This is a genomic window from Sediminibacterium goheungense, from assembly GCF_004361915.1.
Classification (GTDB): Bacteria; Bacteroidota; Bacteroidia; order Chitinophagales; family Chitinophagaceae; genus Sediminibacterium; species Sediminibacterium goheungense.
In genome coordinates, this window is sequence record NZ_SNWP01000011.1 from 922,743 (window position 1) to 980,413 (window position 57,671).

Consider the following 57,671-nt stretch of genomic DNA (forward strand, 5'->3'; position numbering starts at 1 on the left):
TTGTGAACGATATACTTGTTTTTTATACTGTTTGTACCAAAGACTTCTTGGATGGATATTCAATTGCTGGCTTTCATTCAGGTAGGCATGGGTATAATACAGAACGGTAACAGCAAACAGGAGGGTATAAAATAACAGGCTGTTTAAAGGATAGCCCTGCTGAATGTTGGCTTCAAGGGCAAGTGCTACCACACAGCAGCCATAGAAATAGTTGCCAAAAAAGAAATGCTGGAAAAAGCGTTCCGCAGATTTCAATAACAGCTTTTTAATGCCTTATTGCCGGGTTTAAAAACTATTTTATGATAATAATATCCGGCGATACAACTGTATCGCTTTGGTTTTTTGCTTTATCACGGGTCCAGAAACGAAAGTAACAGGTATCGTTCTTAGAACAGGTTGGAATCACTGTATAATTAGAGCCGGGTACAAAGCCTACACTGTAACCAACTTCAAATACACCTTTCAGGTTACTGGTGGCAGTAAAAGAAGGAATTTTTGCACGGTCGCTGAAGTTATTACAGCCATTTACCTTTGATATTTTCTGTACCCAGATACTGTCCTGTACATCGCCTTCCTTGTCTGTAAACTCTATGGAGAACAGTATGGCAGAATTGCTGCCAAAGACTTTCCCGTTTACACTTTTAAAAGTGAGTTGAGGGCGGGTCGTGTAAGTATCTTTTTTACAGGCTGAAATGCCTAGTATAATTGCGCTTAATATCAATAATTTTGCCTTCATTCGTTCTGCTTTCATATCAAATTTAGTTAAAACATTACAATACATGACCGGGTTGCCGTTTGATGTTAACAATATTTTCTCTCTTTCTGCCGCTCAGTTCGATGCAACCTGCATGGCCGTTTTTCAATACCAGTACCAATCCAATCCAATTTACCGGAAATGGTGCACTATGATTGGTAAAACGCCCCTTCAGGTTCAGACACCTGTCGGTATTCCAACGTTGCCTGTATCTTTTTTTAAACAGGAAACCATTCTGAGTGCTTTTCCAGCTACCCATTACTTTGAAAGCAGTGGTACTACACATACGCAGAATAGCCGGCATTGGGTGTATGATCTGGATCTGTACCGCAAAAGTTTTAACAGGGCTTTTGAACTGTTCTATGGGCCTGTCAACGAATGGTGTGTCTTGGCATTGCTTCCTGCTTATCTGGAACGACAACATTCGTCGCTGGTTATGATGGCTGATGAATTGATACGTGATAGCGGGCATCCTTTAAGTGGTTTTTATCTGTATGACCACGACCAGCTCAATCATACACTGGCTCAATTGGAACAGCGTGGGCAAAAAACACTCCTGCTCGGCGTAACCTTTGCCTTGCTTGATTTTGCAGAAGCGTATCCTCAGCAGCTCAGGCATACCATTGTGATGGAAACCGGCGGTATGAAGGGCCGTAGAAAAGAAATGACAAGGGCTGAAGTACATGATGTGCTTACCCGCCAATTGGGTATCAAATCCGTTCATTCTGAATACGGTATGACAGAATTGCTGAGTCAGGCCTATTCAAGGGGAGAAGGTATTTTTGAATGTCCGCCGTGGATGAAAGTGCGGGTTCGGGATGAGGAAGATCCGTTTGGTCAGGCTTTCAATGGGAGGGGTGTAATTGAGGTGATTGATCTGGCCAATCTGTATAGTTGTTCCTTTATTGCTACAGAAGACCTGGGACGGGTATATGAGGATGGCAGTTTTGAGGTATGGGGGCGCCTGGATAACAGTGATATCAGGGGTTGTAGCCTGTTGGTAATATAGAAAAAGAATGAATTAAAATTTACTTTGGCAGATAGGAGGGTTTGCCATTATATTTGCAGCCCTGAATCAATAACCTTAGGTTATTCACCTGCCCAGGTGGCGAAATTGGTAGACGCACTGTGTTCAGGTCGCAGCGCCTTCACGGGTGTGCTGGTTCGAATCCAGTCCTGGGCACCAGAAAGAGACGTTAACCCGTCTCTTTTTTTATATCTACCGGGAAAATCTCCCCATAAACTGATGACGCAGACAAGTAAAAAAACTATCTTGTATGTAGCTACACCATACAAGCTGTAACGGGTCCATGAGAACAGTCAGATATCTTTTTACCATCCTTTTGTTAACCGGTATGTGCCGTTTATCGTATGCTGCCAGCGATACGATACATGTTCAGCTAAAATGGTGGCATCAGTTTCAGTTTGCGGGTTATTATGCAGCAGAACTCAAAGGGTTCTATCAGCAGGCAGGATTGAAGGTAAAACTCATTCCCGGAGATCCTTCTCACGCTGCTGTTCCCGAAGTGTTAGCCGGCAATGCCGATTTTGGTATAACCGGATCTGATCTGGTGGTGAATTATGCCAAAGGCGACCCATTGATAGCTCTGGGTGCAATTTTTCAGCATTCGCCCTATACCATTCTTTCACTGAAAGAAAAAAAGATCCATATACCTTCTGATCTGATCGGAAAAAGATTGATGGCTTCTCCTGATCAGGGCTGGACAGAATTGAAAGCGGTATTTCTTAAAGAAGGGATCAATCCGGATTCACTGAAATTGCTTTCGCATAGCTGGAAAAATACCGATCTGATAGAAGATAAGGCGGATGCTATTACAGCTTACATATCCGTTGAAATAAACCAGTTTAGGAAAGCAGGTGTGGAACCCTCTTTTATACTACCGATTAATTATGGAATCGATTTCTATGGTGATATTTTATTTACCAGAAAAAAAATTGCAGACTCGGATCCTGTCACCATTTCAAAATTTCGTAAAGCCAGTTTTGAAGGTTGGGAATATGCTATGTCGCATACCGGAGAAATAGCAGATTACATATTAACCCTTCCTGGGGTAAAAGAACGAGGTGTAACAAAAGATGATCTGCTGGTAGAAGCAGAAGCCATGCGTAAGTTGATTTTACCAGATCTGGTTGAAATTGGTCACATGAATGAAGGCAGATGGCGGCATATTGCTGATGTGCACCAAAAACTGGGCATCATTACAAAACAGCCCGACCTGAGCGGTTTTTTGTATGACGGTACAAAAAAAGTATCGTCAAAATTCCTCCGAAATACGGCTTATGTACTCATCGGGGTATTGTTACTGTTGTTGCTTTCAGTTTTATATGGGTTCTCTCTACGTAAAGCGGTGAGAAAACGTACCGAAGATCTTGAAAAAGAAATCATTGAACGGGCCAATGCACAGCAGTTGCTTTTGATCAGTGAGCAACGTCTGGAAATGGCAACGGTTGCCGCAGGGTTGGGTATTTGGGACTGGGATATTAAATCGGGTGAAGTTTACTTTAATGATCAGTGGAAGTTGATGCTGGGATATGCCCCTGATGAACTGCCGAACCTCTTTGCTACTTTCGAAAAGTTATTGCATCCGAATGAAAAGGAAACCTTGTTGCACTTGTTACACGAACACCTGGAGGGACGCAGTTCGGTGTATCAGGCAATGATCAGGATGCGGACAAAAGACAAAAGATGGAAATGGATATTAACCATGAGCAAGGCTAGTTTGCGTGATGAAAAGGGTCAGGCAATACGGTTATCAGGCATACATCTCGATATAGATGATATCAAACAAAAAGAAATAGAACTGAAAGAGCTCACACAGGAACTTATGCATAGTAATAATGAGTTGCAACAGTTTGCTTATATCACATCGCACAACCTGCGTGCCCCTGTAGCCAACCTGATAAGTCTGTTGGGACTTTTCGATCGAAGCAATCTTTCAGAGAGAAACAACGTGTTTCTTGAAAAGATGGAGATTAGTGTTGAACGTTTACATGCCACACTCAATGATCTGAATGAAATACTGTCTTCCAGAATTAACAAGGCCGACCGGGAAGATAGATTGGTATTTGCTGAAGAACTATCCAAAGTGAAAGACCTGATTTCAGAAGAAATTAGGTTGAGAGAGGTAACTATACAATCAGATTTCTCAAAAGCACCTGAAATCTTTTTTTCCAGAAAAGTGATACACAGTATTTTATTAAATCTTCTCACCAATGCTATTAAATACAGAAGACCGGGTGTTCCTCCTATTATTCAGGTGTTTACAGAGGAGGATGGCGATTATATAATACTATATGTAAAAGATAATGGGCTTGGAATTGATATGGAAAAATATGGCAACAAAATATTTGGTCTGTATCAGCGTTTCCATGATAATAAAGACGGTAAGGGACTTGGTTTGTATATTATTAAAAATCAGGTAGAAGCATTGGATGGGAAAATTGCGGTAGAGAGCATGTTAAACAGCGGAACAATGTTTCATGTATTTCTGAAGAAAAAAAAGAGTTTCTATGAGTAATGAGCCATATCATATTTTGTTGGTAGATGATGATGATGTTACCAATTTCCTCAGTAGGGAAATGCTGCGTATATATATGACTGCTCCCAAAATTGATATTGCCTTGAATGGTCAGGAAGCCATTGCTTTCCTGCTTGCTCATGCCAATGAACCTGATAAGCTTCCTGATCTCATACTGCTGGATATTAATATGCCTATTATGGATGGCTGGGAATTCCTTTCGGAATTTGAAAAAATACGTACATCGGGGTTCGAAAAAATTAATGTCATCATGTTTACTTCCTCGGTTTATTATGAAGATATTGACCGGGCCCGCGGATCTGCCATAGTAAAGAATATTTACTCGAAACCCCTCGATGAGCAGAAGATCAGAGAAATTATTGCCTCATGCCGGTAAAATCGGGCAAGCATTATATGTAGAATAATATATATTTAATATAAAAAAATCTGTAATGCATTTATATTAAATATATTTTTATTCATTTTCAAAAATAATCTTGAATAGCCTTTTTAAAAATTCGGTGTTTTCCCCGGCATAATTCAGTGAATAAAACAGTAGCCAGACCCATCATCTGATGTATTTTGCACTCAGTAAATAATTCGTAAGAGTTGTTTCGCCATTATCCTGAAAACCAAAGAAAAATGTAATAATCCGTTATTACATTTTTTCCCTCGATCCAATTTCCTTTAGTATAAAGAATCCTATATTCTACTGTAAAAGCCAAGAGAATGGAGCAACTAGTTGCTCCATTCTCTTTTTCAACACCATCCAAACGTAAAATTTCGCGGATACTTTATCATAAAAATTGAGTAACTTTCCTTTAACAGTTGGTAACTGTCAATAATTGTATTCACTGGTTTTTACCTATGCTGTTTTCAGGTTCTTTCATTTCGAGAAAATATATCTTTTGGGCAGAACAATAAAGCGGCATATAATTGCGTGTATAGCATATATTAGTAGCGTATTTTGTATAACTGTTTTTTATATCCATTGACTGACTAAAGGGAACTTCATGAGAATATTGATTGCAGATGATCATAGCCTAATCAGAGAGGGTTTGCGTAAGATTTTATTGGAATCGCTTCCCTTTGCTGAAGTGCATGATGTGGCAGATTCAGCCGATCTTTTTAAAAAAGCGATCAGTGAAAAATGGGATATCATTATTTCCGATATCAGTATGCCTGGGTATTCAGGTATTGAAATTCTCAAACAAATAAAGGAACACGCTCCCAGTACACCTGTATTAATGCTTAGCATGCATACACCGGAACAATATGCGGTACGCGCCATTAAAGCAGGTGCATCCGGTTATCTCACCAAAGAAAGCGCACCTTATGAACTGGTGAAAGCCGTACAACAAATACTGAGTGGGCGTAAATATATTACCAGTGAAGTAGCAGAAGTTCTGGCGGGATCACTTGAACAGAAAGACCAACGGGCGCCTCATGAACAATTATCTGACCGTGAGTTTGAAGTATTCAAGATGATTGTAATGGGTAAAAGTATCTCAGAAATAGGAGAGATACTATCGCTGAATGTGAATACGATCAGTACTTACAGAGCCCGTATTATGGACAAAATGAAATTACATAATAACGCCGACCTCGTTAAATATGCCATCCAGAATAACCTGGTTTAACCGTTTCTGCGAAAAATAAGGGTTAATGTGTAGTGAAATAACTACATTGATTTCACAGATTGTGTTATTCATGATTTCAGAAATAGGAGGGTTCTTTGTATAACAAACCGAGCCTTCCCCCCATAATGCCGGTTTACCATTTAAATTCCACTGTCCTTATTGAAATCCATTATAGATTGGTAGTATTACCAGGTTTGAACGTATTTATCCTTGAAAAACCTTACAGCCTATGGCTGCATGAGCTTTGTAGGGATTAACCCTGCAAAGCTCTTTTAAACTAATGTTCTAATGATGCCATTGCCTGTTATGGTTAATAGTGCGCTGAAAATATTATTGATAGATGATTCTGAATTCATACTTCAACGTATCCAACACATGTTGGAAGGAATGAATCATGTGAAGGAAGTACGTACCGCCACCAGTGCTGAGGAAGCGGATGTATGGCTCGAATCTTTCAATCCTTCCCTGATATTTCTTGATATCAATCTCCCCGGCAAAAACGGTTTGCAAATGCTTAAAGATATCAGAAGTAAAACAACCATTGATCCAACGATTGTTATCCTAACGAATAATACATTGTCGGGTTACAGGGTAGAATGTATGCAGGCTGGTGCTGATTATTTTCTGGATAAGGCAAAAGATTTTTCGGCTATCCCTGATATCGTTCTTCAAACAGTCGAAAAAGTAATTTCCAGTTCCGGTCATTGATGCTGTTACTTATATCCCAAGTGCCGTTTTTAATCTTGCATAACCCGATTTGCTAACGGGTAACCTTATACCAATACTGAGAATCGCAAGATGACCTTCTTTTTCATACGGATCGATTCTGCTGATCAGGTTTACATTTACCAGGTAGGATCTGTGTATTCTTATAAACAGCGAAGGATCCATTTTCTGTTCAAAAAACTGCATGGTTTTGTTCTTGAGAAATACCCCTTCAGCAGTATGAATTTTTACATAATCATCAGCCGATTCAAAATACTGTACCTGTGATGTGGGAATAATTTTAATCTTGCCATTATCTTTTAAAACAATTCTGTTTTGCTGCTGTGCAGTACCAGAAACAGCATTCAGTAATTCGTGGGTTCTGTTGTGTTGCAATTGTTGCTCTGTGGCCTTCCATTTCTCTATTGCTTTGATAAAACGCTCTTTGCTGAATGGTTTTAGCAGGTAGTCGATAGCATGTGCCTCAAAAGCCTTAATAGCGAATTCTTCAAATGCTGTTGCGAAAATAACAGCCGGTGGATTTTCAATCAATTCAAGCATTTCAAATCCGTTGATCTTGGGCATTTGAATATCTAGTATTACCAGATCGGGCTGATGTTGTTGAATGGCTTTTACGCCCTCGAAACCATCACCACACTCCTCAACGAGTTCAATATCAGGATAGGCCTGTAAATATTCTTTTACAATACTTCTGGCAAGTGGTTCGTCGTCTATAATGATTAGTTTCATGGCTTCGTTTTATGGGTATTCGTCATTACTGATTTCGTAAAGTGTGATAGCAATCACTACGTCCTTGTATTACATTTTATGATGCATTATTTCAGGGTTGTATTGAGGTATAAGAATATGTGTTGTAAATAAGCTGTCTGTTTTAGATGTGCGTATCAGATCCTGTCTGGCATACAATAAGTATAGTCTTCGCGAAATCGAAGCCAGTCCAAATCCTGTACCCTGTGTAGTTATTGTAGTAGAGGGGTCAAAGGGATTTTGGATCACGATTTCCAGCATATCCGGCCTTTCACCCTTTGCCAGAATACTGATCAATACCTCATCTGTTGTATCATACAAGCCGAATTTAATGGCATTTTCAACCACGGGTTGCAAAAGCAAAACAGGTATCTGCATTTTGGATGCCTGCTCATCTATTAACAGACTGGTTTGCAGACGATGTCCGAATCTCACTTTTTCAATATCAAGGTACAATTGTAAATGATGGATCTCTTCCTGCAGGCTTACCTGTTGGTGCTCTTCTTTTTTTAAAGTGCCCCGGAGGAAGTCAGATAATTGCTGAATCATATGTCTTGCCTTCTCAGGCTGAGAACCGGCGAGTGCACTGATAGAGTTCAGACTGTTGAATAAGAAATGGGGCTGCAACTGTTGCCGCAATTTGAGTAATTCTGCATCTTTTGAAATCTTTTCTGCCTCTTCTTTTCTTTGCTCATTTTCCTGCTGCTCCAATAATGTGTACCACAATAAACTGATCATTGACATACAGCCAATCATCAGGAATCCGGTAATGTAGCGTATATAAAAAGATTGCCTCAAAAGACTCAGGTAAACATCATCTTCTTTAAACCAAAACTTTAAAATAGTACGGGCCAGAAAAAGATACAGACTGCTTAATACCAGACTTATAATAAGAATATACCAGTATCGCTCTTTTCTAGGCAGATAATACTTCATATTATTAACCACCAGCAAACAAAATGATGCCAATAAAAAGTTGGAAGTGAACGCATCAGTTACAGATTGTATAAAACTGATCTGATATTCTCTTAATACCCATACATGTATAATCGTCCATACCAGCCACCAGGTAAAGAATGCTACATAAAAATTACGGCCTTTTGTAATGGGTGTTACCATAAGCTATAGTGCCTGCAGAAACTGATCTGTACAGTTCGATAACAAATATCCTGCTTTTAGACGAACTTCCTGCTGGTAACGCATACTGTCTGCCGGTAAACAAATCTGCGATAATACTTCTGCTCCGTCAATCATATTATTGAGTTTGTATAATTCCGTTACGTCAATAAAATGCCAATTGATCTGATGAATGGTCTGCGCATCGGCAATAAGTTGTTCCTGATGCCCTATCTGCTGTGCTTTATGAAAAGCATGCAGTGCATCATCCGCCTGAACCAGTCGCAACTGCTCATCAAATTGTACAGGGTCAGGTTCAGAAGGTGACTGAAACCTGTAAATAAGTTTTGCCAGAAACCATTCCATACAATTGGGTTGAAAGTGTAGATTAATAACTCTTGATTTCAATGCCGCCAAATACAGATGTGCCACTCAGGATCAGTACTTTATCCGGATCAAATTTACTTCCGGGTAACAGGTTGCGTTTGTCTTCAATACCTGCAAATACGGCAACCGTTTCAGATCGTACTTCCCAGTTAGGAGGCACTACGAGCTTTGCACCACCAAAAACAATGGTTACTTCCAGAAAAACAGGCCCTTGTATATCTGCCTGTGTCAGGTTAATCTGAGAACCACCCATAAAGCAAACAATTTCTCCTCCTTTGAAATTTTTCGAGGTCACCATTTTCTTTACTTCACCAAACACAGAAGTGCTGTCAATCCTGTCTTCCGACGATGGTGGAAAATCGTTGTCAGACCCATCCTGCTGCTTCGGTTTGAAATTAAGCAACGGATCCTGGCTGAGGGAGGTTACTTTGGGCCTGAAAATGAATAATATACCAATGCCAATAATAAGACCAGGCCATAGAAAACGACGTATCTCCACATCTTTTATCAGTTCATCAGACATAAAAAATAATCCAACAGCAATCATAATGATCCATGAAACGCCACGGAACCTTACTTTTAAACCAGATACCAGACCTACCAGTACCAGAATGGCCGACCAGTCGTACAACCATGATGGAATATATACACCCACTCTTTTCAACAGTATTACTGCACCTATGAGGATTAAAATGATACCCGTGAAAAATCGGTCATTGTGGTTCTTTACATTGAAACCTCTGTTTCTCATTTTGATTAATTTTCAACAAAACTAAATCTGTAATTAACCGTAGTAAAGTAGAATTAGGCTATAACCGGAAAAAGGGCGGTAAGTGTACGAAAATGGTCGGTAAATGAAAACGATACCCCTTCCTTAAGCAGGTTCGCCGGCCGTTTTAGATTGCCAGCCAATGAGTAATACACCAATGATTACAAGAATGGTTCCGATGATCTGTTCTGCAATAATAGATTCGCCCAGAAAAAAATGTGCCTGTAAAATCGTAGATACTGGTCCGATACTGGTAATAATAGCTACATTATTACTGCCGATTTTTTTCATGCCAACACTCATCATAAAAGAAGGCAAAACGGTAGCAATCATCGCAAGCGCCATGCCATAACCGGCCAGAGTGCTATTGAATTGTAAAATACCTCCGCCTGGTTGCTGAATAAGGTAGTGGATAAAAATACCCGCCGTAGCAGTAAGCATGGCATAAGCCGTATAGCGGGTAGCGCCCACACTGGTAACAAGTCTGCCAGTACCTACCAGGTAAAAAGAATAAGTAATGGCGCAAAGAAATATCATAAAAGAACCGTAGAAAAACTGCGGACCATACTGGGCCGCTCTGATTTCGGCCCAATATGCAATACCAATACCAATATAAGTAAGTACCAGTGCAATGATCTGGACCCGACTCAGTTTGGTTTTGAAATAAAAAGTATTAATGAGTACTGCGAACGTAGGATAGAGGAACAGTATCAATCTTTCCAGACCTGCAGAAACATATTGTAAACCGATAAAATCGAAAAGACTGCTCAGGTAATAACCAAATATACCCATAAGCATGATCCATATCCATTGCTTTTTGGTGAGTGACTTTGTTTCCTCTTTTCTGCCCGCCATCCAGGCAGCGCCAACATAAAAGGGAAGAGAGAATAACATACGTAGACTCAACAAGCTGAGCGCATCTACTTTTGTTTCAAAGAAGGCCAGTTTTACAAAAATGGCTTTGGTAGAAAAAAAGATGGCACCAGAAATAGTAATCAAAAAACCAGCAAGACTTATTTTTTGAACCTGGGTATTCACATGTTTATGGTTAATGGCTTATGGCCTGTAGCTTATGGCAAATGGTTAATAGCCTATGGCTTATAGCATATAGGGGATGGCTAATAGTTATTAGTTAACATGGGCTATGATCCATTCACTATACGCCATTAACTATAAGCCATAAGCTAATTACTACACACTCACATTAAAATCTCTCAATGCGTCATTCAGACTCGTTTTAAGATCTGTACTGGCTTTTCGCTGGCCAATGATGAGGGCGCAACTTACCTGGTATTCTCCGGCATTGAATTTTTTGGCGTAGCTGCCGGGTATCACAACACTTCTGGCTGGAACACGGCCTTTGTATTCAACAGGTTCACTACCACTTACGTCAATGATTTTTGTTGATTGGGTCAATACCACATTGGCACCCAAAACAGCTTCTTTTTCAACAACCACACCTTCAACCACAATACACCTGCTGCCAATAAAACAACCGTCTTCAATAATTACAGGACTGGCTTGTAAGGGTTCCAGCACACCTCCGATACCCACACCCCCACTCAGGTGAACAGCTTTGCCGATTTGGGCACAGCTACCTACGGTGGCCCAGGTATCAACCATGGTACCTTCATCTACGTAGGCGCCAATATTTACATAACTAGGCATGAGTACCACATTTTTTGCTACATAAGCACCATAACGGGCTATCGCATGTGGAACGGCTCTTACACCCAGTTCTTTATAGTTCGACTTTAATAACATCTTATCATAAAACTCAAAAGGAGGCAGGTTCCAGGTTTGCATCTGCTGTATGCCGAAATACATAAGAATAGCCTGTTTTACCCACTCATTTACTACCCATTTACCCTCTTCCGGATCTGCCACTCTCAGGCGCCCCTTATCTACTTCTTCAATAACAGCCCTAACAGCATCGCTGTGTTTATTGGCCTGTAACAATTCTCTGTTTTGCCAGGCTTCTTCAATCAATGTTTTGAGTTCCATTGCCTTAAAATTTTTGCAAACATACAGGTTCATAAGAAAGGTTGTGTCTTCAGCAGCATATTCAACACAATTTGTACATTGCAGCTACGATGCTCCCATTTCAAAATGATATGGATGCCTGCCTGGAAGTGCTGGAAAGAGGAGGCCTGATTCTATACCCCACCGATACCATCTGGGGGATAGGTTGTGATGCCACGAATCCGGCAGCCGTTGAAAAAATTTTCCACCTTAAACAAAGGGCAGAGCATAAGGCCATGATTGTACTGGTAGCAGATGAAAGAGATATTCTGCAATATGTAACCCAGCCTGATTTACAGGTTTTCGACTATATAAAGGGGGTATCCAAACCTATTACTGTTATTTACGACGGGGTGATTGGCCTCGCCGATGCCTTACTTGCAGAAGATGGTTCCGCAGGTATCCGGATAACAACGGATACATTTTGTAAACACCTGATCAAAAGATTCAGAAAGCCATTGGTAAGCACTTCTGCTAATATATCCGGGTATCCGGCTCCTCAAGCATTTCAGGATATAGAACCGGCTATTAAGGAGGGTGTAGACTATGTGGTACGCTACAGGCAGGCAGATGATCATTATTACAAACCCTCCTCAATCATAAAATGGGATAAAAACGGTGTTTTAACCATCATTCGCTCCTGATTGTGCATAACCCTGTGCGAAAATCACTTTTTCTGTTAATAGCCTGAAAGTGAATGGATTAGCCTCAATTTGCCTCATGGTGGCAGGAATTTTGTTGAACTTTTAGTTGTATTTCTTGTTCTATTTTCCAAACTTAATGTAAGAATACAATCGCATGGCACGTGTAATACTCGATGTACCCAATGATAAAATGCAGCCCTTCTTAAAAGCTATCCTGAATTTAGGGCTGGATCGTCATGCGATCAGTTCCAATACACCAAAGAGACGGCTGCTATCTGCACAAAACCGGAAAATCCTGAAACATCTCTCCGGAAGTGTCCTCCTCTTTGATTGGGAATTTTTCAGCAATGAACTCGAATACGAATAGTCTTTACAGGAAAGAACGCTTTATAGTAGTTTTGCCTGATGCAGCGAATCCTGGTTATCCAAACTGCTTTTATTGGTGATGTAGTACTGGCCACGGGCTTACTTGAAAAATTACATCAGAAATTTCCTCAGGCGAATATTGATATCGTCGTTCGAAAAGGTAATGAAACACTTTTTACGGATCATCCATTTCTTCAGACAGTCTATTGCTGGGATAAAAAAAAGAATAAATACCTGCACTTATTAGAATTGATACGGTTGATTCGACGAAAGAAGTACGATACGGTCATTAATGTACAACGTTATGCAGCCACAGGGTTGTTAACAGCTTTATCAGGTGCCAGAAAAAAAATAGGTTTCGATAAAAACCCGTTTCGATTTTTATTTACCGATATTATACCACATGATTTTTCGGGTGAGGGTGATGCAGTACACGAAATACAAAGAAATCATGCTTTGATAAGGGCTATTACCGATGAACACGCTGCAAAACCCAAACTCCATCCTTCTGAAGCAGATGCGAAAGTTATTGCCTGTTATCAAACAAAGCCCTATGTCTGTATTGCACCCGCGTCTGTATGGTTTACCAAACAATACCCGGCAACGGGGTGGATAGAATTAATCAGGCAAATACCAGATACTTATACGATCTTTTTATTGGGTGCGCCCGGCGACAGGGTCCTTTGTGAAAAAATTGAACAACAATCGAACCGTTCAATCATCAATCTGGCAGGAAAATTATCTTTCTTATCCTCAGCAGCATTAATGAAAAATGCTGCTATGAATTATGTAAATGATTCGGCACCCATGCATTTTGCTTCAGCTGTGAATGCCCCCGTAACCGCTGTTTATTGTTCTACCATTCCTTCATTCGGGTACGGTCCGTTGTCCGACAGGTCCTTTGTTGTAGAAACACCTGTTGCATTGAATTGCAGGCCCTGTGGCTTGCATGGACATACAAAATGTCCGCAAGGGCATTTTCATTGTGCGGTTAAGATTCAGACCCAGCAACTGCTCGAAACACTATCTGCACCTTAAAAACAGAAAGGAATTACATTTGCAACGATGGATATTGTTTGTACAGATAAGGAGTCACAGATTTTTCAGACCATTGCAAAAGCAGCGGCATCTCTCGACCTGCCCTGTTATCTGATTGGTGGATTTGTAAGAGATAAGCTGATTGGCAGACCCACGAAGGATATTGATATTGTTTGTATCGGTGATGGTATTTCATTGGCACATAAAGTGGCTGAATATTTTCAGCCCAAACCACATGTGTCTTTTTTTAAAACTTTTGGTACCGCACAGATTAAAATCGATGACCTGGAAATTGAATTTGTAGGGGCCCGGAAAGAAAGTTATGCCAACCACAGCCGTAAACCGGATGTATTGCCGGGAACCATCGAAGATGACCAGAACAGACGTGATTTTACCATTAATGCACTTGCCATTAGTTTGAATGCAGCTGATTATGGTACCCTTATAGACCCCTTTAATGGACGAAAGGCACTGGATGAGAAAATCATCGTAACACCACTGGAGCCCTCTCAGACTTTTAGTGATGATCCTTTGCGTATGATGCGAGCCATTCGTTTTGCAGCGCAGCTGAATTATACGATTGTGCCGGAAACACTGGCTGCCATTGAAGCCAATGTGCATCGCATCAGTATTGTATCACAGGAACGGATTACCGACGAAATCAATAAAATCATGTTATGCAGGCGGCCTTCCGTGGGATGGGATCTTCTGTTCAGAACCAGGTTATTGCATAAGATATTTCCGCAGATGGTCGATTTACACGGGGCGGCATATATTGATGGCATCGGGCATAAGGATAATTTTTACCATACGCTACAGGTGCTGGATAATATTTCAGAACATACAGACGATCTGTGGCTGAGGTGGGCAGCTTTATTACATGATATCGGAAAACCTGCTACCAAACGTTTTGAAGAAGGACATGGATGGACCTTTCATGGCCATGAAGTAGTGGGAGCCAGGATGGTTCCGAAAATATTTGCCAAACTGAAACTGCCACTCAACGAAAAAATGAAGCAGGTGCAGAAACTGGTACTCTTACACCTGCGCCCGATCAGCCTTACCAAAGAAAATATTACCGATAGTGCTATCAGACGTCTGTTATTTGATGCAGGAGAAGATATCGATGCGCTGATGATGTTATGTTCGGCAGATATTACCAGTAAAAACAAAACAAAAGTAAAGCGTTACCTGCAGAATTTTGAATTGGTGAAACAGCGACTGGAAGAGGTAGAAGATGCTGACCGGATAAGAAACTGGCAACCACCCATTACGGGAGAAATCATCATGCAGACTTTTGGATTAACACCCGGCAGACAGGTTGGCATTATAAAAGATGCTATCAGGGAAGCCATTCTTGATGGACTGATACCCAATGAATATGAAGCGGCAAAAGCATTTATGTTGGCCAAAGGGGCAGAACTGAACTTGCGGACGGTGGAATAAATTGTATTTTAGCAGTTCAAACAGTACCTCGTACTATATTGATCAATAAAAACTGAACAAACAGAATGGCGGTTTTAAAATTTCGGATTTACCTGGAAGAAGATGATGCGGTTTACCGTGATATTGTTATCAAACATACCCAGCATTTTATTGATTTGCATTTTGCCATTCTGAAAGCATATGAGTTCGATCAGAAACACCAGGCAACTTTTTTCCGTAGTAACGATAACTGGCAGAGAGGTCGTGAAATCAGTTTTGAAAAATACGACAAAGCCTATGTTGCTGACCCTCTTTTAATGGCTGAAACCACCATAGGAAGTGAAATCAGAGACACGAACCAGAAATTTATTTATCTGTATGATTTCGCTAAGAACTGGACCTTTCTCATTGAATTAATCAATGTGAGCAAGGAAGAAAATGCAAAACTGAATTACCCTGCTATATCAAGAATAGAGGGCATTGGTCCGCAGCAATATGGCACCAAGAGCTTACTGGGCGATAAATTTGCCGATATTGAAGAGAAATATGATCTTTCAGAGGCTTCAGACGGTTTTGGGGAAGAAGGTGAGGAGGGAGAATCGGATGCTGATGAATTCGGCAGCGAAGAAAGTACCGAAGAGGAATTTTAATCTATAAATATACCCTGCGAAATCTCCATTAGCTCCTTTCCCTGTGGTGAAATACATGGCCGAACTGTAAGATATAACAGGAGACTATAAGTGATCTCGAAAAGTGGATAGATACAATATTTTATTTTGCCCCAACAAAATACCGTAATACTGATCGCTGGTCCTACTGCCGTTGGTAAAACAGCAGCCGCCATCAGTTTGGCAAAACAGTTCCACACAGAAATTATTTCAGCCGACTCCAGACAGTGTTATCGTGAAATGAATATCGGGGTGGCTAGACCTTCCCCGGAAGAGTTACTGGCAATACCTCATCATTTTATTGCTTCCCATACCATTCACGAAGAAGTAAATGCCGGTGTTTTTGAAACCTATGCACTTGAAAAAGCAGAAACCTTGTTCAAAGAACATCCGATTGTGGTACTTACAGGTGGTACAGGTCTTTATATAAAAGCTTTTTGTGATGGTATAGATGAAATGCCTGCGATTCCATCTGAGATCCGCAAAAGAATCATTCTGTCATATGAAGAAAAAGGGTTGGGTTGGTTACAGGAACAATTAATGGAGAAAGATCCTTTATTCTGGAAAACAGCCGAACAACAAAATCCTCAACGCTTAATGCGGGCCCTGGAATTCATAGAAGCGGTGGGTCAATCCATAACCTTATTTCGTTCCGGGAAAAAAGCCGAAAGGCCCTTTCAGGTCATCAAAATCGGTCTGGAGATGCAAAGAGATTTACTCAATACACGCATCAATCAACGGGTAGATATGATGATGCAATCAGGTTTGCTGGAAGAAACCAAGCAATTGTTCCCTCTTCGTCAACTAAATGCACTACAAACAGTGGGCTATCAGGAACTTTTTGACCATCTGGAAGATAAGACAGATCTTAACAGAGCTATTGAGCTTATTAAACAGCACACTAGGCAATACGCCAAAAGGCAGATGACCTGGTTTAAAAAAGACAGCAGCATTCATTGGGTAAATGCTGCTGTAGATATTGAAGATCAGATTTTCAGCTTTCTTAAGCCATACAATCTGTTTCCCGTTTAATATACTCTTTCTTTCTTCTTTTGTGGTGTATTAAAACTTAAATCCGAAAGTTAACATCACATTTCCTCTTGAGCCGGTTTGTTCAGCAAAAGTATTAGGCTTATCGTTAAGTCTGTAAGCAAACTGAACATCGCGGTTGAAAGCATGGGCATAACTCAGGTCAATGAAAATACCTTTGTTACGATAGCCCACACCTCCTGTTGCCATAATGCGGTGTGCTTTTAATTCACTCTCTTTATACGGACTTCCATAATAAGCTCCCCCAAGACGGAACATTACGGTATGGAACTTCAATTCACCACCTAAACGGAAATTAATATTGCCTTTGTAAGTGTCTTTGATTACGTTGTTCAGCATATTATAATAACTCACAAGTGCCTGGTCATTCTGGTCTTCTGCAGAAAATCTTGAACCACGATAGTTAACATATTCAAGATCGGCACTGATGAATGCTCTCTGTCTGCGTGTATCTTTGATTTCACGGAATACATAACTGGCACTTATTATAGCACGCCAGGGGGTTACAAGATTGTAATTACTGTTACCCGGATTACCACTATTGAGGTTATCGCTTTTTTCTGAACGCAGGCCTGCATAAGTTTCAGTATTGGCCGTCATAGAAGCACGAACCCTGTCTTTAAAACTGATCAACTGTGGTGTATGAAAGGCAAAGCCAACTCTCCAGTATTCTTTGGGCTTATAAATGGTACCCAGCTTAGCACCGATACCTAAACCACGGGAAGAAAACTGCTCTTTAAATTCAAAATAACTGAACTGGTTATTAGGGTCATTGGTCGCATCTGTTTCTCTGTAAGTAAGGTCTCTGTTATAACTGATAACCGGAATGGTAAGGCTACCGCCTACATATAGTTTGTCTTCCATATTACCAGCCATACCCAGCGCAATCTCATGGTAACCACCACGTGTTATGGCATCATAATGCTGGTTTACACCGGTTGAAATAGGAACAAGACTCTGGTAACCGCTAAAAATACCCGAGGCATTATTGGCAGTATCAATAAGGAATGTTCTGAATGCCAGTGAAGAACCGAAAATATAATTACTCAAAGCTGCATTGGTATCGGCAAGATCACGTGTAAGCTCTTCCAGGTATTGTTCTGAAAAAGAACTCATGTTGTTAAAGCCTTTGAACTGAATCCTGTTATTATAACTGGCCAGCTGGTTCACAGAAATGGCAAAAGCACTGCTGGTCCATTTCCTGTTCTTTTTATAACTACTGCTCAGAATCAGTCCCGAAGCACCATAACCAAAATTATTTTTACTGTTGACTGTATCTGTTCCTCGGTATTTAAACTTGTTGTTGTTCAGCAAGAATCCTGGTGATAAAACAAATTCATTGGTTTTAAAAAGACCCAGGCCTGCGGGGTTTACGTGGTTAGCGGTGATTTCACCACCCAATGATCCCATTACTCCACCTGTGGCAACGTTTCTGGCAGAACCATTTTGATTGAACCATGCCATCCGCAATGAGTAATCCGGGTTCTGTGCCGAAGCTGTAAGGGTGAACAGGATTGCGATAAAGGGTAAATATGATTTCATATTACAATTCGTTTGGATATAGGTTTAGTATTTGGTGCGAGTTATACACCGTGATGTTATTAGTTGCATCCGCAAAAGATGTTGGATTAATTACCTCTGCCACCCCTGCCAGAACTGGAACTGCTACCTGTACTTTTCACGCCACCGCTGTTACCACCCGCATTGCTGCTTGGCGTAGCTGTTGAACCATTAGTACCGGAAGAGAAACTTCTCACAGGTCTGTCAATGCTGGTACCAGAACTTGAACCATTGCTTCCACCCGTAAATACTCTTTTCAGCAGATTGCCAAAACTGTTATTGTTACCGTTGGTATTGGTAAAAGTCCCGGTTTTAGGATTATAATAACCCTGGTTACTATTATTGAAACCTTTGGTATTTCTGTAGGCAGCTAAATTGCTTCCTGAAGTACTGCCATTATAAAACTTAGGTGTCGAATAAACAATAACTGTATACATAGGGTTGTTCCAGCCCCATCCATAATAACCCAATCCTGTATAGGGCCTCCATCCGCCATAGCCAAGACCTAAGTGCCATGGGTTGTTCCAGGTATAAGTATTCCAGTTATTATAGGGATTTATGCGGTTAAAGTCATAGCGGCTGTCGTACCAATAATCAAAATCATCAATACCTGACCAGCGGTTTCTATTGGCAACCTTCATACGCAGGTAACGATCATCCTGACTACTGATATATTCTTCATATCGCTCCTGTTGTTCCTTCGCTTTCTCCTCTTCTTTTCTACTGGCACCTTCGCGACCGGGTGAATAATAAACATCGTCAGGTGTCTGCCCCGACTGATAAGCAGTCGAGCAACCGGACAAAAGTCCTATGGCAAGTAATGAGCTGAGTAATGTTGTTTTCATAACAAGAGGATTGACAAGGTTATATAATGTGAAGTTACATACATTTGCGCTGTTATGGCTTCACAGATATTGCGGCAATTAGTTTGCCAACAAACATCTGTAAGCAATATATTTTGTTAAGAGAATTATAATATTTTATGAGTAAGGAAATAACTTCCCGGGAGCAGGATTATTCACAGTGGTACAACGACCTTATTTTGAAGGGGAGTCTGGCCGATTATAGTGCTGTTAGAGGTTGCATGGTCATTAAACCCTATGGTTTTGCACTTTGGGAAAATATGCGTGATGTATTAGACAGAATGTTTAAGGAAACTGGCCATCAGAATGCCTATTTTCCTTTATTCATACCAAAAAGCCTTTTTGAGGCGGAAGAAAAAAATGCCGAGGGTTTTGCCAAGGAATGTGCCGTGGTTACCCATTACCGTTTGAAAACCGACCCGGATAATAAAGGCAAACTTATTGTTGATCCGGAAGCGAGGCTTGAGGAAGAGCTGGTTGTACGCCCAACCAGTGAGGCCATTATCTGGAATACTTATAAAAGCTGGATACAGTCGTACCGCGATCTACCCATTCTGGTAAATCAGTGGGCCAATGTGGTTCGATGGGAAATGCGTACCCGTTTATTCCTCCGGACAGCCGAATTTTTATGGCAGGAAGGACATACGGCCCATGCTACCAAAGAAGAAGCGGTAGAGGAAACGGTAAAAATGCTGGATGTATATGCTGATTTTGTAGAAAACTGGATGGCAGTACCGGTTATTAAAGGTGTAAAAACACCGAATGAACGTTTTGCAGGTGCAGAAGACACTTATTGTATCGAAGCCATGATGCAGGATGGAAAAGCTTTACAGGCAGGAACCTCTCATTTTCTTGGACAGAATTTTGCCAAAGCATTTGATGTAAAATTCAGCGACAGAAATAATAAACTCGAATATGTGTGGGCTACCAGCTGGGGCGTAAGTACCAGACTGATTGGTGCACTGGTAATGGCCCATAGCGATGATGACGGACTCATTTTACCTCCCCGCATCGCACCTATTCAGGTGGTGATAGTGCCGATTTATAAAGGAGAAGATCAGAAAGCAAAAATTGATGAGCATGTGCAGCAATTGGTGGCAGAATTAAAAGCACTGGGTATTACTGTAAAATATGATGACAACGATAACACAAGACCCGGATGGAAATTTGCTGAGTATGAAATGAAGGGGGTACCCGTACGTATCGCACTCGGTTTACGTGATCTGGAAAACAATGTGGCTGAAGTGGCGCGAAGAGATACCAAAGAAAAAAATACGGTTTCACTTGACGGACTCTCTGCTTATATCAAACAACTACTGGAAGATATTCAACAGAATATTTTCAATAAAGCTAAACAATTCAGAGATGAACGTATTACACCCGCTAATAGCTGGGATGAATTTATAAACCTGCTCGATACCAAAGGCGGCTTTATTTCTGCTCATTGGGATGGTACCGGAGAAACAGAAGAAAAAATCAAAGAATTAACCAAGGCAACCATACGTTGTATTCCTTTGAACAATGTTCAGGAAGAAGGTAGTTGTATACTTACCGGCAAACCTTCTACCCAGCGTGTATTATTTGCAAGAGCTTATTAAAAATGATCCCCCAATCAATCAAAAGTCGTCCCATGAAGACGACTTTTTTATTGCCGGATTTCAATGATTTGAAATATATTTAATATAAAATATTTTCTATATACCCAACTCAACCAGCACATGGAAAACAAAACTCATTACAAGCTTGGCTATCATGGAACAGGCATGGATATGTTTCGGATCGAACTGGTCAATTTTATTTTATGTCTTGTCACACTCGGCTTGTATTATCCATGGGCAAAGGCCAAAACACTGGAATACCTGTACAGCCAGACCATTTTTGAAGGACAACCTTTTGTCTTTTCGGGAACAGGAAAAGAAATGTTCAGGGGATTTATAAAAGCCTTTCTTTTTCTAGCCATATTATGGGCAGCCATATTGATCAGTATATGGTATGGAGGTGAAATGGCTCAGTTGACGATTCTCTTATTTTACCTGGTTATTATAGCGCTTATACCACTCATTATACATGGATCCTATAAATACAGAATGGCAAAATCATCCTGGCGTGGGATACGATTTGGTTATACGGGAGAAAGAAGTGAACTGGTAAAAATATTTTTCCGCGACCTGTTTTTAACGATTATTACTTTTGGTATTTATGGTGCATGGCTTGCTATGAATATCCGCAGGTATGTATTGGATCATGTACGGATCGGTAATGCAAATTTTACCTACCATGGTAGTGGCGGCGATTTTTTTCTCCTGAACCTCAAGGGCTATTTTTTATCCATATTTACACTGGGTATCTATGTATTCTGGTGGCAAAAAGATTTGTTTGAATATTTTGTAAGCTATCTAAGATTAAGACAGGGCGACAGGAAAATTATATTCCGATCTAAAGCAACGGGAGGTGGTTTTGCAGGACTGATGATTGTAAATTTCCTCATTATTATTTTTACACTGGGCTTCGGCTATGCATGGGTAATTACACGTACGTTGCGCTATGTTGCTGATAATATTGAAATGTATGGCGATCTTTCACTTGATGAACTTGTACAGTCGCAACCGGATTACAGTGATGCAATGGCAGATGATATGGCTGATTTCTTTGACTTTGGATTTATTGTATGAGTGAATATCCGCAAATTCTTTTTTTTGATGCCTATAAAGCTTCACCTCGTGAAGTTTACGTGGAGTTGACCCATGGTAAGATATATGTATCAAATACGGATGACTATGATACGGTTCTGGTATTTGACATAACTGCAGCAAGTGTAGTTGAAGCAGATAGACGTCTTTTTATATTTTTTAATAAAGGCAGAGCACCCTATTTATCAATAGATGCCGATCACCCGTCTTACCCCGAACTGAAAAAAGCCATACACCCGGATCGGAAAACCTGGTTTGGTAAATTTTTCAGATTGAAATGGCCGGTATTAGTCGCAATACTGTTATCCATATTTGTTGGTATTTATTTTATTATGGCAAGGGTTATTCCGGCAGCTGCTTTAAAAATAATATCAGTTCAGCAGGAAGCAGAAATTGGAAATAGTTTCTACCGGTCACTAATGGCATCGGAAAAAATCGATACGGCAGCCACACGTATTGTCAATGATTTTGCAGGGCAATTACACCTGAGTGACAAATACCAGATCACCATAACGGTTATAAAAGAAAACGAGTTAAATGCATACGCGTTACCAGGCGGACATATCGTATTGTATTCAGGGATTCTGAAGGTTATCGATGATCCGGATATGCTAGTGGCATTGCTGGGTCACGAAGCCAGCCATATTAATAAAAGACATAGCCTGCAAAGTATATTATCGTCTATGAGTATGTCTTTATTACGCTCTATGATTTTAAGTGGTTTTGGCGATGTCGGAAGCATAGTGCTGGAGCATGCAGGGATGTTTGAACAGCTCCGCTATTCCAGAAGACTGGAAAGAGAGGCAGATAGGGAAGGAATGGACTTAATGATCAGAAACCGCATTAGCCCTGTTGGTATGAAGAAGCTGATGTTACAATTGCAGGCTGCTGATCATGATTTACCCGGTATTTTTTCTTTTATGAGTACCCACCCAATGTCTGAAGAAAGAATAAAGACGGCAGATGCTTTCATAACAGCACATAAATCGGCTACTTTTGCTGCCAGTCAGGAACTTATAGAAAGCTGGCGGCAATTGAAAGCAAAGAAATGAAGCAAAAAGAAATACACCCTGCTTTACAACCTTATCTGGACGGCAAAGTAATATTATTGGATAAGCCTATTGACTGGACATCTTTCGACGTGGTAAAAAAGGTTCGTATTCTTACCCGTATTTCCAAGGTAGGGCATGCCGGTACACTTGATCCGCTGGCAACCGGGTTATTGATTGTATGTACCGGAAAGTTTACCAAGAAGATCAACGAATACATGGGTATGGAGAAAGAGTACACAGGTACTTTTACACTGGGTGCAACAACGCCTACCTATGATCTTGAATCGGCCCCTGAAAATATTTGCGACTACGCCCATCTTACACCTGAGCAGGTGCATGCCGCTGCACAAAATTTTATCGGCCCCATTATGCAGATTCCTCCTGCTCACTCTGCCATTAAGAAAGACGGCAAGCCGGTTTACCTGGCAGCCAGAAAAGGTCTTGAAGTAAAATTAGAACCAAGACCTGTTACCATTCACTCCTTTGTAATTGAAAAAATTGAAATGCCTGTGGTGTATTTCAGGGTGGTATGTTCAACAGGTACCTATATCAGAAGTCTTGCGAATGATTTCGGTGCCTCGCTGGGTGTGGGTGGCTATATGAGTAGTTTACGCCGAACACGTATTGGTAATTTCGAAGTGGCTGATGCTGACGATCTGATCACCTTTGAAAAAAGGATTGAAGCATTGAAAGGAAGCGTATCAGAAGGGTAGGCCGATACCAAACTGTAAAGCAACATTGTTTACTTTCAAACCTTTTTCCCGAATTTCAGACCATACAAAATCTTTAATACTCATCCATCCACCATTTGTACTTCTGGCAGGATCTTTTACACGGTAAGCAACATCGAACCGGATAAGGAAATAAGAAAAATCAAATCGCAAGCCTGTTCCAACTCCAATGGCAAGGTCTCTGCCAAGATTAGCGATAGAAAACCTGGATTTAGGGTCCTGATCATTTTTTTTGAGGTTCCAGATATTACCGATATCTGCAAATACCGCACTACCAATTTTAAAAGAACCCAATGATGCCAGCTGAAACCGGTATTCAATATTTGTTTCGAGTTGCATATCTCCAAAACGGTCACGGTAACTACTGTTCACAGTATCACTGAAAACAGAGCTGCCCAATCCCAACTGGCGTAAACCCCATGCACGCATACTATAGGGGCCACCAACAATAAACTGTTTAAAGAAAGGAAGTGTTCTGCCGATTGTGGGGTTATCACTGTAATTGTAACCCAATCCGGCAAAAGCACGATAGGCCAGCTCCGATCTTGGGTAGAGTATCCGTTGTCTGTATTCAGCTTCTGTTTTGAGGTATCGGTAGATATTATTCTTTAATCCCGGTATTAATCCAAACAAACCACCCGCTTCTTCAATACCAATTCTCAGATAATGACTTTTATTTCTGTTGTTAGGGCTCGTAGTGGTTCTGATAAAAGATAAACTCTGACTAACAATATTCCCTTCGTTAAAAGAAGCCTGGAGAAAAGGATTGGTTTTAAAAAGACTATCAAGACCCGCTAGTTTCCGGATTCCGTATAATTCAACGTTCAATGGCTTATAGAGCCATAAGTGGGAGCCATTTTTAACCGTTTTACGCCACTCGTAACCAACACTTGCAATGAAAGAGGTTACGTTGTAAAAATTTCTACGGTCTATATAGGAACTGCTTAATGTAAATAAGGTTTTTTTATTTTCAAGGTTGCGTAAAGACCGCCAATTACCAAAAGGTGTGAGAATACGTGGCAAAACATAGGTATGACTTCCGCTTAACAGGAAAGTTTGTAAAAGTGGTGCATTGCCCTGACTAAGCAGATTCAGTTCTACTCCGGCGCGTACTACTGATTGTTGCTGTACCGCCGAACGCCATCTGTTTCTGTTCGTATAACTAAGATTGGTAGAAATGCCAAGAGTGTTACCTGCAATAACATCTCCTGAGTTTCTGCTTCCTTCAAGTTCAGCTGCGATGGTTTGTTTAACAGCAGGTACCATTAATATGTGCATATCCAAAGTATCCCTGTCGCGAATACGTAGAACAGCATCTACCTGTTGCCAGGCACCAAGTTGTCCAAGCCTGTTGATGGTTTTAAAGTAATCAGCTTCATTGTATTTTTCACCTCTGCTCAGGTAAGTATGTTCACGTAGGGGGCGGAATCTGAACAATCCTTTCTCATATTTCATGATACCGCTTCTGAAAGTATCTGTTTTGAAATCTCTTCTGTTGATCACATTGTCGGGTATATCTGAAATGCCTGTCTCTGGATAATAATAAATATTACCCATGCTGAACTGAAGCAGTTTGCTGGAATCAAGGATGGTACGGTTGGTAATATTGATATCCCATGTAGGATTCTCTTTTCTCTTTTTAGCAGCCTGTGCAATGATTTCCGCCTGTTTAAAAGGATCGAGTGTAAGTGGTAATAGCTTTGTATCTAAAGTATCAACCACGGCAATAAGATCATCTCTGTTGAAATTATAATATCCTTTCTGACGAAATAGATTCGTTAGTCTGTCTAATTCATCACCAATCACCTGTTTTGTATAGGGCTTGTCTTTTTTTAATAAACTTTCAGCGTTATTATTATTAACAATTAACTGTAATGCCGAATCCGGAAGATTATAAGAAACAGAATCAATGCGGATGTTTTTTCCCAGCATAATATTCATGAAAACATTTGCACGTAACTGGGTTTTAAATGTGTCGATTGATACGGAATCCTGTAAAGTGGAATAAAAATACCCCTGACTGTTCAGGTAGGCATTCATGAAGTTAACGGAACGATTTAGGTTAGCACTGTCAAAAACCGGTGGTTTATCAAGAATAGATTTAAAGATACCCAGGTATCGCTGAACAATTCTTACCTGCAGGCTGTCTTCCCAATAATTCTCCAGTTCGGTAATTAATCGTTTTTTCTCATCTTTGGGAACAGTGTCGAGAATATTTATCTTGTTACTGTAAACAAAAGGTCTGTTTTCGGGATAGTTTCTTACACTGATGCGGTTTTGCTGGGAACAGGAACTTATAAGGACTGTCAGCAGTACAATTGCAGTAATAACGAACGAATTTCCTCTTTTTCCTATCAAACGCATAGTAGATGTTAAGCAAGAATGAGCTCAAATATATTCAATCTTTATGCCAGAAAAAACAAAGGTCGGCTGAACGGTTATTTATAGCCGAAGGGGTAAAACTGGTAACCGAATTATTGGCCTCAGGTTATCCTGTGGAAAAAATATATGCAGTGAATGAATGGGAGGCACCGGTTACAGATGTGCCTATTACCCGTATCGAAGCCTTTGAACTTGAAAAAATAAGCACCCTGCAAACCCCTAATCAGGTACTGGTGATTGCCCGCCAGCAGGAGGAAAAGGGTGAGCCTGATCTAAGTAAGAAGCTTACATTGGTGCTTGATGGTATACAGGATCCGGGTAATCTGGGTACTATTATCAGAATAGCCGACTGGTTTGGTATCGACCAGATCATTGCCAGTACCGATACGGTAGAATACTATAATCCCAAAGTAATTCAATCAACCATGGGTAGTTTCCTGCGTGTAAAAATATGGTACCGCGATCTTGAAACCTTTCTGGCTATTCAACAGGTGCCTGTTTATGGCGCATTGCTCGATGGAGCATCCATGTATACAACACCTGTACCATCAGAGGGTATCCTCGTAATCGGAAACGAATCAAAAGGTATCAGAGAGTCGGTATTGCCATTTATCACCCATGCAGTCACCATACCCAGAACGGGGAAAGCAGAATCATTGAATGCAGCTGTTGCGACTGGAATCCTGTTGGCTCAGCTTAAATCTCCACGTTCATAACTATTTACCTGAACTGTATCGCTTTAACAGGGCTGATCTTTCTTACTAAAACAGAGGGTAATAACAAAGAGCCATAACAAACAAGAGCTGTTCCCGCGATAACCGCTATTACCTGCCACCAGATAATTTCCATGGGTGCCTGCGATACATAATAAGAAGCTTCATCTAAACTGATAAAGCCGGTAAGTTGCTGTAACCAGCAAATACCAATACCCAAAGCAGTACCCAGACCAATGCCGGTGAAAGTGATAACGGATGCATGGAAGAGAAATATCTTCTGAATGGTCCAATTGCTGGCACCCAATGCTTTCAATACGCCTATCATTCTGGTTCTTTCAAGAATAAGAATCAACAGACAGGTAATCAGATTGATGACGGCTACTGCCGACATGACAATGAATATAACATCTCTGTTTACATCCTGAATGTCTAACCAGTCAAAAATATTCGGATATACTTCCCTGATGGTTCTACTCATCCATTCAGAAGGTAGCGCAGCTGATAAGCTTTTGCTGATGCTATCCATTTGAGTAAAGTCATTGACAAAAATTTCATAACCGCCGCTCTGGTCATCCCGCCATTCATTAATGCGCCTGATGAGACGAAGGTCGGCCATGATAAAGAGCTTGTCATATTCTTCTATCCCTGTTTTGTAAATTCCTTTTACACAGAGGTTACGATAAGTGCGGCTGTCGTCGATGGACGAAACAAAATGAACTTTGACGGTGTCCTTTACAGAAATGCCGAGTTGACTGGCAAGGGCTTTTGAAATAATGATATCCCTGCTATATATACTGTCTGAAAAATCAATCCAGCTTCCGTTTTGCATAAACGGTTTGAGTCTGCTGCTGTCATAGCCATTGTCAATACCCTTAATAAGTAAACCCTCAATTTCATTTTTGTTTTCAATTACGGCTGATTTGGTTGCGAAATGCTGTACCCGTATTACACCTGGCTGTAAACGAATGGTTTGTTCGATTGAACTGTCCATGGTTAATGGGGTTTCTTCGGCAATCAATGATTTACCTGCTTCATATTTCTGCACCCTCAGGTGCCCCCAGAAACTGAATACTTTACCTGAAACCGTTTGCTGAAAACCATTTACAAAAGCAAGGGTTATAATCATAGCCATTACACTGAGCATGGTAGCAGCCACAGATAAACGGATGATAAAACGGGAAAAAGAATGCTGGTGATTAAACGCAATTCTTTTGGCTATATCGAAGGAAAGTCCCAAATGCTATGATTTTGGTAAAAATACGAACTGCAACGGAATGACAGGAACTATTAAAAAAGGTGGTATTTGCTGATTGTATTATCTTGTCAGTCAAAGTATCTTATTGTCGTACTATGAACAATTGTTTTTCTATACTGGCATTTGTGTTATGCTTGAATATTGCATCAGCACAACGTGAACCCGATCGTATCTATATGGATGATATTAAAACAGTAAAACTCTTTCAGCAGAATGATCAGCAATCAATACCACTGATCCGGCTGGGATCATCAGACCAGCTTGAACTCCATTTTGATGACCTTATTGGATACCCACGTAACTTTTTTTATACTTACCAGTTATGCAATGCCGACTGGACACCTGCTTTATTAAATCCTTTTGATTATATAAGAGGTTTTGTTCAAAACCGTTTATCACAGTACCGGGCATCTTCTATAGCACTTACCCGTTATGTGCATTATCAGACATTATTGCCGGACCGAAGTGCAATGCCTACCAAAAGCGGTAATTATCTGCTAAAAGTTTTTTTAGATGGTGATACTTCAAAACTGGCCTTTACCAAACGATTGATGATTGTTGATGATCGTGTAAATATCGGAGCCAGAATAGCGCAACCCTTTAATAATAGTCTGATACGTACACACCAGAAATTACAGGTTACAGTTGCCACAAAAGACCTGAACATTATGAGCCCGCAGCAGCAGACAAAACTGGTTATTATACAGAACAACAGATGGGATGATGCAGCTGTTGGATTACAGCCGGCTTTTATCAGAAATAACGTACTTGAATACAATGGGGAACAGGATGCATTGTTTCCCGCCGGAAAAGAATACCGGTGGGCCGATTTACGCAGTTTTCGATTTTCGAGCGACCGTATTGACAAAATAGACAAAGAGTCACAACCCAATCGTATATCAATAAAGCCGGATCTGGTACGAATTGATTTGCGTTATGCTTTTTTTAACGACCGAAACGGCTGGAATGAAATTACTACCACAGAATCCATCAATCCCTGGTGGCAGGGAGACTATGCATATGTTGACTTTATATTGGTGCCGCCGGGTGCAAAACCTATAGCTGGTAAAGATGTTTTTATTACAGGTGAGTTTACCGGTAACAGGGCAGGAGATAGTGCATTGATGGAGTTTGATGCTGGGAAGGGCATATACAAAAAAACACTTTTTCTTAAACAGGGTTACTACAGCTATAATTATGTAACAAAAGAAAAAAATCAGAAAAATGGTAAATCAGATCCTTCTTTAACAGAAGGTAATTATTGGGAAACAGAAAATGAATACATGGTGCTATTCTATTTCAGGCCACTGAGTGGCAGGCATGATGAACTGGTGGGTATTACGAGGCTGAATTCACGAAACCTGAACAGCGGCTTTTAAAGGAGATATATCCCATGATTAAAATCTGCGAATCTGTGGCTAAAATATTTGCATTCAAAGGGCTAAATTTTCACTTACACGATAACTAATTCAAAAAATTAGGGAAAATAGGAGCCAACCCTTACTTTTGCACCGGCAGGTCTTACACGACCAGCTCCTGCTGAACCTCCCCAGGGCAGGAATGCAGCAAGGATAGGCGGTTGTAGCGGTGCGATGTGAGTAGCCTGCCATTTTTTCCCCCTTTCGCCCCTGAAGGGATTACGAAGGGGATTTTAATTTATACACTATGAAATTTTTTATCGACACTGGTAACCTCGCACAAATTAAAGAAGCAAATGATTTAGGTATCCTGGATGGTGTAACAACCAACCCTTCACTAATGGCTAAAGAAGGCGTTAAAGGTGAAGAGGCCATTGCCAATCATTATAAAACCATTTGTGAACTGGTTGACGGCGATGTGAGTGCTGAGGTTTTATCAACCGATTTCGCTACTATGGTAGAAGAGGGGAAAAAACTGGCTGCCATACATCCGAATATTGTAGTAAAAGTTCCGATGATTAAAGACGGTGTGAAAGCCATTAAATGGTTTACTGATAATGGTATCCGTACCAATTGCACACTGGTTTTCTCTGCCGGACAAGCTATTCTGGCTGCTAAGGCTGGTGCAACTTATGTTTCACCTTTTATTGGCCGTATTGACGATAGCGGTTGGGATGGAATGGATCTGATTGGTCAGATTCGTCATATTTATGATATCCAGGGTTTCAAAACAGAAATTCTTGCCGCCTCTATCCGTAGCGCCCTGCACATCACGAAAGCAGCCGAACTCGGTGCAGATGTATGTACCTGTCCACTCGATTCTATTCTGGGCTTACTGAAACACCCGTTAACTGATATCGGACTGGCCAAGTTTCTGGAAGATGCTAAAAAAATGTAATTATCATTTAAATATATAAAAAAAGGCCGGATCATATTGACCCGGCCTTTTTTATGCGGATATTCATTTCCTAAGCCCTCTGTTTAAAAGTTATCGACATAAGACATTAGAGATCGATAACCTTTTTATCACGGTTACTTTTTACTGCAGCTTCCAGTATTTGCATTACCCTGATACCATCTTTGGCAGAAACAGGGTTATCATTTTTACCTGTAAGTGCGCCATATAAAAGATCGTAATAACTACCATAATTACCTGCCAGTGTTGGAACCTGTCTGCGTTCTTCTGTGCCATGGATCTTTGTATTTAATAAACCCATTTCCGAAACAGGCTCTTCGCCCCAGTTGGGTTGATCTGGTTTTTCGCCAGCCAGCAAAGCCGCTTCCTGAATATCGGCCCTCGATTTAATAAAAGAACCGACAGATCCATGAACAATAAAAGACGGTATGGGTTCCTTGACTAGTAAACCGGATTTTAACCTTACCCTTACAGAAGAATAATACAGCAGAAGGTCAATATAATCATCCACCTGAGAATGGGTTCTCAGTGTACGTATATCGGCAAATACAGCTTCCGGCATTCCAAACAGGCAGATAGACTGATCAATCAGGTGTGGCCCGAGATCATACAACAACCCTGCGCCTGGTCCTGCTGTTTCTTTATGTTTTTTAGGACTTAGCTCATCTTTAAATCTGTCGAAATGAAATTCGGCTTCAAGCACTGTTCCCAGCAAACCATCTTTTATAACTTTCTGTACTGTCTGAAAATCACTATCCCACCTGCGGTTCTGGAAAACAGATAATACTTTGTTTTTTTCAATGGCCAGTTGATCAAGATGAATGGCTTCTTCTACTGTTGAAGTGAAAGCTTTTTCAACAACCGCATGTTTGCCGGCTTCCAGTACTTTTTTCGCATATTCATAATGAGTACCGGTAGGGGTGTTCACTATGACTAGATCAATATTTTCATCATCTAGTATTTCTTCAAACGAACGAACGATTTTAACATATGGATATATTTCAACGGATGCCGATTTAGTTCTTTCCCAGATCGATACCAGTTCATAACCGGGATGCTGATGTATGAAAGGAGCATGAAATACCTTACCCGATAAACCAAATGATAAAATAGCCGTTCTGATGGTTTGCATAACAATAATTGAAGATGATACTTAAAAATAAGCCCTTATCCCGACTTTTATATTCCCTTCCTGATGAATGATTCAGAAAAACAGCATTTTAATGAGTGGATTTATTGTTGAGCGATTTCATTGAACTGGTTTTAATAAAAAAAACCTGCTAATGAAGCAGGCTTTTTAGTAAATGAATTTTATTGTCCGGCCGATTTTTCTCTGGCTTTCATTTTATCCATATAGCTGATGCCTTCTGTAATCCATTTCTCAGCTGGTTTACCCAGCAGATAATGCTCAAACCATTCACGCTGACGTTTCTGATAATCTATCTGGTTTTCTTTCCTGGCAAGACTGTGGTTTTCATCTGCATATACCAGCATTACATGAGGCTTTTCCATTCTGCGCATGGTTCCATACATTTCAATACCCTGATGCCAGTCAACAGCACCATCTTTATCACCGAATGCCACCAGTAAAGGTGCTTTTATTTTTGTGGCATTGAACATAGGAGAGTTGCGGATATGCTCCTGTGTACGTTCATACCATGGACCATCGAATCGTCCCTGACTGGTTTCAAATATTTTCTGGTCAGGTGTACCACTGTTCCAGTAAATCGACAATGACATACTGATCAGATCTGTTAAAGGAGCGCCGGCACACGCAGCTTTAAAAATATCGGTTTGTGTAATGATGAATGAAGTCTGGTAAGCCCCCCAGCTATGTCCCATCAAACCCACTTTGCTTTTATCAATCATTCCTGTTTTTAATACTTCTTCTACAGCAGGAACAACACAGTTTACTGCACTCATACCTGGTTCATTGGTATCGTAAACAATATCAGGTCTGAATACAAAGTAACCATTACTGGTAAAATTGGTAGTGTTGTAAGCACTGCGTTCTGATGGAGTTACATATCCATGAACTGTATTCGATAAAAGTTCATAGATATATACAATCATTGGATATTGCTTGCCGGGTTCATAATTGGCAGGATAAAATAACGCACCTTGCATTTTCTTACCTTTTTTATTGGTAAAGCTTACTAGCTCACTTTTGCCCCAATAGAAATCAACCTGTTGTGGGTTGGTACCGGTAATTTTCTTATTGCTGCTGAAATCATCTGTCGCATATAATTCAGGAGACAGATTGTAATCCTGTTTTACAAAACTGAAACTGTTAGCTTCAGTAGCTTTTGTAATACGGCCAATAGAAAGGTTTTCATAAATCAGCGATTGAACCGTGTTGTTCTCCAGTTTTGCATATCCATATTTTTTTGTTTTGTCTCCATATAGAGAAAGGTATATAGGTTTACTGTCATCAATATACGGGTATTCAAAATCAGTTCTTGTGATCCTGTGCATGATTTCCTCTTTTTCTCCATTGGTAATTTTTCTAGCACCACTACCATCTGGTTTTACTGCCCAGATATTGTATTCGTCATACAATAAAATTTCTTTATCGCCTTTTAACCATCCACCCATACCAAAAGGAGGTTTGCTGGCTGTATGATCGTCTCTCGTGTTCCAGAAAGTGGCTTTAATATTTTGAGTCAGATTGCTGGTTTGTTGCGTAGCAATAGAATATATCCACCAGTTCTTATCACGAAAAAAATAAAGGTATTTCCCATCAGGTGAAGATTGAGGTCCTGTAAAAAAGCCCGAAAGCATTTTTTCATAAAGTAATTTTTCTTCTCCTGTTTTGGTATTTACCAGATAAAAATCAGCATAGTCTTCTTTGAATGCAGGTTTGTATTTATTGTTGGTGGAAGTTATGGCATAGGCCTGATTACCGCTCAGCAGTGCAATAGGTGTATGTTCTTTGGCAAGTTGCAAGAACTGGTTGCTGCCAAAGTTCCATACAGATAGATAACTGGCTTCTTTATCTTGTCCGAAAGTGATTTTCTGTCTGGGTTGAATTTCGGGGTCCTTCCAATGCCAGATATCAACAGCAGCTAATTTGTCATCAGGTTTGGAAGCAGGCCTCGGTAGCTGTTTTGATGTGTCACCCGGTTTCTTTTCTTCTTTTTTGGGTTTCGGTGTCCATGTTTTAATACCGAAAAACAGGGCACTCATATCATCACTCAATTTTGGCGTGCTGCCATTATGCACACGCATATCTTTTGGGAAAGCTGCAGTTTGCTGAGGATCAAATGTTTTGAGAGAAGGACTGCCATATAGGTTTATATAACCATGTACCGTGGCACTCTCTTCTTCATAGTCTTTGTTTTTGAAAGTTCTGAAAAAAGCAAAACCTTCACCTTCCCGCTGCCAGTTGAGTTTTGAAAATTTCAGTGTATCGCTGGCTATAATTTTAAGACTGTAATTTTTCAGGTTTAGTAATTCAACTGCATTGCCCGCTGTATTGGAAGACTCAACAATGTAAGAAAGATAATCTCCTTTCTTATTGAATGCATATTCTGTTACATTCCCAATAGTATGGGTGCTTGCATCCGTAAGATTTTTTATGAGTAATACACTGCCTTTGTCTTTATGTTCTTTTGGTGGGGCCAGATAAACAGCAAGAAAGTTACCATCTTTTGAAAACCCGAAGCGACTGATATTCTGAATGGTTTCTTTTTTTCCGGTACTCAGATTTAACAATCCCATTTTATATTCAATAGGTTTGTTTTGCTCTCTTAATTTTTCTGCTTCTTTAAATGGAACGCCAATACGGTACGCAACCCATTGGTTATTACCCGAAAATTCAAAACTGGTGGCAAACTCGAGTTTGTATACTTTATCTGTTTTCCGGTTTACTATGTACAGGGTGTCATTGTCTTCCTGAATAGATATATGGTAACCTACCCAGTTACCATCGGGCGACAAATCGGTGCTGCCTATTTGCTGCCATTTGCCGTAATCGGAAGGGGTTAACTGTTTTTTCTGTTGGGCATTTACTGTTAGGTTCGTCAGTAAAAAAAGAGCCAGCAGACCTAAGAAAGGATATCGCATGTTGGTTGTTTTATCCAGACAAGATAATAAAAAACAGAGGAGATTTTGAATTGTGTACTATTTTAGGCAATGCTGGCAAATTGTTTCAGTCGAATTTTTTGTTAAAAAAAGCAGAAAGAGGAACAGTTTTGGGCTTCTTTCGTTATTGTCGCAGGATATAATCTTTTTGCAGGTCAAATATATGTACATGAAGATTTTAGTAATTGAGGACGAAGCTGCAGTGATCTCTTTGATTGAGCGGGGGCTGAAAGAAAAGGGACTGGAAGTGAGTATTGCCATGGATGGTAATACAGGATTGCAAATGATTCGTGATCATCCGTTTAACCTCGTTATAATGGATCTGATGTTGCCTGGAATGAATGGAATTCAGATATGCAGAGAAATACGATCGCTTGGATTCGACTTGCCGGTATTGATGCTGACTGCATTAGGGAGCACCGAGAATATTGTAACAGGACTGGATAGCGGCGCGGATGATTATATGGTAAAGCCCTTCAAAATCAATGAATTGGTAGCAAGGGTAAATGCATTAGGTAGAAGGGCCTTTAAAAAAGTACAGACTCCGGAAAAAAATATTCTTCAGATAGGTGATCTTCAACTTGATACGGATGCCAAAATGGCTAAACGTAATGAAGAAATCATACCTCTCACTTCTACTGAATACAAGTTGTTGGAATTTTTTATGAAAAACCAGTCACGGGTGCTTTCCAGAATGGAAATACTGGAGAACGTATGGGACATCGACTTTAACCTGGGCACCAATGTGGTGGATGTATACGTAAACTATCTGCGAAAAAAAATTGATAAGAGCCATGACACCAAATTTATACATACCATGATTGGCATGGGATACATGATGAAAGAAACTGCATCATGAATATTCGTAATAAAATTACGAGTTTATTTACCGTGCTTACAGGTGTGATCATACTCATGCTGAGTATTTTCATTTATCATTTCTCCAAAAGATCCATTGACAAAGAATTTTTTCATCGTCTTTCCGTTAGGGGTGGTATTGCGGCACAGGCCCATTATGAAGGAGGAACACTGAGTGCAAGTCTCTACAATGAAATACGCGAAAAGCATTTACAAAGATTGCCTGGCGAAAGAGAGTATTTTTTTGATAGCATACCTGATAAACAGGTGCTTGCTTCGCAAAATATCAGCTTGCCCGACGATATAAAAATTCAAAATACACGGATTCAATTTATTAATGGAAAGATTTACCATGTAGTACTTCCTTATCTGTATAAGGGTAAACGCTATACCGTATTGATGACAGCCCGAAACGAATCTGGTGAGACCTCAATGCAGGATATCAGACAAAACCTGTTTCTGGGTATTTTGTTGTCAGTTATTATCGTGTTTGTGGTAGGACTTCTATTCTCGGCAGAAATTGTAAATCCGATTTCAAATATTATCAATCGTGTTAAAAAAATCAGTGCCTTGAACCTGGACATGCGTCTTCCGGAGCATAGCGGTAAGGGGGAGATTGTAGACCTTACCCAGACATTTAACGACATGCTTGATCGTCTGGAAACTTCTTTTGAAACACAAAGAAATTTTGTCAATAAACTCTCGCATGAGTTGCGAACCCCGCTTACCGCTATTATTGGAGAAGCTGAACTGGCATTGGATAAAGAAAGAAATCCGGTAGAGTATCAGCAGGCATTATCTGTCATCGCCAGAGAAGCAGATCAGTTGCACCATCTTACAACAAGTTTGTTAGAACTTGCCCAGGCTGGCAATAGTATCAATGAGGAATTTATGGGTAATATCAGGCTTGATGAGATGATATTATCTGTAAAGAAACTGGTAGATTTTACCGATCCACAAAACCATATTCATATCAATTTTGAAGAATTGCCGGATGATGATGCGAAGATTACCGTTTTTGGTAACCAGAACCTTTTAAAGCTGGCTATAACGAATGTAGTACAAAATGCCTGTAAGTATTCTGATAATGGTAAGGTGACTGTTTCATTAAGGGCCACCGAACGGCAATGCATTTTGATCGTAGAAGACCATGGCATTGGTATTCCGCAAAAAGAACTGCGTTATATTTTCGATCCGTTTTTCAGGGCATCCAATACCACTGCATATAAAGGATATGGGGTAGGGCTGCCCCTCGCACAAAAAATTATCCGGATACACCGCGGCGAAATTAAGTTCACTTCCATGGAAGGGGCAGGAACCCGGGCTGAAATGCGTTTTCCTATTCATTCATAAAGCTATCATTAGCTGATTTTCAATAATTATAAAATGTTGTTAGAGCGGCATTAGAATTTTTCGGCTTTTCTAATGCCGCTCTTAGAAACTTCTAACGGTGTCTTAATGCTATCCTTAGGCCATCCCAATACCTGCAGGGTAGTTTTGAATTTTACATGGAGATATTATTATTCATTACTAAAACCATAGTGGAATGAAAAAGATTCTGATCCCAACAAGATGCACTGAACATTCCGTACATCTGTTACGTCTGGCAACTAAGTTATACAGTAAGGAAGGTTTTCATTGCACTTTTCTTCAGGTAGTTCCAATGCCGGATAATGAAAGGGATCTCATGATGCTGGGGCGTGAACCATCCGGTTATGTTTTTACTGAAAGTTCTTTAAACAGTATCCGGAAGATTGAGGCAGAAAATAAACAGGCAATCAAAGGATATAGTATAGATAAAATTTATGGGGATTCTCCTGCTGTTTTCAAACAGTATGTAGGAGAATTTGGCATTGATATGGTGTTTTATTCCAGAGAAGAGTGGCAGGAAGTCGGAAAAGAATTAAACCTGGATGTATTTCGCATGTTATGCCGTTCACGTTGCCCGATTATGTATATCGCAAAATCTGATCTGGCCAATATTTCAGATGAGTTATTACGGCCACAGACAAGGGCTTATCATACTGCCAGAGAAATGTCTGATGCCGTGTCATTGATTGATGCAGCAAAATCTAACGATGTTCCTGAAGCATTGGTATACCAGTTCAATGCAGTAGAAAAAAAGCTTTCGGGTTTTTCTGAAATGATGCAGGGTAAGGATATCCCGACCATTAAAATGGGAAAACTTTCAAGCTATTTTATGCGTGAGCAAAGACTCGAGAGAATACTCATGCAGTCGAATGTTTCATTAATGTTATTAACCATTTAGTCAAAGGTGAGGCCGGAAATTTTATATACAGTAAGAATTTCGGCAACCCAAGTCGGTGAACTATTTCTTTAAGGAAAAACAGTTAGAAATTATTCAGTGACTGTCTTAATACTTTTAGCTTCGCTGACGTTCAATTTTTTAAAACAATTTCAAACCATAGTATCCAATCGTAGTAAAGAGTGCACATCTGGTAATTACACCCAGACAACACCAGACCAGTAGTTTTTGTAAGGGAACATTAAAGCCAACACCTACACCTATGCTTACGGGTGCTCCCACCGTCATTGTACCCACAAAACCCAGACCGATAATACCGTATTTTTCCCAGATGGTATAAATCAATCCTGTTTTAGGTTTTTCCGGTTTGGGTTTACGGTACCTGGCCAGTATTTTTTTTATTTTATCGCCCAGAAAAGTGGCTACAAATACTCCTGTTAAACCGCCAATAAGGCTGGCCAAAAAAATGACCCATGCGGGTAACCCGAATGCAAAACCGGCGGGAATAGCAGCATAAATTTCAAATGTGGCAAGACCGGCAACGGTTAAAATCTTTAGTGTCATAAGCAGAATCCATCATCTTTAGAAGTCGGTGAAAATAAGCAGAGATCATCATGAAACACAACAGATAAACGATAATTGTTTGTGAAGGTTTATCCTGAAATTATCCCCGGCTTATAAACAGCAGATTTTTTTTGATTTACAGGACTTGCATATGCGCCAATTGCTTTCTATTTTGTTCAGTCAAATCATTTTTCCCCCTTAAAACGATTGCTTATGAACACTACAAAAATGTTGATTTCCGGTATTGCCGGAGGTATTACCGCTTTTTTTGCAGGCTGGCTCATTTACGGAATTTTGCTGATGGATTTTATGACACAAAACAGCGGAACCGCTACCGGTGTAATGCGTGCCGACATGGAAATGGTATGGTGGGCACTCATTGCAGGTAACCTGCTCAGCGGTATTTTATATTCATATATTTTTAACCGTTGGGCAAACATTAGCACTTTATCTGCCGGGCTTTCTGCTGGTGCTGTTATTGGACTGATCATGGGCGCTGCTGTTGATCTGACCATGTATGGAACCTCCAATATTATGGCATTGAATGGAGTATGGGCCGATATTGCGGCATCAACCGTGTTAGGTGCCATTACCGGCGGAGTTGTTGGATGGGTGAACGGCATGGGCAAAAAAGCATAATTTAATCCGATCAACAAAAAAAGTGATCCAGCCAGATTGCTTTTTTTGTTGATCGGTTTTTACAATATATCCTGAGTCTATATCTTCAACGGTATATCTTGCCTTTATGAACCGTATCGACCGACTCTTTAGTATCCTTACTTTTTTGCAATCGAAAAAATATGTTCCGGCAGAAAAAATTGCCGAGAAGTTTAACCTGAGTATACGTACAGTATATCGTGACATAAAAGCGTTGAATGAATCTGGCGTGCCTGTTAGTTTTGAGCAGGGAAAAGGATATTTTATTGTAAACGGTTATTTTCTTCCCCCTGTTTCATTTACCAGTGAAGAAGCCAACGCACTAATATTAATGGAAGCGGTGGTAAAAGGATTTTCAGATCATTCTATCCAGAAACATTACGCTACTGCCCTGAATAAAGTAAAAACAGTATTACAGTCGACACAGCAGGATAAACTGGAAACATTGGCATCGCGCATTCGTTTACAGGTGCCCGAATGTATGACCTTGCAGGTATCTTATCTGTCTGTTTTACAGGAAGCTATAACGGCACATACCATGATTCAAATTGCCTATCTCAATAAGAACCAGGAACCCAGTGTGCGAAAAGTGGAACCCATTGGTCTTGTGTTTTATGCATTTGCATGGCATCTTATTGCCTGGTGCCATAAAAGAAATGGTTACCGTGATTTTAAAGTGGCCCGTATACAAAAGCTAACCAATACAAGCACTCCCTTTATACACCGGAAGCATATTTCATTGGATAAGTACATAAAAGATATACCTGTGGAATACTGAGGAAACTGATGAATAAGAAATAAGAAATAAGGAATAGGAAATATGAAATTGTAAATAAAGAATCTATTTAATGATTAGTTATAATCTTACGCTAAATACACCTTTTTTATTTCATATTTCCTATTCCTTATTTCTCTGTTCTAACCCTTGTTCCGAAACTTTTTTTAAAACGGCTGCCATAGGGTTGTCAGTGGCTGTTGATTGTTTTGTAAACACAATTAAAACAATCAATATGACAATTATGCAAGCCTTCCAGCAGGAACTGGAAAATGAAGCTGTGGTAACACGCAAAATGCTGACACTGGTGCCCAACGACAAATACCAGTGGAAACCTCACTCAAAAAGTATGACACTTCAGCAACTGGCCACACATATCGCAGAGTTACCCACCTGGATCGGGATGGTGTTATATACCGATGAACTCGATTTTAGCGTACATCCTTACAGCCCAAAAATCATCGATAATACGGCTGATCTCATCCGTTATTTTGAAACAAGTCTGGAAGAAGGGCGCAGAGACCTCAAAAATGCAGATACTGAATCACTCGGTAAAAACTGGACACTTCGTAACGGAGAGCAGATTTATACTGTAGAAACTAAACAGAGTTTCCTCCGTAGCACTTTCAGTCAGATTATTCACCATAGGGCACAACTGGGTGTTTATTTAAGGCTCCTTGATATTCCCATCCCCGGCAGTTATGGGCCAAGTGCAGATGAGCATATGTAAACAGAAATACCCCGGATGCTTATCCGGGGTATTTTTCTCAAAAGAAATCCCTGAAAGAAGTATTTTGTAGACACTATGATTCATTTTGAAACCATATTGCAGCAGTTTGGTGAAAAGGGTGATAAAACCGGCTGGACCTATATTCAGGTACCGCAGGATATAGCAGCGGAATTACAACCGGAATCAAGGAAAACCTTCCGTGTAAAAGGGAAGCTAGATGCATTTGCTATCAAATCGGTAGCGTTGATGCCCATGGGCGATGGATCATTTATGTTGCCGGTAAATGCAGCCATGCGAAAGGGCATCCGGAAAGCAAAAGGAGCTATGGTAAAAGTTTCAATTACTATTGATAAAACGCCACCAGCCATACCTGCCGCATTAAAAGAATGCCTGGATGAAGAACCACAGGCATGGGAATTCTTTCAGCAACTCACACTCTCTCACAGAAATTATTTTATAAAATGGGTTGAAGGGGTGAAAAACGAAATGCTGCAAGCCAAAAGGATCGCACAAACAATTGATGCACTGTTACTTAAACAGAATTATGTTGAAATGATAAGGGCTCAAAAGGCTAAAAAACAAAAAGACAACCCTTTTTAATCAGGTAAATAAATACTTACTATTTAGTAAGTATTCCCTAATTTTAAGTTGTGACTGCCCGTAATACTGATACTAAAGAAGAAATTGTTCGTATTGGAACCGCCCTGATTAAAAGTCATGGTTACAATGCATTCAGTTATGCAGATATAGCCGAAAAATTACAGGTACGGAATGCTGCTATACATTATCATTTCCGTGGAAAGGAAGATTTATTGTCTGAAATTATCGACCAGTATATCGAGTCATATACTTTGCTAGACAAACAGCTGAAAGCTGCCGGAGCCTCTGCTACGGTTGTACTGGAAAAGTTTATCGAACGGTATTCCTGTCTGGTAGATGCCAACAGTATTTGTATCATTGGGTCCATCGCGTCAGATTTTAATACCCTGCCGGAATCGGTAAAAGAAAAAGTAAAACAGTTGGTTGGACTGGTATTGAAACTGGTAGAACAAACCCTTGTTGCCGGAAAAAAAACAGGCGAATTTACCTTTTCGGAAGTCCCCAAAACACAAACCCTGCTGGTGATGACCAATCTGGCAGCTGGCGTACAGTTGGCAAGAATTACCGGTAAACGTGATTATGATACAATAAAAAAAGCGATCATTCGTCAACTAAAAAAGGGATAAATTTTTTTACCTATAAAACTTACTTATTAGTAAGTAAAATCTAAAATCAAAACCATGAAAAAAGTATTCACATTTGTCATTCTGATGATGGGGTTATCAATCCTATCCGTATCTGCACAAACAGAAGTTAAAGCTGTTATTGTTACTTCCTCCAATGAAACGCTGGAAGGAACCATTAAAGACCAGATGCAGAAAAAAGGGAATATCGTCTTTATTTCTTCAGCAGGAGCAAAAAAACTGTTTGCACCTTCAGATATCACAGGATTCACGATCAATGGCGTGAAGTATGTATCATATGCCAACGATTTTTATAAAGAAGTATCTACAGGAAGCAAAGCCGGTTTGTTTATCCGTGTAACAGACAATAGTGGTAAAACTATTTACAATGGTGCAGAACCGGTTGTTTTGGCAACTGCAGAAGGGAAAGCCGGTGATTACTACCTGCAGATAAAGTCAGACGGTAAATTCAATCTCGTCAGTAAAAAGAATTTTACAGAAGTGATGAGTGCCTTATGTGCAGACTGTTTAGCCATTCAGTCTGGTCTGAAATCGGGTCAGTTAACCTATACACAAATAGATAAACTGGTGGAGCAATATAACAGTTGCTTATAGGTTTTTCTAATAAAGAAGCCCCAGTGACGGGGCTTCTTTATTAGAATTCAGAATAGCTGGTGGGATGTAATAAAATTATATCCAGTTTACTAACCGTATGCTGGTATTCTTCCAGACCCGATAATCTTTTCCATTCCGGGTCATCGCCAAAAGCTTTCCAGTGTTTATTACGCTCATCTATATTGTCGAAACTGGTCATATACATAAGATTCGGCATTCTGTTACCACTTAATACCTCGGCATAAAAAACAGCATTAAAAGAAAGACGTTTAAAGAGTTTGATTTCACCACCCTGGTTAAACATTTCTACTTTTTTACGGTATAATTTTTCAGTAGCGCCTTCATAACTTCTCAGCTCATATACCCTTTCCTGCACCGGACCCGATAAAACCGGTTTTTCCATCCTGGGCATATCTGTAAAAGCGCGTAGTACGAATGTTTCAATACGATTATAAGTTGGCTGGTTGTAGGCCGCATTCAGATAGGGAGCAGCCACTTTCAGGTATTCCTCGTCTTTTTGAAGTGCATCATCCATCTGATAGAGATCATTCAGTGAAGAAAGAGGGATCAATACATACAGCTTCTTTTGTAAGGCAGTATCATTACCCACCGGCGTAAAAAATCCTACCTGTTTAATTCCTTTTTTATGCACGGCTGGTAACCATGCCTGCTGCAGGTAGGTTTCAGTTATTTTTTGCTGATTTGCTTCATTGAAATGATAAAGCTTGATGAAATAAAAATCCCTGTTGTTTTGTGCATATAGTTGTGTGGTTAACAACATTGAAAGCAGACAGATAATTTTTCTCATGGTATTTGTTTTATTCGCTTTGTGTAAGACGATAAATCAGTATAGCGGCCCTTTGTATGAGCAGGGGGAACTGTTTAAGATTGATAGTTTCTCCCGCAGCATGTGCACCTTTTCCGGAAGCACCCAGTCCATCAATACAATCCACATATTTTGCTACATAGGAAATATCACCTGCACCCCTCGAGCCCGGATCGCCGGCATTTACCGCACCCAAGCCAATATCCTGGGAAACTTTGTCGGTTAACAGGCGTAAGGCATCATTCCCCTTGCTGGGCTCCATGGCGGGAATACCATCTGTGAAAGAGATTTTAGCGCTCGTACCATTCAGGTTCTGGTCCGAAACAATGGCTTGCATTTTTTGCCGGGCATTTTCTCTTTGCTTTTCTGTTAAAAAACGCAGATCACCTTCCGCCACAACAGCGGGTGAAATAATATTGGTTTTACCCGCAACAGTGGCCCTCATTTTTTCATCATCATAAGCCATTTCAGATCCGCCAGCAATAATACCGGGATTAAAAGTGAGGTATTTCTCATTTCCCAGGTCTTCTCTGAATCTGTTGATAATCCGGGCTGCTTCATAAATAGCGCCATATCCAGACCCTTGCCCGAATACACCCGCCGAATGTCCAGTTTTTGCCGTTACCGTTAATTTCCAGCTGCTAAAGCCCCGACGGCCAATGGCGATGGTATTCATGCCCTGCGCAGTTTCAAATCCTAAGGCCAGATCGCATTCTTTTGCTCTTTCAATGAAGTCTTTCCTGCTGATACTGGTAGGCTTTCCTGATTCTTCTTCATCGCCCGTAAAATAAACCGTAATGGAAGCTTCATTTAGTAAACCCATGGAATGAAGTGCCTGTAAAGCCATTACCACTATTACATCACCACCTTTCATATCATTGATGCCCTGTCCGGTAGCAGTAGAGTCATTGATACGGGTAAAGGGGCCTGCTGGCATATCAGGTTCAAAAACGGTATCCAGATGCCCGATAATAAATATTTTTTTCCCTTTGGTACCTTTTTTAACGGCTACCAGATGGCCCGCTCTTTGTAAAGAATCTGGCAATGACACCCATTCAGTTTGTAGCCCGGCTTTTTGAAGCTCCCGGGCAAATACTTCACCTACTTTTTTAACACCACTTATATTGAATGTGCCACTATTGATATTAACAGTTTCTTCCAATAGCTTTTCCGCTTCATTGCTATGCGCCTTTATCCAGGTAATGATTTTTTTTTCGGTATCTGTGAGTGATTGAGAAAAAATAGTATTGATCAGAAGCAACGCAATAACCAATGCCTGTATCTTTTTCATGTGTACGATTTATCGGCACTCAAGTTAAGCAAGATTTGGCTACAACGTCAATCTGTAAAGCTTATATACTAACTGCTACTGTTTATTAAGAATGCCCGTACAGGGACAATGCTACTCAAAAAATAGGAATAGCTGCATACGCAGATTAGGAATATGATGTCCTGTTTACTGTGTTTTGTCGGGTAATGAATAGATGAGTTGGAAACAATAGTGAACAGAAATGGAGAAATATGAATGTATGTTTTTTATATACAATGCTTTAACAAAACCTTAGTACACAGTTGGCATTCTTTTGGCTCTACATAAAAAACAGGATGCACAAATAGAAATGCCGATGACAGAAATGCTACGCTAAAATCAAGCACACATGAAAACAAAACAAGTATTCTTCGGAGCAATGATGTTCCTTGCCACAGCACTGGCCATTACATCCTGTAAAAAATCTGATTCGGCCCAGATACCTGCCGGAAAACAGAACCTGAGTTTGTACCTTACAGACGGTCCAGGTTTTTTTGACAAAGTTTTTGTTGATATCAAGGCCGTTCAGGTATTGGTAGATACTACTAAGGATACACGTAGAAATGATACCTGTAACTGGGATAGACTGGGTGCCTATATTGGATCTACGCTGGGTAATAGAAAAGACTCAGGACTGGTGTGGACCAATCTGAATATCAATGCGGGTGTATATGATATTCTGAACCTTCGAAATGGTGTAGATACCTTACTGGCTTCAACTGAAATTCCCAAAGGAGCCATTCGTCTGATCAGAATTGAAATTGGCACCAATAATTCAGTGGTAAAAGATAGTGTAACCTATCCGTTGAGCTGGCCTGATAATAAACCTGCTTATATCCTGATTAAACTGAAAGGCCATGAAACAGAAGAGTTTCTGCCCAACAAAATCCGTCTCTGGCTAGATTTTGATGTTAGCAGGTCTGTTGTCATTGTTAATAACAATAAATTTTTCCTCAAACCAGTATTCCATTTCTTCGTCGAAAAATCTACTGCCAGCGTTTCCGGTAAAGTTAAACCACAGGATGCCAAGGCTGTACTCACACTCTTTAATGCCACTGATACAGCATATGCATTGCCTAATAAAAACGGAGAGTTTAAAATGCGTGGATTGAAAGATGGAACGTATGCTCTCTATGTAAACGGCTCAAACAATTACAAGGATACCACCATCAATAATATCATAGTTCAGGCACCCAAGAATACCAATGTAGGTGTGATTGAACTGAAACAATAGTAGGGTTTTTCAAGAGCAAGGGTTAAGGAGGGGCTTTCGGGCCCCTTCTTTTGTTTTATTGTATGCCCGGGCTTTATTTGTATATTACTTTGTTGTTTAAAATAAAACATCAAATTTGCAATTATAACTACCCCGACTTTATGATTAAGAACCGGAAAGCTGCAATTGGATTTATATTCATCACCTTACTAATCGATATTACCGGACTGGGACTGATTATTCCGGTTATGCCCAAATTAATAGAAGAACTGCTGCATACATCTGATGTAAGCAAAGCTTCTCAGTATGCAGGATGGCTCACATTTGCCTATGCTATTACACAATTCGTTTTCGCCCCCGTACTCGGAAACCTTAGCGACAAATATGGACGACGACCTGTTTTACTTTTTTCATTACTAGGTTTTGGTATTGATTACCTGTTCCTTTCGTTCGCACCTACGATTGGGTGGTTATTTGTAGGAAGGGTGATTGCAGGTGTTACAGGCGCCAGCTTTACCACTGCGTCAGCTTATATAGCCGATATCAGTACCAATGAAAACAGGGCACAGAATTTCGGAATGATTGGTGCCGCTTTTGGATTAGGTTTTATACTGGGTCCATTGATTGGTGGTTTGTTGGGAGAACTGGGCCCCCGTGTGCCTTTCTTTGTGGCAGCAGGTTTGGCTTTACTCAATGCTGCATATGGTTATTTTGTATTACCTGAATCCTTAGATAAAGAACACAGAAGAGCTTTTGAATGGAGAAGAGCAAATCCTATTGGTTCATTGTTGCAGTTGCGTAAATACCCCGCAGTTTCAGGATTGATTATATCCATGATTCTGATCTACATCGCAGGACATTCGGTACAAAGTAACTGGAGCTTTTTTAATATTGAACGATTCAACTGGAGCCCTAAAATGATCGGTATTTCATTGGGTATTGTGGGTTTGTTGGTAGGAGGAGTGCAGGGAGGTCTGGTACGTGTGGTAAATCCTAAAATCGGTAATGAAAAAAGTATATATCTCGGACTGGGATTGTATGCATTAGGCCTTTTGCTTTTCGCTTTTGCAACAGAGGGCTGGATGATGTTTGTATTTCTCATACCATACTGTCTGGGTGGTATTGCAGGACCTGCATTACAGTCAATTATATCTGGTCATGTGCCACCTAATGAGCAGGGTGAGTTGCAGGGGGCGCTGACAAGTTTAATGAGTGCAACTTCTATTGTGGGGCCCCCTTTGATGACGAATCTTTTTGCATATTTCACAAAAAAAGAAGCACCTGTTTATTTTCCAGGTGCCGCTTTCTTTCTGGGCGCTTTGTTAATGATAGCCAGTACTTATTATGCCTACCGGGCTTTGCGTTCCGAAAAACAATAAATCAGTCTTCTACCTCAACCACCATTTCAATTTCAACTGCCATATTCATGGGGAGTGATGCCATGCCTACAGCACTACGGGCATGCCTGCCCTTGTCTGCGAATACGGCAACCATCAGATCAGAAAATCCGTTGATGACTTTGGGCTGATCAACAAAAATTTCGGTTCCGTTTACCATACCCAATACCTTCACAATTCTTTTTACTTTCGATAGATCGCCGATGGCTGCTTTGAGCGTTGACAACAGACTTATGCCTGTTTGTCTGGCGGCGGCATAACCTTCTTCAATTGATAAGTCGCGACCTAGTTTGCCGGTTATATAACTGCCATCTGCTTTTGCAGGACCATGTCCGGATAGAAAAATAAGGTTGCCGGTTTTTACAAATTTTACATAATTGGCAACCGGCGAAGAAGGTGCCGGTAATACAATGTTCAGGGCTTTTAACTTCTCTTCCGGTGTTTGGGCACTAATACTATTACTCAATACCAATAATGCCAGTATAAAATAGGTTCTCATGTTTAAATTTTATAACGAAAAATATTTAGCTACTTAACTTTTGATTTAAACCAGTTATCCCTGATCTTTTTCATCGCTTCTGTAATCGTTTGTCCGGTATTTTCAATATCATTTATACTAAGACTGCTGTTTTCTTTTAATGTAAGTACGGTTGTTTTTTCTTTACCGCGATGTTTATAAAGAACAGTAACTTTTTCACCTGGCTTTTTCTGCTGTAGGAAATTGGTAATATCAGTAGGGGACTTAACAGTGGTCTGATCAAATTGTAATATTTCATCATTTATGTCCAGCCCTGCTTCATAAGCAGAGCTACCTTTCAGGGTATTGCTGGTTACCATTAATTTCCCTTGTTCATTGGCGCGTGTATTTAATCCGATATTCACTTTTCCTTCATTCGTTTTTTTGATATCATATCCTGCTTTTGCAAAAAGGGAAGTATAGTCAATGGCTTCATGGCCCAGGATATATTTTTTGAAAAACTGATCAGCGAAAGCTGCATCTGTAATATTTGCCAGTGTTTTCTGCATAGAAGAAAGGGTATAGGGTATTTCAGGTTTTCCATGACTGACCCACATGGCTTTCATAAAGTCGTCCAAAGATTTATTCTTTTTTGTTTGCATTTCCAGATCAAGGGCAAGTGCAATGGCTGCACCATATGTATAGTAGGAAGTAAACATATTGTTGTAGTTGTTTTTGTCGATTGAAACAGCCGCATCTACAAAAACTGCATGATTACTGGCATCCACTGGTGAGTAGTACACAGCACCAGGGCTATTTGACTTTGTATTTACCAGACCACCGGCGGAAGCAATAAAAGATTGAGGTGTCAGTAATCCTGCACGTGCGAGTATTAGGCTTCCATAATATTGCGTAAATCCTTCTGCGAACCAGAGTTCGTGACTCATATTGCTCTTCGCAAAATTAAATGGCTCCAGTGTTTTCGGCCTTATTCTTTCAACGTTCCAGTTATGGAAGAATTCATGAGAAGTAACACCCGTTAATGAGTTAGGGTTAAAGCTGAGACTTGGAGAGGATATCATGGTTGAGTTGCGATGTTCCATTCCATCCCCCTGCACATAAGGATTGGCACTCATAATAAAAGTATAGGTACCTGTTTCATAATTCGGAAACTCTCCGAAAACAGCGCTGGCTTCTGCTACTATTTTTTTGGTTTTCTCCATTAGTTCATCTGCCTGTTGTGCAGTTGCATCAGCTTCCAGTGCGATCCGAATAGTGAATTTTTTTCCATCAGGATTATTTACCTGCCACTCACGGATGATGAGGTCCCCGATCTTGGTAGGGCTATCCATAAAATACTGTAAATCAGGTGCCGTAAATGTATGGGCTTGCGCTGTAGGGAATAGTTGTGTGCCTACGATGCCTTTGTTTTCTTTTGGAAGATCGAAACTGATTTCAATGGGTGCTTTATCATATCCGGTGATCCACATAAATGCAGCAGGCATATTCAGGTGAATACTTTCCGGATCGATACCAGCATAAGTGCCGTCCGCATAATTGGCAAATAGCGTATAGGTAACTGTTACAGTTCCGGTATGAGTTGGTACTTCATAGATATCTCCATCAATTCTGTTGATGGTAATAGCATTGCCATTTTTATCGGCTGCTTTTACATCATATACGTTTTTACCAAATTCATGTGTTGCATACCTGCCCGGGGAGGATCGACTCATCCTGAAAACGGCAGGTTTGGTCTGGATACCACTGGCCGTAACACTGATAACAGCTTCATGATGAACAGCATTCGGAAAAGAAACTTTATAGGTGATTTTTTGCGCATAGGTACATATGCTCAGCAGGAATAAGCCCAGCAGCAAACCTGATCTTTGTAACATGATGAGTGGTTTAAGTGTATATGCTAAGATAAATGACTGGAGGGATTTAACAGATCATTCCCAAAAGAGAAGGATGAACGGTTTATTATACACTAAAGCTTGATTGTTAACTGTTTATTCTGTTAAAAACAGTGAATAAACGCTAAACTGTATGCGTTAATGTCTGAATAAGTTGGCAGGGGACTGATTTAAGCGTATCTTTACACTCTTATTTATAATTACAATTTTACAAATGAACACACAAATTCAGGGAACTGTAAAGTTCTTCAATGAGGAAAAAGGTTTTGGTTTTATTAAGCATGAAAACTCTAGCCAGGAAACTTTCGTACACGCTAACGGTCTGATCGATCAGATTGAAGCTAACGATAAAGTGGTATTTGACGTGCAGGAAGGTCGTAAAGGCCCTAACGCCGTTAACGTTAAGCGTATCAACTAATCAGTCATACATCTTAACTTTAAGGACCATCCCGATTCTATCGGGATGGTTTTTTTATGTCCCGATCCTGCCGGATTTGTCGTTCAGGCTATTGTAAGGGTTATATTTGCAAACTAAACCTATTATTGATGTCGACAGTAATGCAACAATTAAAAGAGACTACAGATTTTATAAAGTCAAAAGTAACAGGGGAAGCCAGCATAGGTATTATACTTGGTAGTGGCCTTGGTAACCTTGCAAATGAAATTGTAATAGAATTTGAAATCGCATATAATGATATACCCCATTTCCCTGTAAGTACGGTAGAAGGGCATAAAGGTAAATTTATGTTTGGGGAACTGGGCGGTAAGAAAGTGTGGGTAATGGGTGGTCGATTTCATTTTTATGAAGGATATACCGCACAACAAGTGGCTTATCCGGTAAGGGTTATGCGAATGCTTGGTGTAGATACTTTATTGTTGTCGAATGCGGCAGGTGGTGTTAATCAGGCTTTTAAAGTGGGTGATCTGATGATTATCAATGATCATATCAGCTTCTTTATTGTAAACCCTTTACTGGGCAAAAATGAAGATGCCATTGGTACCCGTTTTCCTGATATGAGTGAACCGTATGATAAAAACCTTATCAACAAGGTTATCTCTATCGCTGCAAAAAACGAGATAGCTGTTCATCAGGGTGTATATACAGGTGTAACAGGCCCTACTTTTGAAACCAGGGCAGAATATAAACTCATTAAAGCGTTGGGGGGTGATGCGGTAGGAATGAGTACCGTTCAGGAAACGATAACAGCAGTTCACTCCGGTATGAAGGTATTTGCCATGAGTGTAATTACTGATCTTGGTATCAGAGAAGAAGAAAATGTAATCACACATGCTGAAGTACTAGAAGCTGCCCATAATGCAGAGCCTAAACTTACATTGTTGTTTACCGAACTTATTAAAACACTATAACAGATAAATCCCCAGTTTTAACTTCCTGCAATAAGCATTCGGCTTAATTTGCAGTACATTCAAAGTTATGCGTGTAACAAAAAGCCAGGTCTTATGGGTTCTGATGGTTTTCAGTGGGCTACATGTATTTGCCCAGACAGGCAATTTTCGTACACGTAATACAAGTGGTCAACAATCAGGTATCACAACAGATGCACAGGGCAGGCCGATCAGGAGAAATACAGGTAATGATTCTTTGAAAACAAGGAACAGTCTGGCCGACTCCATTACGATTTTTTATCGTTATTACGATTCAACACGTCCCCGCACCATCGATTCATCCATCAATGATTTTTATACCCGTTTCCCGCTGCCATACCGTTACCATAGCCTTGGTAATTATGGAACGGCTGCGCAGTCGCTCGTATTTGAACCCTTTATGAAAGCGGGTTTTGATGCCGGTTTCCATGCCTATGACATCTATCGTTTTACGCCGGAGAATACCCGCCTGTACCAAACAACAAGACCCTATACAGAACTTGCGTATTTATTAGGTAGTAAAGCAGAGCAGCTGATTAATTTTCTGCATACACAGAATAAAAAAGACAATTTCAATTTTTCTATTGAATATCGGTTCAGTAACGGACCGGGTGCACTTAAGAATCAGAATGCCAGCCACAATAATTTCAGATTTACTACCAATTACCGCTCACTCAATCGTAAGTATGGTGTAAACCTGATTTACTATTCCAATAAGGCAGCCTCTTCAGAAAATGGAGGATTGCAGGATGTAAAACTTTTAGACAGTCTCAGGTTGAATGATCCTTTTGAGTTGGAAACAAGGCTCGGAAGGCCCGGTGTGGCGCGCAGAAACCCATTTAATACAACGGTTACTACCGGGAATACGTATAAAGAAACAACAGTGCTGCTGAGGCAATACTATGATTTTGGTAAGAAGGATTCCATCATTACAGATTCTACAGCATACAAAATATTTTATCCGCGTTTTCGTCTGGAACATACCTTACGTTTTACGGCAAGTAGTTATCAATTTTCTGACCAGATAGCAGATTCTCTGAGATACCTTCAGTATTTTAACCGTACGATTCCTGATTCAGGATTTGTAGCTTATTGGGATCGTTGGACAGATATCACCAATCAGTTTTCTGTACTTACTTTCCCTGATAAGAATAACCAAAGTCAGTTTATAAAAGCAGGTATCGCTCTTCAGAATCTGAGTGGAAAATTTGATAGCACATTCAAAAAAAACCATTACAATATTTATGCATTAGGGGAGTACAGAAACCGCACCCGTAATCAGGTATGGGATATTGAGGCTAGGGGCGAATTGTACCTGAATGGATTGAATGCAGGTGATTATGAGGCTTTTGTAAGTATGAAACGATTACTCGGAAAAAAAGCCGGTTACCTGAATATTGGCTTTCAGAATGTTAACAGATCGCCGTCTTATATTTTCAATCCGCTGAGTCGTTTTCCGATCGATAACAGAGCCAACTTTAATAAGGAAAACAGCATTCGTTTATTTGCCAGCTATGAAAATCCTCGAAATGGTTGGATGATTTCCGGTTCCTATTATGCAATGAGTAATTACATGTATTTCGATAGTTTTTTTCATGCAAAGCAGGAAGCTACCTTATTCAACGTAGTACATATAAGGGCAGAGAAAAAATTCAGGTTATCCCGTTACTGGAACTGGTACACAGAAGTAGATGTACAGCAAACAACGGGTCAGCCGCCGGTGAATCTTCCATTACTGCTTACACGGAACCGGATTGCATTTGAAGGCAATTTTTTTACCAATCTGTTTTTGTCTACCGGTCTTGAACTCCGATACCATACAGCTTACAAAGCAGATGCATATTCTCCTTTTCTGGGACGTTATTTTTACCAGAATACACAGACCATCAGAAACCGTCCTGATATTAACCTCTTTTTACATTTCAGGATCAAGAGCTTTAAGGGATTTGTACGTGTAGAGAACCTTAACTCGCTGAATACCAGTAAGGGATTTGAATTCAGCAAACCCAATTTTGTTTCAGGATTGTATCCCAATACCACATTATGGACAAGGGTAGGTATCTGGTGGAACTTTGTGAATTAGCAGCCTTAACAATTTTTATGCTTCATAATCCGCGTGCTTTATTAATTTTGTATAGATATGAAGCGTGTACTCACTTCTCTTATTGCAATGGTATACTTTGTCATCAGCAGTGGTATGGTGATGAGTATACACTATTGTATGGGGAAGATCAGTAGCGTAGACCTCAATCATAATAAAACCGAGACCTGTGTTTGTGGTATGTCCTTAAAGGAAACCTCCAATAAAGGATGTTGCAAAACAGAGATCAAAATGGTTAAGCTGGAAGATACGCATAAAGCAGCCTATGCTTTTTACGAAATTCAGGCACCGGCAGCCCTCCTGCCTTCTGTAACCAGTCTTTTTCAACAGGTGGATCTACAGCAATCAGCCAAAGTATATGCTGATATTCATGGACCGCCTTTATTATCCCAACAGGATACCTATCTGCGTAATTGTGTTTTCAGAATCTGATACCCTTTCCGGTGTTACGAAAAGGTATTGATGCTATATCAGTGCTGTATGGCTATTATATGTCGCAAGACATACCCAGGTTCATTTATTCCATTAAACAAATCATTTGTTATGAAAACACAATCTATATTATTAAGCATTTTATTTTCATTTTTTTCTGTTATTGCAATTGCGCAAACCAAATCACCAGCTTTGAAATCTGAAGAAATCAAAGTTTGGGGTAACTGTGGCATGTGTAAATCAACCATTGAGAAAGCTGCCAAAGCTGGCGGAGCCAGTACGGCTATCTGGAATGAGGATACCAAAATCCTCAAAGTGAAATATGCAGCTGCTAAAACAAACGGTAATAAAATTCAACAGAAAATAGCCGATGCAGGATATGATACAAAGGATCTGACTGCAAAGGAAGAAGCCTACAACAATCTCCATGACTGCTGCAAATACGACCGTAAAGATTCGGCATCTGCAAAACATGACAAAGATTGCTGCAGCGACAAGAATTGTAGCTCCTCAAAACAGTGCTGCACAGATAAGTGTGCAAAAGACGCTAAAGATTGCTGCGTTAAAACTAAATAAGAACCTTCTTTTGTAATCAGGGTGTAGTTGCCTCTTATAAGCAGGCAACTACACTTATATACTATTAAAATAAAGTCATGAAAAAGCTTATCATATTTTTTTTATTATGTATCAGTGTTGGTGGATATGCGCAGGTAAAGAAAGTAAATCTCAGAGCGAGTGGACTTACCTGTGCCATGTGCTCTAAAGCTGTATTTAAATCATTGTCGGATGTTCCTTTTGTAGATAAAATTCAGGTAGATATACAGCAGTCGACCTATGAAGTATATTTTAAAGAAGGGACGCAGGTAAATTTTGATGCATTGAGCAAGGCTGTAATTGATGCAGGCTTTTCGGTAGACGAGTTGAAAGTTACCTCAAACTTTAATGGGTTTAAAGTACAGAAAGGTGCAAAGCTGGAGTTGGGTAATCAGACCCTGCAGTTTATAAATGCTAATGACCAGACATTGACAGGCGAAAAAACTTTTACACTGATTGATAAAGGGTTTGTTTCGGCACAACAGTTTAAGAAATACAAACTTACTGCCGGTAAAGCTTATGGAACTGGTTTTGCCGATGGGAAACGTGTGTATCATGCTATTCTGTAAAGAAGATCGAACACTTGTATTGAATGACTTAAACTGAATGCATGAAATGTAATTTATTATTTGCAGCATTACTTGCCTGTCTATTTGTGAGTGGTCAGGAATTGTATGTTTTTTCTGAACCGGCCAGTAATATGCCGGCAAAATCAATAAGCATTAAACAAACTGCTAAATGGTTAAGAAATACCGTAGCTAGCCGAACTGAAAGCAGGCATAGCTCTGAACTCATGTTTGGTGTTAACAGAAACCTGATGGTGCATGGGGCCGTTACTTTTTCTGATATGTATAGCCGTGCCCAACGTTTTGAAAGTATAAGGACTTATGCTAAATATCGCTTCCTTACGCTTGATGGTATGTATAGCCATTTTCGAATGGCCGCATTTGCGGAAGCTGCCCATAGCAGAAATGTATCCGGATACGATGAGTTAAGTCTGGAAGGTGACCAGAGTGGCATACAGGCTGGTATCATTGCAACACAACTCCTGCATAAGCTGGCTATTTCAACCACATTGAGTCTTACAGAATCTCTTCAAAAGGGTCGCTCACAACCGGGGCCGAAAATGGTACCTTATCAGGCATTCAATTATTCATTGTCTGCAGGATACCTGGTATTGCCTAAAAAGTATACCAGTTACGACCAGACCAACCTGAATCTTTATGTAGAATTACTCGGACAGCGTACTTATGATAAGAAACGTTATTTCGTTGATCTGGCACCTGCTGCACAACTTATTTTCAATAGTCAGGCAAAGCTCAATCTGGGATATCGGTTCCAGTTGGGAGGTAATATGAACAGAATGGCTGATAAAAGCTGGATGCTGAGCTTTGAATGGTTGTTTCTGAATGCGCTGAAGTAGCGGAAATTCCTATGATAATGGTCGTCAGAATTCAGTACCTTTACGAGGTGCGAAAACTGACGGCCATAATAATTGTTGCAGTGTACCTTTTTGGTGCAACAGAAGCAAGTCAATTGCTTAAGTTGCCCATACTCGTGCAGCATTATTATGAGCATAAAGCAGGTAATACGTCAGTTACGCTAACCCGGTTTTTACAAATGCATTACATGGGGCATGATGATAACGATAATGATAACCTTCGTGACATGCAGTTGCCCTTTAAAACCATGAACGACTGTTGCATGATAGCTTTCAACAGTCTTCCTCCCCAGAAAATTCAAATCAGCGAAATGGTCACTTACGAAGTGCAAAAAGAATTTACGCTGTTGAATGATGCTGCACCTTTTTCTATTTCTGTAGAAGATATTTTTCAACCTCCCAGAATTGTATAATTTTTCTTTCGGTTCAGTAAGAAAACTGTACCTGTAATAACTGTCTTGTTTCTGAATGATAACAGAGCAGGAATGGTATATTTATAAATATTCAAAGGAAAATTATACAAGCATGTTAAATGCAATTATTCATTTTTCAGTCAGGAATAAACTGATTGTGGGCTTAATGGTGCTGGCTCTTATTATTGTAGGTGCCATAGAAACCACCCGTTTGCCCATTGATGCAGTTCCGGATATAACCAATAATCAGGTATTGGTGATAACAAATGCACCCAGCCTGGGTGCACCTGATGTTGAGCGATTTATTACAGTGCCTATTGAGCAGGCAACCAGAAATGTTCCGGGTATTGTTGAGCAAAGAAGTTTTTCCCGTTTCGGACTCAGTCTGGTAACAATTGTATTTGATGAATCTACAGATGTGTACTGGGCAAGAACGCAGATCAGTGAACGATTGGCACAGGTTCGCCAACAGATTCCTGCCGGTATGGGAAACCCTGAATTGGGACCGGTAACAACGGGGCTAGGTGAAATATTTCAGTACGTAATCAGGCCCAAGTCGGGATATGAGGGAAAATATAGTATGGCTGAATTGAGAACCATACAGGATTGGGTGGTTCGAAAGCAATTGTTGTCTACCGAAGGAATAGCCGATGTTAGCAGTTTTGGCGGTGAATTGAAACAGTATGAAGTAGCTGTAAAAACAGATAAGCTAAAGAGTCTGCAGGTAACCATAGGAGATGTTTATAAGGCCTTACAGGCTAATAACCAGAATACAGGAGGGGCTTATATTGAAAAAGGCCCCACGGTATTATTTATCAGGACAGAAGGTCTTACCAAAAGCATTGAAGATATCGGAAGTATTGTTGTTAAGCAGGTAAATGGTATGCCCATACTTGTAAGAGATCTGGCCGAAGTAAAGCTGGGTAGTGCTACGCGTTATGGCGCATTGGCTTACAACAATGATGGTGAAGTAGCAGGGGCGGTGGTTATGATGCTAAAGGGTGAAAACAGTAATAAAGTCATACGCAATATCAAGAAAAAAATAAAACAGATCGAGAAAACATTGCCTGAAGGTGTAGTGATTGATCCTTTCCTCGATCGTACAAAAATGGTGAATCATGCCATAGGTACTGTAGAGACCAATTTACTGGAGGGTGCACTGATTGTTGTTTTTGTATTGGTATTATTCCTCGGCAATTTCAGGGCCGGATTTATTGTGGCTACAGTTATACCGTTGTCTATGCTGTTTGCCATCATTATGATGAATGCATTTGGTGTAAGCGGAAATTTGATGAGTCTCGGTGCACTCGATTTTGGCTTATTGGTAGATGGCGCCGTCATCATAGTTGAAGCCGTGATGCATAAAATGTCGAAACATAATGGTGTTACCCTGGGTACAAAACTTTCCAAAGATCAGATGAATGCCACTGTGGAAGAGTCAAGTGGTAAAATGATGAATGCCGCTGTATTCGGGCAGATCATTATTCTGATTGTGTACCTCCCGATACTTTCTCTGGAAGGGATAGAAGGTAAAATGTTTAAGCCCATGGCACAAACCGTGTCATTTGCCATATTGGGTGCATTTCTATTATCAGTAACCTATGTGCCGATGATGAGTTCTTTTTTCCTTAGCAGAAAAATGGGACATAAAGAAAACCTGTCTGACAGGATGATGAAGAAAATACAATCATGGTATACACCTCTTCTTAAAAAAGTAATAGCGGCACCTGTCTGGATTATCACAGCTTCAGGTGTATTATTCATTGCAGCAGTGATCATTATAAATACATTGGGTGGAGAATTTATACCCAAACTGGAAGAAGGTGATTTTGCAGTTGAAACAAGGGTGTTAACAGGCTCTTCTATAACGACTACTTTACAGGAAAGCCAGAAAGCCGTAAAGATTATACTGAAGGAATTTCCTGAAGTAGAGAAAATCGTTAC

Annotated in this window: 57 protein-coding genes, 1 tRNA gene and 1 other RNA gene (2 of these 59 cut by a window edge); 40 read left to right on the forward strand and 19 right to left on the reverse strand. The window is 40.2% G+C overall.

Translation table 11 applies throughout. The features are described from left to right. Positions 1-255, reverse strand: the beginning of a protein-coding gene (locus BC659_RS11650) for a UbiA prenyltransferase family protein (RefSeq protein WP_133474928.1). The gene continues 663 nt to the left of window position 1, outside the view; only the first 255 of its 918 coding nucleotides appear in the window; the start codon lies at positions 253-255; its stop codon lies beyond the left edge, outside the window. A gap of 37 nt (positions 256-292) precedes the next feature. After that, complete coding sequence (locus BC659_RS11655) at positions 293-751, reverse strand: hypothetical protein (RefSeq protein WP_133474929.1); 459 nt, start codon at positions 749-751, stop codon at positions 293-295. Positions 752-779: 28 nt separating this feature from the next. Between BC659_RS11655 and BC659_RS11660 the strand changes: the two genes are divergently transcribed. The 6 genes from BC659_RS11660 (at position 780) to BC659_RS11685 (ending at position 6,641) form a co-directional block, all read left to right on the forward strand. After that, a complete protein-coding gene (locus BC659_RS11660) occupies positions 780-1,763 on the forward strand; it encodes an acyl-CoA synthetase family protein (protein ID WP_246027127.1) in 984 nt (327 codons plus the stop codon). Positions 1,764-1,853: 90 nt separating this feature from the next. After that, positions 1,854-1,940, forward strand: a tRNA-Leu gene (locus BC659_RS11665). 124 nt (positions 1,941-2,064) lie between these two features. Continuing rightward, positions 2,065-4,293 carry an ABC transporter substrate-binding protein gene (locus BC659_RS11670; RefSeq protein ID WP_133474930.1) on the forward strand — a complete coding sequence of 743 codons (2,229 nt, stop codon included), beginning with the start codon at positions 2,065-2,067 and terminating at the stop codon, positions 4,291-4,293. Next, a complete protein-coding gene (locus BC659_RS11675; protein WP_133474931.1) occupies positions 4,286-4,690 on the forward strand; it encodes a response regulator in 405 nt (134 codons plus the stop codon). The genes BC659_RS11670 and BC659_RS11675 overlap by 8 nt, the downstream gene beginning before the upstream one ends. Before the next feature lie 616 nt (positions 4,691-5,306). After that, positions 5,307-5,933, forward strand: a complete 627-nt coding sequence (locus BC659_RS11680) for a response regulator (protein WP_133474932.1) — start codon at positions 5,307-5,309, stop codon at positions 5,931-5,933. 288 nt (positions 5,934-6,221) lie between these two features. Further along, complete coding sequence (locus BC659_RS11685) at positions 6,222-6,641, forward strand: response regulator (RefSeq protein WP_133474933.1); 420 nt, start codon at positions 6,222-6,224, stop codon at positions 6,639-6,641. 9 nt (positions 6,642-6,650) lie between these two features. Here the strand turns inward: BC659_RS11685 and BC659_RS11690 are convergent, their stop codons facing one another. The 6 genes from BC659_RS11690 to BC659_RS11715 all read right to left on the reverse strand — a co-directional run bounded on the left by BC659_RS11690 (position 6,651) and on the right by BC659_RS11715 (position 11,682). Further along, positions 6,651-7,388 (reverse strand): LytR/AlgR family response regulator transcription factor, encoded by a 738-nt coding sequence (locus BC659_RS11690; protein ID WP_133474934.1) that lies wholly within the window; start codon positions 7,386-7,388, stop codon positions 6,651-6,653. A gap of 69 nt (positions 7,389-7,457) precedes the next feature. After that, complete coding sequence (locus tag BC659_RS11695; RefSeq protein ID WP_133474935.1) at positions 7,458-8,525, reverse strand: sensor histidine kinase; 1,068 nt, start codon at positions 8,523-8,525, stop codon at positions 7,458-7,460. 3 nt (positions 8,526-8,528) lie between these two features. Next, complete coding sequence (locus BC659_RS11700) at positions 8,529-8,888, reverse strand: DUF4288 domain-containing protein (protein ID WP_133474936.1); 360 nt, start codon at positions 8,886-8,888, stop codon at positions 8,529-8,531. A gap of 22 nt (positions 8,889-8,910) precedes the next feature. After that, positions 8,911-9,660, reverse strand: a complete 750-nt coding sequence (locus BC659_RS11705; RefSeq protein ID WP_133474937.1) for a LiaF transmembrane domain-containing protein — start codon at positions 9,658-9,660, stop codon at positions 8,911-8,913. Positions 9,661-9,783: 123 nt separating this feature from the next. Continuing rightward, positions 9,784-10,716 (reverse strand): DMT family transporter, encoded by a 933-nt coding sequence (locus BC659_RS11710; protein ID WP_133474938.1) that lies wholly within the window; start codon positions 10,714-10,716, stop codon positions 9,784-9,786. Between the two features lie 153 nt (positions 10,717-10,869). Next, a complete protein-coding gene (locus BC659_RS11715) occupies positions 10,870-11,682 on the reverse strand; it encodes a 2,3,4,5-tetrahydropyridine-2,6-dicarboxylate N-succinyltransferase (RefSeq protein ID WP_133474939.1) in 813 nt (270 codons plus the stop codon). A gap of 89 nt (positions 11,683-11,771) precedes the next feature. Here BC659_RS11715 and BC659_RS11720 point away from each other — a divergent pair, with 89 nt between their 5' ends. The 6 genes from BC659_RS11720 (at position 11,772) to miaA (ending at position 16,873) form a co-directional block, all read left to right on the forward strand. Then, the gene (locus tag BC659_RS11720; protein ID WP_133474940.1) at positions 11,772-12,344 is read left to right on the forward strand and encodes an L-threonylcarbamoyladenylate synthase; all 573 of its coding nucleotides are present in this window, start codon (positions 11,772-11,774) and stop codon (positions 12,342-12,344) included. Between the two features lie 154 nt (positions 12,345-12,498). Continuing rightward, positions 12,499-12,711 carry a hypothetical protein gene (locus BC659_RS11725; protein ID WP_133474941.1) on the forward strand — a complete coding sequence of 71 codons (213 nt, stop codon included), beginning with the start codon at positions 12,499-12,501 and terminating at the stop codon, positions 12,709-12,711. Positions 12,712-12,749: 38 nt separating this feature from the next. After that, positions 12,750-13,748, forward strand: coding sequence for a glycosyltransferase family 9 protein (locus BC659_RS11730; protein ID WP_133474942.1), 999 nt, complete (start codon positions 12,750-12,752; stop codon positions 13,746-13,748). A gap of 27 nt (positions 13,749-13,775) precedes the next feature. After that, a complete protein-coding gene (locus tag BC659_RS11735; RefSeq protein WP_133474943.1) occupies positions 13,776-15,194 on the forward strand; it encodes a CCA tRNA nucleotidyltransferase in 1,419 nt (472 codons plus the stop codon). A gap of 65 nt (positions 15,195-15,259) precedes the next feature. After that, positions 15,260-15,823, forward strand: a complete 564-nt coding sequence (locus BC659_RS11740) for an IS1096 element passenger TnpR family protein (protein ID WP_133474944.1) — start codon at positions 15,260-15,262, stop codon at positions 15,821-15,823. A gap of 126 nt (positions 15,824-15,949) precedes the next feature. After that, positions 15,950-16,873 carry a tRNA (adenosine(37)-N6)-dimethylallyltransferase MiaA gene (gene miaA, locus BC659_RS11745; RefSeq protein WP_133474945.1) on the forward strand — a complete coding sequence of 308 codons (924 nt, stop codon included), beginning with the start codon at positions 15,950-15,952 and terminating at the stop codon, positions 16,871-16,873. 30 nt (positions 16,874-16,903) lie between these two features. On the opposite strand, the gene BC659_RS11750 is transcribed toward miaA, so the two are convergent. Both BC659_RS11750 and BC659_RS11755 read right to left on the reverse strand, forming a co-directional pair. Further along, complete coding sequence (locus BC659_RS11750) at positions 16,904-18,433, reverse strand: OmpP1/FadL family transporter (RefSeq protein ID WP_133474946.1); 1,530 nt, start codon at positions 18,431-18,433, stop codon at positions 16,904-16,906. A gap of 86 nt (positions 18,434-18,519) precedes the next feature. Further along, entirely contained in the window at positions 18,520-19,296 is a 777-nt protein-coding gene (locus BC659_RS11755) for a hypothetical protein (RefSeq protein WP_133474947.1), read from the reverse strand. A 137-nt stretch (positions 19,297-19,433) separates the two neighbouring features. Between BC659_RS11755 and proS the strand changes: the two genes are divergently transcribed. The 4 genes from proS (at position 19,434) to truB (ending at position 23,769) form a co-directional block, all read left to right on the forward strand. Next, entirely contained in the window at positions 19,434-20,912 is a 1,479-nt protein-coding gene (gene proS / locus BC659_RS11760) for a proline--tRNA ligase (RefSeq protein WP_133474948.1), read from the forward strand. A 120-nt stretch (positions 20,913-21,032) separates the two neighbouring features. Beyond that, positions 21,033-21,986 carry a YjgN family protein gene (locus tag BC659_RS11765; protein WP_133474949.1) on the forward strand — a complete coding sequence of 318 codons (954 nt, stop codon included), beginning with the start codon at positions 21,033-21,035 and terminating at the stop codon, positions 21,984-21,986. Further along, on the forward strand, positions 21,983-23,056 hold the full coding sequence (locus BC659_RS11770; protein WP_133474950.1) for a M48 family metallopeptidase: 1,074 nt from the start codon (positions 21,983-21,985) through the stop codon (positions 23,054-23,056). The genes BC659_RS11765 and BC659_RS11770 overlap by 4 nt, the downstream gene beginning before the upstream one ends. Then, complete coding sequence (gene truB, locus BC659_RS11775) at positions 23,053-23,769, forward strand: tRNA pseudouridine(55) synthase TruB (protein WP_133474951.1); 717 nt, start codon at positions 23,053-23,055, stop codon at positions 23,767-23,769. The genes BC659_RS11770 and truB overlap by 4 nt, the downstream gene beginning before the upstream one ends. Here truB and BC659_RS11780 read toward each other — a convergent pair. After that, positions 23,758-26,151 carry a BamA/TamA family outer membrane protein gene (locus BC659_RS11780; RefSeq protein ID WP_133474952.1) on the reverse strand — a complete coding sequence of 798 codons (2,394 nt, stop codon included), beginning with the start codon at positions 26,149-26,151 and terminating at the stop codon, positions 23,758-23,760. The two genes, truB and BC659_RS11780, sit on opposite strands and share 12 nt — an antisense overlap. 5 nt (positions 26,152-26,156) lie before the next feature. On the opposite strand from BC659_RS11780, the gene BC659_RS11785 reads away from it, so the two are divergent. Next, positions 26,157-26,885, forward strand: coding sequence for a TrmH family RNA methyltransferase (locus BC659_RS11785; protein ID WP_133474953.1), 729 nt, complete (start codon positions 26,157-26,159; stop codon positions 26,883-26,885). A 4-nt stretch (positions 26,886-26,889) separates the two neighbouring features. On the opposite strand, the gene BC659_RS11790 is transcribed toward BC659_RS11785, so the two are convergent. Then, on the reverse strand, positions 26,890-28,122 hold the full coding sequence (locus tag BC659_RS11790; RefSeq protein ID WP_246027128.1) for an ABC transporter permease: 1,233 nt from the start codon (positions 28,120-28,122) through the stop codon (positions 26,890-26,892). A 113-nt stretch (positions 28,123-28,235) separates the two neighbouring features. Here BC659_RS11790 and BC659_RS11795 point away from each other — a divergent pair, with 113 nt between their 5' ends. From BC659_RS11795 to fsa, 3 genes are all read left to right on the forward strand, one after another. Beyond that, positions 28,236-29,519, forward strand: a complete 1,284-nt coding sequence (locus BC659_RS11795; protein WP_133474954.1) for a type IX secretion system plug protein — start codon at positions 28,236-28,238, stop codon at positions 29,517-29,519. A 133-nt stretch (positions 29,520-29,652) separates the two neighbouring features. After that, positions 29,653-29,752: signal recognition particle sRNA small type (gene ffs / locus BC659_RS11800), an RNA gene on the forward strand. Between the two features lie 53 nt (positions 29,753-29,805). Next, positions 29,806-30,456, forward strand: coding sequence for a fructose-6-phosphate aldolase (fsa, locus tag BC659_RS11805; RefSeq protein ID WP_133474955.1), 651 nt, complete (start codon positions 29,806-29,808; stop codon positions 30,454-30,456). A gap of 106 nt (positions 30,457-30,562) precedes the next feature. On the opposite strand, the gene BC659_RS11810 is transcribed toward fsa, so the two are convergent. Together BC659_RS11810 and BC659_RS11815 are read right to left on the reverse strand one after the other, a co-directional pair. Then, positions 30,563-31,606 carry a Gfo/Idh/MocA family oxidoreductase gene (locus BC659_RS11810; RefSeq protein ID WP_133474956.1) on the reverse strand — a complete coding sequence of 348 codons (1,044 nt, stop codon included), beginning with the start codon at positions 31,604-31,606 and terminating at the stop codon, positions 30,563-30,565. A gap of 179 nt (positions 31,607-31,785) precedes the next feature. After that, entirely contained in the window at positions 31,786-34,539 is a 2,754-nt protein-coding gene (locus BC659_RS11815; protein ID WP_133474957.1) for a S9 family peptidase, read from the reverse strand. 187 nt (positions 34,540-34,726) lie between these two features. Between BC659_RS11815 and BC659_RS11820 the strand changes: the two genes are divergently transcribed. From BC659_RS11820 to BC659_RS11830, 3 genes are all read left to right on the forward strand, one after another. Then, the gene (locus BC659_RS11820; RefSeq protein ID WP_133474958.1) at positions 34,727-35,416 is read left to right on the forward strand and encodes a response regulator transcription factor; all 690 of its coding nucleotides are present in this window, start codon (positions 34,727-34,729) and stop codon (positions 35,414-35,416) included. Beyond that, a complete protein-coding gene (locus BC659_RS11825; RefSeq protein WP_133474959.1) occupies positions 35,413-36,768 on the forward strand; it encodes a sensor histidine kinase in 1,356 nt (451 codons plus the stop codon). The genes BC659_RS11820 and BC659_RS11825 overlap by 4 nt, the downstream gene beginning before the upstream one ends. A gap of 193 nt (positions 36,769-36,961) precedes the next feature. Further along, positions 36,962-37,684, forward strand: a complete 723-nt coding sequence (locus tag BC659_RS11830) for a hypothetical protein (protein ID WP_133474960.1) — start codon at positions 36,962-36,964, stop codon at positions 37,682-37,684. Between the two features lie 138 nt (positions 37,685-37,822). On the opposite strand, the gene BC659_RS11835 is transcribed toward BC659_RS11830, so the two are convergent. Beyond that, complete coding sequence (locus BC659_RS11835; protein ID WP_133474961.1) at positions 37,823-38,245, reverse strand: hypothetical protein; 423 nt, start codon at positions 38,243-38,245, stop codon at positions 37,823-37,825. A 213-nt stretch (positions 38,246-38,458) separates the two neighbouring features. Between BC659_RS11835 and BC659_RS11840 the strand changes: the two genes are divergently transcribed. The 6 genes from BC659_RS11840 (at position 38,459) to BC659_RS11865 (ending at position 42,245) form a co-directional block, all read left to right on the forward strand. Next, positions 38,459-38,884: a hypothetical protein gene (locus tag BC659_RS11840; protein WP_133474962.1), complete on the forward strand. Its 426-nt coding sequence runs from the start codon at positions 38,459-38,461 to the stop codon at positions 38,882-38,884. A 106-nt stretch (positions 38,885-38,990) separates the two neighbouring features. Next, entirely contained in the window at positions 38,991-39,680 is a 690-nt protein-coding gene (locus BC659_RS11845; RefSeq protein ID WP_133474963.1) for a helix-turn-helix transcriptional regulator, read from the forward strand. A 232-nt stretch (positions 39,681-39,912) separates the two neighbouring features. Continuing rightward, entirely contained in the window at positions 39,913-40,407 is a 495-nt protein-coding gene (locus tag BC659_RS11850; protein ID WP_133474964.1) for a DinB family protein, read from the forward strand. A gap of 75 nt (positions 40,408-40,482) precedes the next feature. After that, positions 40,483-41,007: a YdeI/OmpD-associated family protein gene (locus BC659_RS11855; RefSeq protein WP_133474965.1), complete on the forward strand. Its 525-nt coding sequence runs from the start codon at positions 40,483-40,485 to the stop codon at positions 41,005-41,007. Between the two features lie 50 nt (positions 41,008-41,057). Then, on the forward strand, positions 41,058-41,633 hold the full coding sequence (locus BC659_RS11860; protein ID WP_133474966.1) for a TetR/AcrR family transcriptional regulator: 576 nt from the start codon (positions 41,058-41,060) through the stop codon (positions 41,631-41,633). A 54-nt stretch (positions 41,634-41,687) separates the two neighbouring features. Beyond that, positions 41,688-42,245: a hypothetical protein gene (locus BC659_RS11865; RefSeq protein ID WP_133474967.1), complete on the forward strand. Its 558-nt coding sequence runs from the start codon at positions 41,688-41,690 to the stop codon at positions 42,243-42,245. A 40-nt stretch (positions 42,246-42,285) separates the two neighbouring features. On the opposite strand, the gene BC659_RS11870 is transcribed toward BC659_RS11865, so the two are convergent. Continuing rightward, complete coding sequence (locus BC659_RS11870; protein WP_133474968.1) at positions 42,286-43,053, reverse strand: NIPSNAP family protein; 768 nt, start codon at positions 43,051-43,053, stop codon at positions 42,286-42,288. 10 nt (positions 43,054-43,063) lie between these two features. Next, complete coding sequence (locus BC659_RS11875) at positions 43,064-44,362, reverse strand: M20/M25/M40 family metallo-hydrolase (RefSeq protein ID WP_133474969.1); 1,299 nt, start codon at positions 44,360-44,362, stop codon at positions 43,064-43,066. A gap of 367 nt (positions 44,363-44,729) precedes the next feature. On the opposite strand from BC659_RS11875, the gene BC659_RS11880 reads away from it, so the two are divergent. Together BC659_RS11880 and BC659_RS11885 are read left to right on the forward strand one after the other, a co-directional pair. Continuing rightward, positions 44,730-45,614 carry a DUF4382 domain-containing protein gene (locus BC659_RS11880; protein WP_133474970.1) on the forward strand — a complete coding sequence of 295 codons (885 nt, stop codon included), beginning with the start codon at positions 44,730-44,732 and terminating at the stop codon, positions 45,612-45,614. Positions 45,615-45,754: 140 nt separating this feature from the next. Beyond that, positions 45,755-46,972: a TCR/Tet family MFS transporter gene (locus tag BC659_RS11885; RefSeq protein WP_133474971.1), complete on the forward strand. Its 1,218-nt coding sequence runs from the start codon at positions 45,755-45,757 to the stop codon at positions 46,970-46,972. Between the two features lies 1 nt (position 46,973). On the opposite strand, the gene BC659_RS11890 is transcribed toward BC659_RS11885, so the two are convergent. Next, complete coding sequence (locus BC659_RS11890) at positions 46,974-47,489, reverse strand: RidA family protein (RefSeq protein ID WP_133474972.1); 516 nt, start codon at positions 47,487-47,489, stop codon at positions 46,974-46,976. A gap of 29 nt (positions 47,490-47,518) precedes the next feature. After that, on the reverse strand, positions 47,519-49,342 hold the full coding sequence (locus BC659_RS11895; protein WP_133474973.1) for a M61 family metallopeptidase: 1,824 nt from the start codon (positions 49,340-49,342) through the stop codon (positions 47,519-47,521). A 232-nt stretch (positions 49,343-49,574) separates the two neighbouring features. Between BC659_RS11895 and BC659_RS11900 the strand changes: the two genes are divergently transcribed. From BC659_RS11900 to BC659_RS11940, 9 genes are all read left to right on the forward strand, one after another. Further along, positions 49,575-49,778, forward strand: coding sequence for a cold-shock protein (locus BC659_RS11900; RefSeq protein WP_133474974.1), 204 nt, complete (start codon positions 49,575-49,577; stop codon positions 49,776-49,778). A gap of 128 nt (positions 49,779-49,906) precedes the next feature. Next, positions 49,907-50,728 (forward strand): purine-nucleoside phosphorylase, encoded by an 822-nt coding sequence (locus tag BC659_RS11905; protein WP_133474975.1) that lies wholly within the window; start codon positions 49,907-49,909, stop codon positions 50,726-50,728. A 67-nt stretch (positions 50,729-50,795) separates the two neighbouring features. Next, positions 50,796-52,829, forward strand: coding sequence for a putative porin (locus tag BC659_RS11910; RefSeq protein WP_133474976.1), 2,034 nt, complete (start codon positions 50,796-50,798; stop codon positions 52,827-52,829). A 57-nt stretch (positions 52,830-52,886) separates the two neighbouring features. Then, positions 52,887-53,279: an HYC_CC_PP family protein gene (locus tag BC659_RS11915; RefSeq protein ID WP_133474977.1), complete on the forward strand. Its 393-nt coding sequence runs from the start codon at positions 52,887-52,889 to the stop codon at positions 53,277-53,279. A 111-nt stretch (positions 53,280-53,390) separates the two neighbouring features. Beyond that, positions 53,391-53,855, forward strand: a complete 465-nt coding sequence (locus BC659_RS11920; protein ID WP_211340772.1) for a heavy-metal-associated domain-containing protein — start codon at positions 53,391-53,393, stop codon at positions 53,853-53,855. 77 nt (positions 53,856-53,932) lie between these two features. After that, the gene (locus BC659_RS11925) at positions 53,933-54,442 is read left to right on the forward strand and encodes a heavy-metal-associated domain-containing protein (protein WP_133474978.1); all 510 of its coding nucleotides are present in this window, start codon (positions 53,933-53,935) and stop codon (positions 54,440-54,442) included. Positions 54,443-54,483: 41 nt separating this feature from the next. After that, positions 54,484-55,296: a hypothetical protein gene (locus BC659_RS11930; protein ID WP_133474979.1), complete on the forward strand. Its 813-nt coding sequence runs from the start codon at positions 54,484-54,486 to the stop codon at positions 55,294-55,296. 47 nt (positions 55,297-55,343) lie between these two features. Then, on the forward strand, positions 55,344-55,727 hold the full coding sequence (locus BC659_RS11935; protein ID WP_133474980.1) for a hypothetical protein: 384 nt from the start codon (positions 55,344-55,346) through the stop codon (positions 55,725-55,727). Between the two features lie 112 nt (positions 55,728-55,839). Further along, positions 55,840-57,671 carry the 5' portion of a CusA/CzcA family heavy metal efflux RND transporter gene (locus tag BC659_RS11940; RefSeq protein ID WP_133474981.1) on the forward strand. 2,527 nt of this gene lie beyond the right edge of the window, so 1,832 of the gene's 4,359 nt are visible here — the first part of the coding sequence; the start codon lies at positions 55,840-55,842; its stop codon lies off the right edge, out of view.

Excerpts from the sequence above, each read along its gene's own strand:
- BC659_RS11700 (WP_133474936.1), bottom strand. The coding sequence starts at position 8,888 with ATGGAATGGTTTCTGGCAAAACTTATTTACAGGTTTCAGTCACCTTCT.
- BC659_RS11865 (WP_133474967.1), top strand. The coding sequence starts at position 41,688 with ATGAAAAAAGTATTCACATTTGTCATTCTGATGATGGGGTTATCAATC.
- BC659_RS11900 (WP_133474974.1), top strand. The coding sequence starts at position 49,575 with ATGAACACACAAATTCAGGGAACTGTAAAGTTCTTCAATGAGGAAAAA.
- BC659_RS11875 (WP_133474969.1), bottom strand. The coding sequence starts at position 44,362 with ATGAAAAAGATACAGGCATTGGTTATTGCGTTGCTTCTGATCAATACT.
- BC659_RS11835 (WP_133474961.1), bottom strand. The coding sequence starts at position 38,245 with ATGACACTAAAGATTTTAACCGTTGCCGGTCTTGCCACATTTGAAATT.
- BC659_RS11705 (WP_133474937.1), bottom strand. The coding sequence starts at position 9,660 with ATGAGAAACAGAGGTTTCAATGTAAAGAACCACAATGACCGATTTTTC.
- BC659_RS11870 (WP_133474968.1), bottom strand. The coding sequence starts at position 43,053 with ATGAGAAAAATTATCTGTCTGCTTTCAATGTTGTTAACCACACAACTA.
- BC659_RS11755 (WP_133474947.1), bottom strand. The coding sequence starts at position 19,296 with ATGAAAACAACATTACTCAGCTCATTACTTGCCATAGGACTTTTGTCC.
- BC659_RS11795 (WP_133474954.1), top strand. The coding sequence starts at position 28,236 with ATGAACAATTGTTTTTCTATACTGGCATTTGTGTTATGCTTGAATATT.
- BC659_RS11905 (WP_133474975.1), top strand. The coding sequence starts at position 49,907 with ATGTCGACAGTAATGCAACAATTAAAAGAGACTACAGATTTTATAAAG.
- BC659_RS11910 (WP_133474976.1), top strand. The coding sequence starts at position 50,796 with ATGCGTGTAACAAAAAGCCAGGTCTTATGGGTTCTGATGGTTTTCAGT.
- BC659_RS11920 (WP_211340772.1), top strand. The coding sequence starts at position 53,391 with ATGAAAACACAATCTATATTATTAAGCATTTTATTTTCATTTTTTTCT.
- BC659_RS11765 (WP_133474949.1), top strand. The coding sequence starts at position 21,033 with ATGGAAAACAAAACTCATTACAAGCTTGGCTATCATGGAACAGGCATG.
- BC659_RS11880 (WP_133474970.1), top strand. The coding sequence starts at position 44,730 with ATGAAAACAAAACAAGTATTCTTCGGAGCAATGATGTTCCTTGCCACA.
- BC659_RS11695 (WP_133474935.1), bottom strand. The coding sequence starts at position 8,525 with ATGGTAACACCCATTACAAAAGGCCGTAATTTTTATGTAGCATTCTTT.
- BC659_RS11670 (WP_133474930.1), top strand. The coding sequence starts at position 2,065 with ATGAGAACAGTCAGATATCTTTTTACCATCCTTTTGTTAACCGGTATG.
- BC659_RS11845 (WP_133474963.1), top strand. The coding sequence starts at position 38,991 with ATGAACCGTATCGACCGACTCTTTAGTATCCTTACTTTTTTGCAATCG.
- BC659_RS11725 (WP_133474941.1), top strand. The coding sequence starts at position 12,499 with ATGGCACGTGTAATACTCGATGTACCCAATGATAAAATGCAGCCCTTC.
- fsa (WP_133474955.1), top strand. The coding sequence starts at position 29,806 with ATGAAATTTTTTATCGACACTGGTAACCTCGCACAAATTAAAGAAGCA.
- BC659_RS11785 (WP_133474953.1), top strand. The coding sequence starts at position 26,157 with ATGTTAAGCAAGAATGAGCTCAAATATATTCAATCTTTATGCCAGAAA.
- BC659_RS11780 (WP_133474952.1), bottom strand. The coding sequence starts at position 26,151 with ATGCGTTTGATAGGAAAAAGAGGAAATTCGTTCGTTATTACTGCAATT.
- BC659_RS11855 (WP_133474965.1), top strand. The coding sequence starts at position 40,483 with ATGATTCATTTTGAAACCATATTGCAGCAGTTTGGTGAAAAGGGTGAT.
- BC659_RS11850 (WP_133474964.1), top strand. The coding sequence starts at position 39,913 with ATGACAATTATGCAAGCCTTCCAGCAGGAACTGGAAAATGAAGCTGTG.
- BC659_RS11925 (WP_133474978.1), top strand. The coding sequence starts at position 53,933 with ATGAAAAAGCTTATCATATTTTTTTTATTATGTATCAGTGTTGGTGGA.
- BC659_RS11930 (WP_133474979.1), top strand. The coding sequence starts at position 54,484 with ATGAAATGTAATTTATTATTTGCAGCATTACTTGCCTGTCTATTTGTG.
- BC659_RS11840 (WP_133474962.1), top strand. The coding sequence starts at position 38,459 with ATGAACACTACAAAAATGTTGATTTCCGGTATTGCCGGAGGTATTACC.
- BC659_RS11655 (WP_133474929.1), bottom strand. The coding sequence starts at position 751 with ATGAAAGCAGAACGAATGAAGGCAAAATTATTGATATTAAGCGCAATT.
- BC659_RS11660 (WP_246027127.1), top strand. The coding sequence starts at position 780 with ATGACCGGGTTGCCGTTTGATGTTAACAATATTTTCTCTCTTTCTGCC.
- BC659_RS11750 (WP_133474946.1), bottom strand. The coding sequence starts at position 18,433 with ATGAAATCATATTTACCCTTTATCGCAATCCTGTTCACCCTTACAGCT.
- BC659_RS11680 (WP_133474932.1), top strand. The coding sequence starts at position 5,307 with ATGAGAATATTGATTGCAGATGATCATAGCCTAATCAGAGAGGGTTTG.
- BC659_RS11730 (WP_133474942.1), top strand. The coding sequence starts at position 12,750 with ATGCAGCGAATCCTGGTTATCCAAACTGCTTTTATTGGTGATGTAGTA.
- BC659_RS11830 (WP_133474960.1), top strand. The coding sequence starts at position 36,962 with ATGAAAAAGATTCTGATCCCAACAAGATGCACTGAACATTCCGTACAT.
- BC659_RS11915 (WP_133474977.1), top strand. The coding sequence starts at position 52,887 with ATGAAGCGTGTACTCACTTCTCTTATTGCAATGGTATACTTTGTCATC.
- proS (WP_133474948.1), top strand. The coding sequence starts at position 19,434 with ATGAGTAAGGAAATAACTTCCCGGGAGCAGGATTATTCACAGTGGTAC.
- BC659_RS11690 (WP_133474934.1), bottom strand. The coding sequence starts at position 7,388 with ATGAAACTAATCATTATAGACGACGAACCACTTGCCAGAAGTATTGTA.
- BC659_RS11675 (WP_133474931.1), top strand. The coding sequence starts at position 4,286 with ATGAGTAATGAGCCATATCATATTTTGTTGGTAGATGATGATGATGTT.
- BC659_RS11895 (WP_133474973.1), bottom strand. The coding sequence starts at position 49,342 with ATGTTACAAAGATCAGGTTTGCTGCTGGGCTTATTCCTGCTGAGCATA.
- BC659_RS11810 (WP_133474956.1), bottom strand. The coding sequence starts at position 31,606 with ATGCAAACCATCAGAACGGCTATTTTATCATTTGGTTTATCGGGTAAG.
- BC659_RS11885 (WP_133474971.1), top strand. The coding sequence starts at position 45,755 with ATGATTAAGAACCGGAAAGCTGCAATTGGATTTATATTCATCACCTTA.
- BC659_RS11815 (WP_133474957.1), bottom strand. The coding sequence starts at position 34,539 with ATGCGATATCCTTTCTTAGGTCTGCTGGCTCTTTTTTTACTGACGAAC.
- BC659_RS11685 (WP_133474933.1), top strand. The coding sequence starts at position 6,222 with ATGATGCCATTGCCTGTTATGGTTAATAGTGCGCTGAAAATATTATTG.
- BC659_RS11890 (WP_133474972.1), bottom strand. The coding sequence starts at position 47,489 with ATGAGAACCTATTTTATACTGGCATTATTGGTATTGAGTAATAGTATT.
- BC659_RS11770 (WP_133474950.1), top strand. The coding sequence starts at position 21,983 with ATGAGTGAATATCCGCAAATTCTTTTTTTTGATGCCTATAAAGCTTCA.
- BC659_RS11820 (WP_133474958.1), top strand. The coding sequence starts at position 34,727 with ATGAAGATTTTAGTAATTGAGGACGAAGCTGCAGTGATCTCTTTGATT.
- truB (WP_133474951.1), top strand. The coding sequence starts at position 23,053 with ATGAAGCAAAAAGAAATACACCCTGCTTTACAACCTTATCTGGACGGC.
- BC659_RS11825 (WP_133474959.1), top strand. The coding sequence starts at position 35,413 with ATGAATATTCGTAATAAAATTACGAGTTTATTTACCGTGCTTACAGGT.
- BC659_RS11720 (WP_133474940.1), top strand. The coding sequence starts at position 11,772 with ATGCTCCCATTTCAAAATGATATGGATGCCTGCCTGGAAGTGCTGGAA.
- BC659_RS11715 (WP_133474939.1), bottom strand. The coding sequence starts at position 11,682 with ATGGAACTCAAAACATTGATTGAAGAAGCCTGGCAAAACAGAGAATTG.
- BC659_RS11735 (WP_133474943.1), top strand. The coding sequence starts at position 13,776 with ATGGATATTGTTTGTACAGATAAGGAGTCACAGATTTTTCAGACCATT.
- BC659_RS11740 (WP_133474944.1), top strand. The coding sequence starts at position 15,260 with ATGGCGGTTTTAAAATTTCGGATTTACCTGGAAGAAGATGATGCGGTT.